The following is a 56640-nucleotide window of genomic DNA, read 5'->3' as shown; positions in this document are numbered from 1 at the left end:
CACCTGCGCGAGACGGCCTCCGCCGCCCAGGCGAAGGCCTACCGCCTGCTGTACCGCGCGCTGTTCGTCCGCCCCTGGGGCGCCGCGGCCTGGGCGTCCCTCTACACGTCGATGTTCGCCAAGGGCCGCAAGGGGCCCCGGCACGCGGAGCACGTCGCGCGCATCCGGCGCAGCCTCGCCGACGCCGCGCACCTGCGCTCGTTCCGCGACCTGGCGGTCGCCCTCGACCACACCCTGATCGAGCCGCTCGTCGCGAAGGTGCAGGCACCGTCGCTCGTCGTCGTCGGAGAGCTCGACCCCGACTACGGAGACGCCGGCGCCGAGCTCGCCCGGATGGGTGCCGCGCTCGGCGGCGAGACCCTCCTCGTGCCGGGCGTCGGCCACTACCCGCAGCACCAGGCACCGGACGCTGTCACCCCGGCGGTGCTCGGCTTTCTCGCCGCGCTGCCCGCCTCCCCGCGGCACGGCGCCGACGAGCGGAACGCCCGTGCCTAGGGCGGGGCTGTCGCGGGACGCCGTCGTCCGGATCGCGCTGGAGCAGGTGGACGCCGGGGGGCCCACCGGGCTCGCCGACCTCACGCTCGCGAAGGTCGCCGCCTCGGCCGGGGTCGCCACGCCCAGCCTGTACAAGCACGTGGGCTCCCTCGCGGCGCTCCGCCGGGAGATCGCGCTGGTCGCCCTCGACGAGCTGACCACGGCCAGCGCGGCGGCGACCGTCGGCCGCGCCGGCCCCGACGCCCTGCGCGCCCTGGCCCGCGCCTGGCGGGGCTACGCCCTCGCCCACCCGGGCCGGTACGCCGCCGTCCAGCTCGCGCCCGACCCGGACGACCCCGAGGACGCCGAGCACCGCACCGCCGGGGCCCGCGTGGTCACGCTCGTCGGGGCGGTGCTGCACGGATTCGGCCTCCCCGACGACCGCACGATCGACGCCGTCCGCGTGGTGCGCGCCGGCGTCCACGGCTTCGTCGCGCTCGAGCTCGCCGGCGGCTTCCGGCTGCCCGAGGACCTCGACCGCAGCTTCGACACCCTCCTCGACATGCTCGTCGCCGGCGTCACCGCCCTCGCAACGGCACCGACGCCACCCGCCCCGAAGGAGCAGCCATGACCCGCACGACGCCGTCGTCCGCCGCTCACCCGGTGTCGTCCGGCCCCACCTCTGCCCAGGCTCCTGTGCCGGCGCCCGCCCCCACCGCCGCCCCCGAGCACGCCGCGGCGCGACCCACCGCAGCCTGGACCGCGGCCGGCGCCGTCGCGGCCGGCGTGCTCCTGCTGCTCTTCCCCGTGCTGCGGCCCTGGCCGGACGAGTCCGTGCCCAGCCTCGCGCTCGCCGAGGCGTTCGCCTCCGACCGCTGGGTGCTGGCCCACCTGTGCGGGATCGCCGGGCTCGGCCTGCTCGCTCCGACGTTCCTCGGCCTGCGGACCCTGGTGCGCGGGGGCGCGGACCCCGGCTCGGCCGCCCCGGGCGCACGCGCCGCCACGGCCGCCGTCGTGACCGCCTGGGCTGGGGCGGCGCTCTGCTCCCTCTACTTCGGCGCCGAGATCTTCGGCATCCGGACGATCGCGCAGGCGGCGCTGCGCACCCAGGACCCGGCGCTGCTCGCCGACGTCGACGTGCTCCGCGAGCAGCCGGTCGCGATGACCCTCTTCGGCGTGGGTCTCGGACTGGTCACCGCAGCCGGTGTCCTCGCGGCCGTCGCGCTGTGGCGCGGTGGGGCGCGGCCTCGCTGGGCCGGCGTCCCCCTCGCCGTCGGCCTCGCGCTCTACCTGCCGCAGTTCTTCGGCACCCCTGCGGTCCGTGTCGCGCACGGCGCGCTGGTCGCCGCCGGGCTGCTGCTCGTCGCGTGGGCGGTGCGCCGCACGGGGGCCGGGCTCGCGCCGGGGACGACGACGGCCGGCCACCCCGTGGGGTGACCGGCCGTCGGGCCGTGCGTGCCGGAGGCGAGCGGAGGGTCAGTCGCTGCTCTGGAAGATCGCCAGCAGGCGCAGGAACTCCAGGTACAGCCAGATCAGCGTGACCAGCAGGCCGAAGGCCGCCGACCAGGCGAACTTGGCCGGGACGCCCTGCTCGACGCCGCGCTTGATGGAGTCGAAGTCGACGATGAGCGAGGCGGCGGCCAGGCCGACCGCGACCAGACCGATGATGATGCCGAGCGTGCCGCCCCGCATGCCCCACCCGCCGAGGACGCCGGTCCAGACCAGGACGACGTTGACGAGCGAGAAGACGAGGTAGCCCACCATGGCGATGAGCAGCCAGCGGGTGAACTTCGGGGTCACCCGGACCTTGCCGGAACGGAACAGCAGGAGCGCCGCGCCGAAGGTGCAGATCGTGGCGAGCACCGCCTGGCCGACCACGCCGTCGTAGAACGACTCGTAGTACTTCGAGATGCCGCCGAGGAACACGCCCTGGGCGACGGTGTACAGCATGATCAGCGCCGGGCTCGGGTTGCGCTTGAACGCGTTCACCAGGCCCAGCACGAGGCCGACGACCATGCCGACCGGCCAGATGCCCGGCGCCATCGTCCACGTGGCGGCCGCCACCACGACGAGCAGCGCGAGCAGCCCGCCGGTCTTGATGACGACGTCGTCGTAGGTGAGGCGCTTGGTGTCGGCCGTGGTGGCCGACGGCGCCTGGTACATGGCGTCGAGGCTCGCGGCGTCGGCGGCCTGGGCACCCGTGGCGCCGTAGGCCCCGTACTGCGGCTGCGCAGTCGCGGTGCCTCCGGCGCGGGCCCCCTGGCGCGCGCCCGTACGGCGGGGCTCGCCGAAGACGTCGCTGTTCGAGAAGACGGGGTTGCTCATGAACTCCTCCTGGTCGCGGCTGCCGGGTGCCCGACGACGGGTCGTCGCGCGCGCAGTGCCGGGTCGCTGGCCGTGCGATCCATCGTAGTGAACGCGCGGACGTACGAAGACGTTCCCGCGCGTCCTCCCTCCATTCGAGCGAGCATGGTCAGCGACGCTCCCGGAGCCGACCCGGCGACGGTCCCACGACGAGGGGCACCATGATCGAGGCACACGGACTGAGCAAGAGGTACGGACCGAAGCTGGCGGTGGACGACGTGACGTTCACCGTGCGACCGGGCACGGTCACGGGCTTCCTCGGGCCCAACGGGGCCGGGAAGTCCACCACGATGCGGATGATCATGGGCCTGGACCGCCCCACGGCCGGCCGGGTCTCGGTGAACGGGCGCCCGTACGCGGAGCACGCCCGGCCGCTCGCCGAGGTGGGGGCGCTGCTCGAGGCGAAGGCCGTGCACCCCGGCCGCACGGCGCGCCAACACCTCCTGGCGCTGGCGGCCACGCACGGGATCGCCCCGTCGCGGGTGGACGAGGTCGTCGAGCTCACGGGCCTGGCGGCGGTGGCGCGCAAGCGGGTGGGCGGGTTCTCGCTCGGCATGGGGCAGCGGCTCGGCATCGCCGTCGCGCTGCTGGGCGACCCCCGCACGCTCATCCTCGACGAGCCCGTCAACGGCCTCGACCCGGAGGGCGTGCTGTGGGTGCGCAACCTCGCCCGTCTCCTCGCGGGCGAGGGGCGCACGGTCTTCCTGTCGAGCCACCTCATGAGCGAGGTGGCGCTCACCGCGGACCACGTGATCGTCATCGGGCGGGGGCGCATCCTCGCGGACATGCCGGTGCAGCAGCTCGTCGACGGCGCCTCGCGCCACCTCGTGCGGGTGCGTTCGCCACAGGCCGCGGACCTCGTCGACACGCTGCGGCGCGAGGGCGGCGCCGTCGCCCCCGCGGACGACGGCGCGCTCGAGGTCACCGGGCTCGAGGCGGCCCGCGTGGGCGAGCTCGCGGCCGCGGGCGGCGTCGTCCTGCACGAGCTGACCCCCGTCTCCTCGACGCTCGAGGAGGCCTACCTCGAGCTCACCGCCGACTCGGTCGAGTACCAGGCGGAGGACCTGGAGGGGGCTGCGGGCGCCACGGGCGCCGATGCCGGCACCACGACGGACGGAGCGCCCCGATGACCGCCACCCGAGAGGCCGCACCGGCCGTGGTCGTGCACCGCGTGTCGTTCGGCCGCGTGCTGCGCGGGGAGTGGATCAAGTTCCGCAGCCTGCGATCGACCGTGTGGACCGTCGTGATCACGGCGGTCGTCATGGTCGGGCTGGCGCTCATGATGGCGGCGATCGTGCGCGTGGCCTCGGACACGCCGGAGATGTCCGAGGGCATGTCGCAGGACCCGGGCCTCCAGGCCATCGGGCTCACGGGCACGACGATCGTGACCTTCGGCTACTCGTTCGGGGCACTGGCCGTGGGCGTGCTGGCGTCGCTGATCGTGACCAGCGAGTACTCGACCGGCACCGTGCGCTCGACGTTCGCCGCCGTGCCGCGGCGGCTGCCCGTGCTGTGGGCGAAGCTCGTCGTCATCGTGCTCACCACCGCCGTGGTGGTGGCCGTGGCGCTCGCCATCGCCTACGTCGCCACCGCACCCCTCCTCGACGAGGCCGGGCTGAGCGTGGACCTGTCCGACCCCGAGCAGGTGCGCGCGCTGGTCGGCTGCGTCCTCTACCTCGCGACGGTCGCGGCGTTCGCCCTCGCCGTCGGCACCCTGATGCGGCACAGCGCGGGCGCCATCTTCACGATCGTGGCGCTGTTCTTCGTGGTGCCGCTGATCTTCAACATCGTGGTCCAGGCCACCGACGCCGCGTGGACGGACTGGGTGAACAAGCTGCTGCCCAGCGTCGCCGGCGAGCGGGTCATCTCCCGCGGCATCGCGACGGACACCCTGCTCGACCCGTGGGTGGGCTACGCCGTCCTCGTCGGGTACACCGTGGTGCTGCTCGTCGCGGCGGCGATCACGCTCCGCCGCCGCGACGCCTGACCAGGAAGGTTGTGAGCGCGATTCCGGGGACATTCCGCGCGGGAATTGTCCCCGGAATCGCGCTCACAACGCTCAGGCGGGGTCGGTGCCCGCCTGGCGACGGGCAACGGCGGCGGCCTCCTCGGCGGCCTTCGCCTTCTCGGCGGCCCGGTCGGCGGCGTGCTCGGCCCGCTCCGCCTTGCGCTGGGCCCGCGTGTCGCGCTTGCCCTGACGACGCTCCTTGCGGCGCTCGATCAGCTCGTAGAGCACCGGCACCACGAACAGCGTGAGGAGCGTCGAGGAGATCAGCCCGCCGATCACCACGAGCGCCAGCGGCTGGCTGATGAACGACCCGCCACCGGTGAGGCCGATCGCCATCGGCGTCAGCGCGAAGATCGTCGCCAGCGCCGTCATGACGATGGGGCGCAGCCGCTTGCGGGCCCCCTCGCGCACGGCCTCGTCCAGCGACCGCGGCTGCCCGTGCGCCGGGTCGCGGTACTGGTTGATGAGGTCGATGAGCACGATGGCGTTCGACACGACGATGCCCACGAGCATCAGCACGCCGATGAGCGCCGGCACCCCCAGCGGGGTGTTCGTGGCGAGCAGCGCCAGCAGCGCGCCCGTCGCGGAGAACGGCACCGACACCAGCAGGATCAGCGGCTGCACCAGCGACCCGAAGGTCGCGACCATCACCAGGTAGACGATGGCGATCGCAGCCACCAGGGCGAGGCCCAGGTCGGCGAAGGCGTCGGCCTGGTCGGCCGCGACGCCGCCGATCTCCACGGTGGCGCCGGCGGGCAGGTCGAGCTCGTCGGTCGCCGCGGTGATGTCGGCGCTGAGCGTGCCGACGTCCTGCGTCTCGGGCGTCACCGAGACGGTGGCCGAGCGTGCGCCGTCGGCGCGCGAGATCGAGGTGGGCACGTCCACCTTCTCGACCGTCGCGACGTCGGTGAGCGGCACCATGCCGGCCGCGGTGGGCACCTCGAGGTCCTCGATCTCGGACTGCGTGGCGGGGGCGTCGCCGGTCTTCACGACGACGTCGACCGGGCCGTCGCCGAGGTCCACCTCGCCCGCGGTCTGCTCCGGGTCCATGGCGCCCGACACGATGCCGGACACCTGGGTCTCGGTCAGCCCGGCCTCGGCGGCCTTCTCGCGGTCGACCGACACCTGGACCACCTGCTGGGCGGCCGCGAGGTCGTTGGTCACCTCGGCGACGCCGTCCAGGCCGGACACCGCGTCGGTGACGTCCTGGGCCGCCGTCTCGAGGTCGTCGCTGTCGTGCGCCTGCACGACGAGGTCCACGGTGCTGGAACCGAAGCCCGAGTCCCCGCCGGAGACGCTGACCTCGGAGGTGACGCCGGTGCCCGCCAGGGGCTCGACCGCGTCGCGGATCTCGCCCTGCGCCTCGACGCCGTCGGCGTCGGGGTCGAGGGTGATCGCGAAGGAGGCCTGCGGGGCGGATCCCCCGCCCATGAACGCGGCCATCGCGGCGTCGCCGGACCCGACCGTGGTCTGCACGCTCTCCACGGCGTCGACGCCCGACAGGGCGTCCTCGACCTCGGAGGCCGCGGCGTCCTGCGCCTCGAGCGACGCGCCGGTCTCGAACGTCTGCGTCACGGTGACGGTGTCCTGGCCGGAGTCGCCGATGAAGTTGGTCTCCAGGCGCGGCACCAGGGCGAGCGTGCCGCCGAGGACGGCGACCGCGACGACGAGCGTCACCCACGGGTGGCGCAACGAGGCGGCCAGGCTCGGCACGTAAGCGCGCTGCCACAGTCCGCGGCGCTCCTTGGCCTCGGCGGCCTCGCGGACGCGCTCCGCCTCTGCCGGGTCGGTGGCCACCGCCGGCGCCTTGACGAACCAGTACGCCAGCACGGGCACGATCGTCAGCGCCACGACCAGCGACGCGAGCATCGCGATCGCGACGGTCATCGCGAACGGTCGGAACAGCTCGCCCACCATGCCGCCGACCAGCGCGATCGGGAGGAAGACGGCGACCGTGCTGATGGTCGACGCGGTGATCGCGCCGCCCACCTCGCGCACGGCCGTGAGGATCGCGGCCTTCTTGTCCTCGCCGTACGACAGGTGTCTCTTGATGTTCTCGATGACCACGATGGCGTCGTCGACGACACGGCCGATCGAGATGGTCAGGGCGCCCAGGGTGAGGATGTTGAGCGTGTACCCGGTGGCGTTCATGACCACGAAGGTCACGGCCAGCGACAGCGGGATCGACACGGCCGACACGAGGGTGGACCGCAGCGAGACAAGGAAGACGAGGATGACGATCACGGCGAACAGGAGGCCGAGCCCGCCCTCGGTGGCGAGGCCCTCGATCGACTCCTCGATGAACGGCGCCTGGTCGAAGACGACGGCGGTGGTGACACCCGCGTCCGCGAGCTCGGGGCGCAGGTCGTCCATCGCGTCCTGGACGGCGTGGGACACCTCGACGGTGTTGCCGTCGGGGGTCTTGGTGATGGCGACGCCCAGCGAGGACTCGCCGTCGAGCCGGGAGTGCGACGTCGCCTCGACCGGCACGACCTCCACGGTGGCCACGTCGGCGAGCGTCACGGGCTCGGGCGCGGCCGGGGGCTGGGTGGCGCCCTGGGTCGAGCCGTCGGCGGCCGGCGGAGCGCCGGTGCCGTCGCCGACCTGGCCCGTGGTGCCGCCGGTGGCGTCGCCGGCGCCCGTCGTCGCGCCCGCCCCGACCGCCGGGTCCGGCACGAGCGGGAGCGACTTGAGCTCCTTGACGCTGTCGATGCTGGAGCCGGCCTGCACGGAGTAGGTGACGTCGTCGTCGGTGACGGTGCCCGCGGGCAGCACGACGCCGTTGTCCTTCAGGACGTCGGCGACGTCCTGGGTGGTGAGGCCGGCCTCGGCGAGCTTCTTCGTCTTGACGTCGACCAGCACCTGGTCCGTCTCGCCGCCGGTGACCGCGACGGAGCGCACGCCGTCCAGGTCCTCCAGCGCGGGCACGACCACCGTGTCGACGGTGTCCGCGAGCGCCGCCGGGTCCACGTCCTCGCCGGCGTCCTGGCTGCCCGCGGCCGCGAGCTGGATGACCGGCAGGTCGTCGAGCGAGCCGGTGACCACCTGGGGCTCGACGTCCTCCGGGAGCTGGGACTGGATGCGGGTGACGGCCGTCTGGAGCCGTTGCGTGGCGGCGTCCATGTCGGTGCCGTACTCGAACTGCACGGTGGTGACCGAGCTGCCCGTGGACGCCGTCGACCCGATGGACTCGATGCCCTCCACGGACTGCGCGGCGGCCTCGAGCGGCTCGGTGACGCGCTGCTCGACCACCTCCGGCGACGCGCCCGGGTAGGTCGCGACGACCGCGCCCGCCGGGAGCTCCAGGGACGGGATGAGCTCCTGCTTGAGGGAGCCCAGGCTCATCGCCCCGAAGACGAAGATCGCGATCGTCGCCAGGGCGACGACGGCGCGGTTCGCCAGGGACAGGCGGGCAAGTCGGAACACGCTCACTCCAGACGGGCGGTCGGCAGGACGGGGCACGACTCCGCTGTCGTGACGCACGGGCTGAACGGACGATACGCCGCCCGAGTTCCCGCCCACATCCTCCGGAAGGAGGATGTCCGGCCAAGGTCACAGCTCGGACATGGCCTCCTCGGGCGTGCCCTCGACGGCGGCGGCGGCCTTGTTCCACCGCGCCCACAGCACCTTCTCGCCGAGCCGGCCCGCCATCGTGTGCGCGGTGAGCAGGAAGACGACCACGCCCACGGCCAGCACGCCGACACCGACCCAGTAGGGCGCGGAGGCGCCGACCGGGTGCAGCAGGCCCGCGATCACCGGGGCCGGGGCGGCGAAGCCCCAGCGCACGAGGTTGAAGGCGCCGGTCGTGACACGGCGGTCCGGGTCGCCGAGCGCGAGGGACAGGTCGGTGAGGATCGCGTTGGCGATGCCCATGAAGACGCCCGCGACGACGAGGACGACGATCGAGGCCGCCGTCGGGAGGCCGAGGGCCAGCAGCAGGGTCATGACGAGCACGCCGGCGACGGCGATCCCCAGGGTCTGCACGGCGCCGATGGTGTGGGCGAGCTTGTGCCCGACGACGAGGATGCCGAACGCGAGCCCGAGGCCCCAGGCGGTGAACACCAGGCCCAGGGGGACGACGTCGAGCCCGAGGAAGATCGGCGTGTAGCCGAGGATGACGAAGAAGACGAAGTTGTACGTGGCGGTGACCACGGCGAGCGCCAGGAACGCCGGCTTGCGGAACAGCGAGAACACCTGGCCGACGCGCAGCGGGCTCGGCTTCTGTGCCGGGTCCTTGAGCTTGGTGATCGACATGGCCAGCGCGACGATCATGAACAGCCCGCAGGCGAGGAACGGCACCCGCCAGGAGAAGCTGCCGAGCAGGCCGCCGATGAGCGGCCCGACGGCGAACCCGAGGCCGACGCAGGTCTCGAAGATGCCGACCACCCACTCGCGGTCGTTGGCGAGGGAGACGAGCAGCACCATCGCGGTGGCGAAGAACATCGCGTTCCCGAGGCCCCAGAGGCCGCGCAGCGCGGCGAGCTGCCCGATGGACGTGCTCAGCGCGGCAAGGATCGCGGCGATCGCGACGAGGGTGACGCCGGCGCCCAGGATCTTCTTGTAGCCGAACCTCCCCGTGGCGAGCACGGCCGGGATCATGCCGAGCGCCATGACCGCGATGTACGCCGTGAAGAGCAGCTCGATCTGCCACGTCGTGGCGCCGATGGCCTCGCCGATCACCGGGAGGATCGGGTCGACGACGGCGATGCCGGCGATCGCGAAGAACGCGGTCAGCGCGGTCGCGTAGATCGCGGTCTTGTTCGGTTCGTTGCGTGTGACTGCCACGGACTCCTCGCTCCTGCCCCCACGGGTCGACCGCGGGCGTCGTCTGCTGCTGGTGCTGCGCCGTCGCACGGCCGGGGCGGTGCGGGCGTCGAGATACCTGCATGATGCAGGTAATTACCTGTAGGATACACCTATGACCGCTTCCCGGGGAAACAATGTCGGGTCGTCGCGCCCCGACGCGGACGACGACGGCTCGACGCCGGAGACCGTCGCCCGCGTCGAGCTCGGCCTCGCGCAGCTGCTGCGCCGCGCCGAGCGCACCACCGCCGCGACCACCGCCCGGACCGGGGGGCACGACCTCGACCGGTCCGGCTACCTGCTGCTGCACGCCCTGCGCGACGGCGGCCCCCAGCGCGTGCAGGCCCTCGCCGACCGGCTCGGCATCGACGCCTCCACGGTGACGCGACAGGTCGTCTCCCTCGAGCGCGCCGGCCGCGTCCAGCGCTCCCGCGACCCCCACGACGGCCGGGCCGTCCTCGTCTCCGCCACGGCGGACGGCCGGGACGCCCTGCACGCGCAGCGCCGCCGGCGCGCCACCACGTACACCACCGTGCTGGCGGACTGGTCCCCCGCGGACCGCGTCCTCCTCGCCGAGCTCGTCGAGCGCCTCAACACCGACCTCGACGCCTACGCGCGCGGCACCTCTGCGGACTGAGCCGGCCCGCGACGGCCCCGCGGCGACGTCGCACCGCTCCCCCGGGAGCCCGTGAACGAAGGCCTCTCTGCCCTGGGCAGATGCGCTGCGGGCAGAGAACCCTCCCGCGCCGGCCCGCGGCGTCGGACCGTGGGGTCATGAGCACACCGACCCTGAGCACGCCGGCCCCGCCGGCCCCACCCGCCTTCGACGACCAGCTCACCGCGCGGCTGCTGCACCAGCGCATCGTGGTGATCGGCACCGAGATCGACGACGCCGTCGCGAACCGCGTCGTCGCGCAGCTCCTGCTGCTGTCGGCCGAGGACCCGCGGTCCGACGTCGCCCTGTACATCAACTCCCCCGGCGGCTCCGTGGCCGCGGGGCTCGGCATCTACGACACCATGCGGCTGCTGCCCAACGACGTCGTGACCGTCGGGTTCGGCTTCGCCGCCAGCATGGGGCAGTTCCTCCTCACCACCGGCACCCAGGGCAAGCGCTACGTGCTGCCGCACACGCGGGTGATGATGCACCAGCCGTCGGCCGGCATCGGCGGCACTGCCGTCGACATCGCGATCCAGGCGGAGAACCTCGAGCACACCAAGCGCGTGATGCACGAGCTCATCGCGCAGCACACCGGCCGCACGGTGGAGCAGGTCGCCGCCGACAGCGACCGCGACCGCTGGTTCACCGCCACCGAGGCGGTCGAGTACGGGATGGTCGACCGGATCGTCGAGAGCGTCGAGGACGTGCGGCCGTCGGCCGCCGGCCGGAAGGCGGGGCTGTGATGACTGCGACGATGACTGCGACGACGGGCGAGCGGATGAGCTACACGATCCCGAACGTCGTCGAGCGCACGCCCCTCGGCGAGCGGTACTCCGACGTCTTCAGCCGGCTGCTCCGCGACCGCATCGTTTTCCTCGGCACGGAGGTCGACGACGGCGTGGCGAACGTCGTCATGGCGCAGCTGCTGCACCTGGAGTCCGAGGCGCCCGAGCAGGAGATCGGGCTGTACATCAACTCCCCCGGCGGCTCCGCGACCGCGATGACCGCGATCTACGACACGATGCAGTACGTGCGCTGCGACATCGCGACCACCTGCATGGGGCAGGCGGCGTCCGCCGCGGCGGTGCTGCTCGCCGCCGGCACGCCCGGCAAACGCACCGTGCTGGAGCACTCGCGCGTGCTGCTGCACCAGCCCTCCACCCAGGGGCAGGGCACCGTCTCCGACCTCGCCATCCAGGCGCGCGAGGTGCTCCGCCTGCGCGCCGAGACCGAGCAGCTGCTCGCCCGGCACACCGGGCAGACCGTGGAGCGGCTGCGCACCGACACCGACCGCGACCTCATCCTGTCCGCGCACGACGCCGTCGAGTACGGCGTCGCGGACGCCGTCGTCACCTCGCGCAAGCTGTCCGCGGCCGCCTGACCCCGCGCGAGGTAGTCCGAACCTGCCGAGGTAGTTCGAGTCGTGCCGAGGTAGTTCGAGTCGTGCCGAGGTAGTTCGAGTCGTGCCGAGGTAGTTCGTGACTCCGTGTCACGAACTACCTCGGCGGGATCCGGACTACCTCGCGCTCCGGGCGATCAGGCGGCGAGGGCGACGACGTCCGACGTCGTCGAGCGCACCGCCGTCGTCGAGCGCACGTGCCGGGACGACGACGGCGAGCGGTCGCGCAGCGACGTGAGCACGCGGACGCGCTGCTGCTGCTCGGCGCTCGCGGCGAGCGCGTCGTGCGCCTCGGCGACGAGGTCGACGAGCCGGATGCCGAGCGCCGCGCACACGGCGGCGAGCACCTCGGACGACGCCTCCTTGCGGCCGCGCTCCACCTCGGACAGGTAGGCGGTGGACATGCGCGCCGCCTGCGAGACCTCCTGGAGCGTGCGCCCCTGGGCCAGTCGCGCCCGGCGCAGGATCGCCCCGACCAGGTGCCGCAGCAGCGGCTCGCGCACGTGCTCCGTCGCGGTCGTGCCGAACCCCGTGTCCGCCGTCATGCGCACGACGCTACCCGCGGCCGGCGCCCGAGGGCTCCGCCAGCGGCTCGGCGGGCGGCCGTTCTGCTGACGGCAGAAGGCGGCGCCCGGCACGGGAGCTCCCGTACAGAACCCCGCCGACCACGAGCACCGCGCCGAGCCCTTCGCCCAGCGTCACCCGCTCGCCGAGCAGCACCCAGGACGCCGTCATGCCGACCACCGGCACGAGCATGGAGAACGGGGCGACCACGCCCGCGGGGTGCCGGGCCATGAGCCAGGTCCACACACCGGAGCCGACCACCGTGGCGACCACCACCGTGTACAGGAGCCCGACGACGGCGCCCACCGCGCCGGGGTCGTCCCACGAGGTGAGCGAGCGGCCGATCTCGCCGGGGCCCTCGACCAGCAGGGACAGGGCGAGCATCGGCAGCGGCGGCACCACGGACATCCACAGGGTGAGGCGCAGCGGGCTCTGCGGCTTGGCCTGCCGGTTGCAGATGTTGCCGATCGCCCAGCCGAAGGCGCCGGCCAGCGTGAGCAGGAAGGGCACCACCGTCGCGGTCGCGGCCTGCTGCCACGCGACGAGGGTGAGACCGCCGACGGCCACGAGGATGCCGAGCACCTGCCGGCCGCTCACGCGCTCGCGCAGGAACGTGGCGCCGAGCAGCACGGTGAACGGCCCGGACATCTGCAGCACGAGCGACGCCAGCCCGGCGGGCATCCCGGCGGCCATCCCCCAGTACAGGAAGAGGAACTGCAGGGCGCCGAAGCCGAGCCCGTACCCGATCACCCAGCGCACCGGGACGTCCGGCCACGGCACCAGGAGCACGGTGGGCAGCGCGATGAGCGCGAACCGCAGCGCGACGAGGAACATCGGCGGGAAGTGCTGCAGCGACGCGTCGATGGCGATGAAGTTCAACCCCCACAGGAGGGCGACCAGGACGGCGAGCAGCCGGTGGCGGGCGGGCATGCGCCCAGCCTCACCCCCGCGACAATGAAGGACAAGCGAAAGATTCTTCATCCTGTCGGTAGGCTGCCTTCATGGACGTTCGGCACCTCGACCTGCTCCGTGAGCTCGCCGACCGCGGCAGCGTCACCGCCGTCGCCCGCGCGACCCACCGCACGCCGTCGGCGGTGTCCCAGCAGCTGCGCACCGCCCAGCGCGAGCTGCGCACGCCGCTGGTCGAGCCGGCCGGCCGCGGGCTTCGGCTCACCGAGGCCGGACGGCTGCTGGCCGAGGGCGGGGCGAGCGTCGCCGCCGCGCTCGCCCAGGTGCAGGCCCGCTGGGACGAGTTCCGGGGCGAGCCCTCCGGCACCGTGACGGTGGCGGCGCTGCCCAGCGCCGCCACGTTCCTCCTGCCGCGCGTCATGGCGGACCTCGCGGGCACCGCCATCACGCTGCGCTGTGCGGACGTCGACATCGCCGAGGCCGAGTACGGCCCGCTCACCGCGGACCACGACGTCGTCGTCGCGCACTCGCTCACCAGCGTGCGGCCCGCGGGCGCCGACGGCCTCACCGTGGTGCCGCTCGCGCGCGAGCCCCTCGACATCGCGATGGCGGCGGCGCACCCGCTCGCCCGCCTGCCCCGCGTGCGGCCCACCGACCTGGTCGACCAGGACTGGATCGGCGTCCCCCTCGGCTACCCCTTCGACTCCGTCCGCCTCGCCGTCGAGCAGGCCACCGGGGCCGAGCTCCGCGTGGTCCAGCGGCTGCGCGACAACCGCCTCATCGAGGCGCTCGTCGCGGCGGGCGACCAGGTCGCCGTCCTCCCCCGCTTCACCACGCCCACCGGCGACCGCATCGTGCTGCGCGAGCTGGCCGACGTCGCCGCCGCGCGCCACGTCTCCGCCGTGCTGCGCCCCGACCGGGCCGAGCGGCTCGCCGTCCGGCGCGTCGTCGACGCCTTCCGCCGAGCGGGTGTCGACGTCGAGGCGGAAATGAGCGGCGACAGGCCCGACTGAGTCCCTTGCGACGTCGGTCCCGACCGTCAGAGCCCGACGGAGTCCGCCCCGTGCTCGGCCTGCTCCGTCGTGAAGCCGTCGAACTCGAGCTGGTCGACGAGCCCCGAGCGCGAGAACGACTGTGTGTCGAGGTAGTTCTGGGCCGCGATCTCGGCCTGTTCGTCCCAGTCGACGTCCACATGCGCCACGGCGTACTTCGCGTCAGCCTTCGAATAACCCTCGAACTCCAGCTGGTCCATGAGACCGGACTTCGAGAAGCCACCCATCTCCAGGTAGCTCTCGGCACTCGATTTCGCGTTCTCCTGCGCCACCGTCGCGCCGTCGTCCGCATCCTCGGCCGACTCCGCCTCCTCCGCAGGTGACTCCATCTCGGCCGGCTCGGAGATGACTGCCTCGGCAGTCTCCGGAGACCCTCCACCGTCCGTGGAACCACATCCGGCGACCAGCCCCGCCGCCGCGACCGTGACAGCCGCTCCGAGCGCCCGCGTCTTTGTCGGGAACATCGGTCCACTCCCTTCGAGTGGGTCTGTTCCTCCATCGTGACACTTGCCTCACGACACCGCCTGGCATGAAGCAGCACCACGAGATCACGCACGCGTCCACCAAGGGGTGCGGTCGACGCGTGCCATACCCGACCGCGATCTGGTTCGCAGGTGCCCCCGCCCGGGTTCGAACCGGGACTGGGCCGGGTTTAAGCCGGCTGCCTCTGCCAGTTGGGCTACGGGGGCGGAACGACGGAGCGGGCGCCGGCGACCACACGAAGATGGTCGCCGGCGCCCGCTCACGGTACCGGGGAAGGTCAGCCCTTCTCGGCGCGCGCGGCCGAGGACTCGGCCTTCTGCTCGACCTTCTCGCCGGGCTGCTTCGGCGGCACGGACGCCTTGCGGAACTCGTCGCGCGGGTCGTGCAGGGAGCCGAGGGACACGATCTCGCGGCCCATGAGGAACTGGCCGATCCAGCCGATGAGGATGCGGATCTTGCGGTTGCCGGTCGGCATCGCCATGACGTGGTAGCCACGGTGCGCGAGCCACGCGAGCGGGCCGCGCAGCTTGAGGAAGCCGAACAGCTCCGCGACGCCCTTGTACAGACCGAGGGACGCGACGACGCCGACGCTCTTGTGGGCGTAGTCCTCCGGCTGCTGGCCCTTGAGGACGGCGACCAGGTTGTCGGCCAACTTGGTGGCCTCGCGGATGGCGTGCTGCGCGTTCGGCGGGCAGAACTGGCCCGGGTTGAGCACGTCCGGCACGGCGGCGCAGTCGCCCGCGGCCCAGGCGTCGGGGACGATCTCGCCGTCCTCCGTCGCGACCTGCAGCGTGGGCTTGACGATGACGCGGCCCATGCGGTCGACGGGGAGGTCCGACTCCTCCTTGAGGACCGGGTTCGCCTTGACGCCCGCGGTCCACACGATCGTCTCGGTGTCGAACTCGACGCCCGTCGAGGTGACGACGTGCCCGTCCACGCAGGACGACAGGAACGTGTTGAGGTGGAACTCGATGCCGCGCTTCTTCATCTCGTCGAGCGCCCACAGGCCCATGGGCTCGGAGACCTCGGGCAGGATGCGGCCGGAGCCCTCGATCATGACGAAGCGCAGGTCCTCGGCGTCGATCGTCGGGTAGTTGCGCGTGGCGTAGCGCGCCATGTCCTCGATCTCGGCCAGCGCCTCGATGCCGGCGAACCCACCACCGACGAACGTGAACGTCAGCATGCGCTTGCGCGCCTCCGCGTCCCACGTGGACGAGGCGACGTCCATGCGGTTGAGCACGTGGTTGCGGACCGCGATGGCCTCCTCCACGTTCTTGAAGCCGATCGCGTTCTCCGCGAGGCCCGGGATGGGCAGCGTGCGGGACACCGAGCCGAGGCCGATGACCAGGTGGTCGTAGGAGACCTCGTAGTCCGGCCCCTCCTCGGGGTGGATCGTCACCTTGTGCCCGGCGTGGTCGATGTGGTTGACCAGGCCCTGCAGCACATCGATGCCCTTGAGCGCCTTGCGGTGCGGGGCCACGACGTCGCGGGCGTCGATCGAGCCCGCGCCGGCCTCCGGCAGGAACGGCGCGTACGTCATGTACGGCCGGGGGTCGACGACGACGATCGCCGCATCCTGCTTACCGAGCTTGCGGCGCAGACGACGCGCCGCGTAGAGGCCGACGGAACCACCGCCGAGGACGACGATGCGAGGCACCTTGCGGGGCCGCGGGGCCGCTGCGGGCGCGTCCTGGACAGAGGTGTCCGACGACAGAACGTTCTGAGGCATGATCACCATTCTACGACCGCCCCGGGGGCACGCAGTCGGGCGGTCCAGCCCGTGGCCCTCCCCGCTCCCGTGGTGCGGCGCCGAGCCCGCCGCCGCACCACGGAACCGCAGGTCAGCGAGCCCTCTCCGCCGCGGCGGTCGTCCTGGCCACGGCGTCCGCCGTGCGGGCGGAGGAGCCCTCGGTGGAGGGGGACGGCGCGGGGCCTTCCTCGGCCGGCGTGCCGTCGTCCGCGGGCGGCACCTCCTCCGCGCCACCGTCGTCGCGGTCCCCGTCGCCGTCCGCCCTTTGCGCCGCACCGTCCGCGCGCTCGCCGATCGCGGTCGGCGCCTGGAGGAACGGCCAGGGCATGTCTTCCGCCTGCGTCCCGACCTGGGGCTGCAGCACGTCGCCGTCCTCCGTCCACTCCATCTCGGCCTCGGGCACGGCCTGCAGGGGGTAGACGTTCCACCGCTCGCGTCCGTCGTCGGACGTGGCGGGACGGAAGTTCCAGGCCCCGTCGACGTCGGGCACGGTCCACGAGGTGCCCTCCGCGCCCTCGGGGACGGTGCGCACCGGCCGGCCGCGGTCGTCGAAGACCTGCACGTCGCGCAGCGGCTCTCCCTGCGCGTCGTAGACGAAGAGGTTCGCGACCTGCCGCCCCTCCACGACCACGCCGTCGTCCCCGTCGTACTCGAACCCGTACTCGTCGTACGCCACGACGCCCGCGTCGGCGTACGAGCTGTCCGCCACCGCGGTGGTCGACCCCTGCGTGCCGAAGACGCTCTGGTCGTGCGTCGCGTTCGCGACGGCCGGCACGGCCAGCACCGCGACGACGGACGTCGCGAGGGTGAGCCGGTGCCGCCAGCGCCCGGGCAGCCACCGGCCGCGCGCCCACTGGACACTCACGAGGGCGGCGCCCGCCATGATCAGCGCGTCCGTCACCGCCAACGGCACGAGCGACGGCGGACCCGTGCGCGTGCCGAACCACGCGACCAGCAGCGCGCCCACCACCCAGCCGCGCAGCACCCACCAGGCGGGCCGGAGCTCACGACCGAGCGTCCGCAGCGCGGCCCATCGGGGGGTCGACGTCACCGGGCGCCACAGCTCCGCCCATCGCTCGCGCAGCAGGATCCACCGTGCCCCCAGCGCCACGCGCAGGCTCGGTCGTGGACGAGCCGTGGCGGCCGGCGGGAACCCTGCCGCCGCCCGCAGCTCGGCGGCGTACCCGCTCGCCGGCCCGAACGCAGCGACGAGATCGAGCGGGACGTCCTCAGCGGGCTTCCCGGTGCCGGCGAGGTCCGCCGGACGACCGGCGTCGGCGAGCGTCTCGGCGAGGTCCGCCTCGAGGCCGTCGGTGAGCTCCTCGACGACGTCGGCGTCGAGGTCGTGCAGGTGGAGACGCACGGCCTGGGCGTAGCCCCGGGCGTGCGTGGCCAGGACGTCGGCGAGGGACGTCGCGGTCGTGGCGGTGCCGGCGTCGTCGCCGGGTGCGGTGCTGCTCATCAGGCTGCCTCGTCCCTGTTCCCGAGGAGGCCGCCGACGGTGCCGGCGAACTCCTGCCACTCCTTGCGCTGGATCGCGAGCGTCTGCCGCCCGTGCGCGGTGATGCCGTAGTACTTGCGGTGCGGGCCGTTCTCCGACGGGACGACGTAGCTGGTGAGCGCGCCCGCTGCGTACAGCCGCCGGAGCGTGCCGTAGACGGACGCGTCACCCACGTCGTCGAGCCCGCGCGCCCGCAGGCGTCGCACCACGTCGTACCCGTAGCCGTCGTCGTCCTCGACGACGGCGAGCACCGCCGCGTCGAGGACCCCCTTGAGCAGCTGCGTCGTGTCCATCGCCCTCTCCTCCCGAGTGCTTCGCGTCAGACAGTAGTGCGCGATGCGCAGTAGTGGAAGGAGGGCGCGCCGACGTGTCGTCGGCGCGCTCCGTGCAGACCGCAGGGTGCGGACCGCACGCGGCGCGGTCAGGCCAGGGAGAGGGCGATGCCGTCCAGGATGTCGCTCTCGCTCGTCACGACGTCGGCCAGCGAGCCGCTCGCGGCGGCGACGTCGTCGCGCACGCGGCGCACGACCTCGGCCCAGACCAGCGCGCCCGCGCCGATCACGTCCGCCCGGCCGGGGTGCATGAACCCGAGGGCGAGGCGCTGCTCCCGGGTGCGGTGCAGCAGGTCGTCGCACGCGGCGAGCACCCGGTCGACGCCGAGGACGGCGCCGTGCACGGCGTCGCGCCGGTACTCGGTCAGCCCGAGGGCGTGCGCGGTCACCGACGTCACCGAGCCGGCGAGGCCGACGAGGGTGGTGGTGCGGCCGAACGGGACGGTGCGGGCGGCCTCGCCGAGCGCGGCGCGCACGTCCGCGCGCGCGGCCTCGACCTCGGCCGGTGCGGGCGGGTCGGAGTGCAGGTGGCGCTCCGTCATCCGCACCGACCCGACGTCGAGCGAGAGGGCCGCCTCCGGCGTCGTCGTGCCGAGGACGAGCTCGGTCGAGCCGCCGCCGAGGTCCACCACCAGGTACGGCCCGGGGTGATGCGCGGCCACGCCCGCGGTCGCCCCGCGGAAGGAGAGCTCCGCCTCCTCGCGCCCGGAGACCACCTCCGGGTCGACGCCCACCGCGGCGCGCACGCCGTCGAAGAACTCCCGCCGGTTGCGCGCGTCGCGCGTGGCCGACGTCGCGACGAAGCGCACGCGCGTCGCGCCCGCCTCGGCGATCACCGCCGCGTAGTCGCGCGAGGCCTCCAGCGTGCGCGCCAGGGCCTCCGGCGCCAGCTCGCCCGTGCGGTCCACGCCCTGGCCGAGGCGCACGATGCGCAGCTGCCGGTCGACCTCGGTGAGCCGCCCGTCGGGCCCGACGTCGGCGACCAGGAGACGGATCGAGTTGGTGCCGCAGTCGATGGCGGCGACCCGGGTCACCGCGGACGGCGTGGAGGGCGTGGGGCGTTCGGTCACGGGCGACACCTTCTCATCCACCACCGACGGCTCGCTCTGCGGAGCGGGGTGGTGTGACGGACGTCGTCCGCGGGTGCGGTCAGCAGGTGCAGCGGTCGGGCCGCCACTGGTCCCGCACCCGCGCGAGCGCCTCGTCGCCGAGCGGGTTCACCCCCGGCCCGGCGGCCAGCGCGTGCCCCATGAGCACGTGGAGGCACTTGACGCGGGTGGGCATGCCGCCGGCCGAGATGCCCTCGATCTCGTCGACCTGTCCGAGCTCGGCGCGGCGCGCCAGGTAGTGCTCGTGCGCGCGCCGGTAGGCCGCAGCAAGCTCCTCGTCCTCGCCGAGACGCTCGGTCATCTCCCGCATCACGCCGTCCGCCTCCAGCCGCGACGCGGCCGCGACGGCGCCGGGGTGCGTGAGGTAGTAGGTCGTCGGGAACGGCGTGCCGTCGGGCAGCCGCGGCGCCGTGCGCACCACGAGCGGGCGACCGCACACGCAGCGGGCGGCGATGCCGACGACGCCGCGCGGCTCACGACCGAGCTGCTCGGCGAGCACCTCGAGGTCGCGGTCGGTGACGACGGACGGGTCGGCTCCGTCGGCGGAGGTGCTGGCGGGGGTCTGGTCGGTCACGACGGGTTCCTCGGGTGCTCGCGGGCGGGACTACCCCTATTCTCCCCCGACCGCGACGTCCGGCCGGTCGGGGATGCGTTCGATCCGGCCGACCATGAACACGTACACGAGGATGCCGACGAGGGTGACGCCCGTGATGTAGGCGAACCCCGGCGCGAAGCTCGTCTCGCTGACGAGGAAGCCGATGACGATCGGCGTCGCGATGGACGACAGGTTCCCGATGAAGTTGAACGTGCCGCCCGTGGTGCCGAGCAGGCGCTGCGGCGCGAGGGCCGAGACGAGCGACCACGTGATCGACGCGAACCCGTTGCCGAAGAACGCGACGGAGAGGAACACGATGACCAGGGCGGTGCTGTCCGTGAAGTTGGCCCCGATGATCACCGTGGACAGCAGGAGCCCGGTGATGATGGGCGCCTTGCGGGCGAAGCCCACGGACCGGCCGCTGCGCAGCAGCGCGTCCGACACGACGCCGGACAGCAGCACCCCGACGAGCGCCGCCACGTACGGCAGCGACACGAGGAAGCCCGACTGGATGTAGTCCATGCCGCGGTAGTCGACGAGGTACGTCGGGAACCAGGTGAGGAAGAACCACATGGTCGAGGTGAGGCAGAACTGCCCGATGTAGATCCCCCACAGCTTGCGCGAGCGCAGCACGTGGGCGAAGTCCCGCGCGTCGAACGTCTTGCCGCGCGCGGCCGCACGGGTCTCGGCCTCGACGTCGACCAGGCCCCCGCCGTCGGCGATGTGCGCGATCTCGGCGGCGTTCGCGCGGGACTGGCGGGGCTCGCGGTACACGACGTACCAGACGACGCCCCAGACCACGCCGACGGCACCCGTGGCGATGAAGACCCAGTGCCAGCTGAACGCCGTCTGCAGCCAGGTGAGGACCGGGGTGAGCAGCGCGAGGCCGATGAACTGGCCCGAGGTGTAGAACCCGATGACGGTGGCCCGCTCCTTGTCCGGGAACCACGTGGTCGCCACCCGGTTGTTGATCGGGTAGGCGGGCGCCTCGAGCATGCCGACCAGCAGGCGAAGGCACACGAGCGCCACGAACCCGCCGACCAGGCCCATGAAGGCCGTGGCGAGCGACCACAGCACCAGGCACACGGGGTACAGGACGCGCGGCGGGACGCGGTCGATGAGCCACCCGCCCGGGATCTGCATGGCGGCGTACGTCCAGCCGAAGGCGCTCAGCAGCAGGCCCTGCATCTGCGGCGTGAGCTCCAGGTCCGCCGCGATGGCCGGCATGGCGACCGAGAGGTTCGCCCGGTCGAGGTAGTTGATGACGACCGTGACGAACAGCATCACGGCGATGGCGAAGCGTGCCCGCGTCGCGTGGCGGCGCACGGCGGCGGACGGGCCGCCCGCGCTCGAGGTTGCGGCGGGGGTGGTGCCCGAGGTGGTGCGCGACGTCATCGGCCTCACCACTCCGCGAACGAGCCGTCGGCGTGTCGCCACACGGGGTTGCGCCACCGGTGCCCGACGGCGGCCCGCTCGCGGACGTAGTCCTCGTCCACCTCGATGCCGAGGCCGGGCCCGCGCGGGATCTCGACCATCCCGTCGGAGTAGGCGAAGACGGCGGGGTCGACGACGTAGTCCAGCAGGTCGTTGGACGTGTTGTAGTGGATGCCCAGGCTCTGCTCCTGGATCACCGCGTTGTACGCGACCGCGTCGAGCTGGAGGCAGGCCGCGAGCGCGATCGGCCCGAGCGGGCAGTGCGGGGCGACGGCGACGTCGTACGCCTCCGCCATCGCCGCGATCTTGCGCACCTCGGTGATGCCGCCCGCGTGCGAGAGGTCGGGCTGGATCACGTCGACGACGCCGGACTCGAGGACGTGCCGGAAGTCCCAGCGCGAGTACAGCCGCTCCCCCAGGGCGATCGGCGTGCTCGAGGCGCGCAGCACGTCCGCGACGCCGTCGACGTGCTCGGACAGCACCGGCTCCTCGACGAACATCAGGTGGTACGGCTCCAGCGCCTCCAGGAGGACGCGCGCCATCGGGCGGTGCACGCGGCCGTGGAAGTCGACGCCGATGCCGACGTCGGGCCCGACCGCCTCGCGGACGGCGGCGACGTTGGCGACGACCTTCTCCACCTTGTCCCGGGTGTCGAGGTACTGCAGTTCCTCGGGCCCGTTCATCTTCACGGCGGAGAAGCCGCGCGCGACGGCGTCGCGCGCGGCCGCGGCGGTCTCGGCCGGCCGGTCGCCACCGATCCACGAGTACACCTTGATGCGGTCGCGCACGCGCCCGCCCAGCAGCTCGTGCACGGGCACCCCGAGCGCCTTGCCCTTGATGTCCCACAGCGCCTGGTCGATGCCGGCCAGCGCGCTCATGTGGACACCGCCGCCCCGGTAGAAGCCGGAGCGGTACAGCACGGTCCAGTGGTCCTCGATCTGGCGGGGGTCCTTGCCCACCAGGTAGTCGGCCAGCTCCTCGACGGCGGCCGCGACGGTGGCGGCGCGGCCCTCCAGGACGGGCTCTCCCCAGCCGACGATCCCCTCGTCGGTCTCGATCTTCAGGAAGAGCCAGCGGGGCGGGGCGGCGAATGTCGTCAGCGACGTGATCTTCACGGCTTGCCTTTCAGCGTCGTTGCTCGTGCGGGTGATGCGGGTGGTGGTGCATGGTCCGGGCGGTGCCGGCGCGGGTCGACTTCTGCAGGCGTCAGCGGGTGTGCTCGGCCCAGACGCGGACAAGTTCCGCGGCGCGCGCGGCGACGGTCTGCGCCGTGTCCCCCGGCCGGTACAGCGAGGTGCCCAGACCGGCGCCGGCCGCGCCGGCGCGCGCCCACTCCCCGAGGTTCGACGCGTCGACGCCCCCCACCGGGACGAGCGCGGTGCCGGCGGGCAGCACGCTCGCCCAGGCGCGCAGGCCCGTGACGCCGACCGCGGTGGCGGGGAAGAGCTTGAGGGCGGTGGCGCCGGCGTCCAGGGCGACGAAGGCCTCGGTCGGCGTGGCCACCCCCGGGTAGCTCTCCAGCCCGAGCCGCTCCGCCTGGGCGACGACGTCGGGCCGCACGTTCGGCGACACGACGAGCGAGGCGCCCGCGTCGGCGGCACGGCGCACGTCGTCGGGGGTGAGCACGGTGCCCGCCCCGACGCGCGCGTCCGGGCCCGCCGCGTCGCGGATGCGCCTGACCGACTCGAGCGGGTCCGGAGAGTTGAGCGGCACCTCGACGGCGTCGAACCCTGCCTCGAGGATCGTCGTCGCGACGTCGACGGACTCGGCGGGCGTGAGCCCCCGCAGGATGGCGACGAGGCCGGTGGGACGGTGTGTCATGACGATCGTTCCTCCGTGCGGTGCGGGGTGGCGGCGTCCGGGGTCTCGGGCGTCTCGGGCGTCTCGGGGGTGTCGGGGGTCGCGGCCACGAGGCCCGCGTCGCGGGCGACCCGCCACAGGCCGCGCGCGGCGACGTCCTCGCCGACGCCGTGCGCCGCGGCCCCGTGGCGCGTGAGCGCCCGGTGGTAGCGCGGCCCGGTCGATCGGGAGGCGCACACGACGACTCGTCCCGGCCCGCCTCCGGGGCCGTCGGCGGAGCGCAGCGCGTGCCGCACCTCGGACCCGACGAGGAGCCCCGAGACGTAGTCCGCCACCTCGTCGGGCCGGAGCGTGCCGGCCATCACGAGGGTGCGGGCCGTGAAGAGCAGGGATGCGAGGCCGCGGTCGTCGCCACGGTCCGCGTCGGTGTCGACGCCGCGGTCGAAGGCCGCGGTGACGTCGGAGGCGTCGGTGGCCGCGCCGTCGTCGGCGCGCGGCTCGGCGAGGCGGGCCAGGATGCTGTCGCGCAGCAGCAGGCCGTAGAGCTCACCGGTCATCACCGTGGTGAAGCCCGTGACGCGGTCGCCGTCGAGGCGCACCCACTTCGAGTGCGTGCCGGGCAGCACCGCCGTGGTGAGGCGCCCCGACGCCCCCTGGACCGCGTCGTCGCGGAGCTCCTCGAGCACGCCGACGAGCTGCACCTCCTCGCCCCGCAGGACGTCGGGGTCCGAGCCTGCGACCCGCAGGCCCGGGACGAGGTGCACGACGGACCCGGCAACGCGACCGGGGACCGGCACCTGAGCGAGGTGGTCCGCGAGCCGCGCGAGCTCGGCGGGCACGTCGAGGTATCCCGCGTCGGCCCAGCCGTGGTTGGAGCCGACCATCCCCGCGGCGAGCACGGGCAGCCCCGGGTGGCGGTCGAGCCAGGGGCCGCAGAGGCGCTCGAACGCCCGCTCGAAGGCGGTGGCACGCTCGAAGCCGGAGCCGGCGCCCACCGAGCAGCGCAGGGTGCCGTCGTCCGTGCGGACCTCGTCGAGGACCTCGCCGCCCGCGCCCAGGACCCAGCCCCGGAAGCTGGAGGTGCCCCAGTCGAGGGCGACGAGCGCGGCGTCGCGCCGGGGTGCGTGGTCGGCCATGGTCGGGACGGTAGGCAGCCGATCCCGATTATGAGAACCGCGTCCCTATTATCGGGATACCCTCGTGGCCGTGAGCCTCCCCGTCCCCCCGGACTCCCCCGCGGCCCGACCCGGCACCCGCGCCGCGACGACACCCCCGCCACCCGGCACGCAGACGCTGGCCCGCGGCATCGCCGTCGTCGACGCCGTCGCCCGCGGGCACGTCCGCCTGCGCGAGATCGCCGCCGAGACCGGCATCGGACGCAGCACCACCCACCGCCTGCTGCAGCTGCTGCTCGCGACCGGCTACGTGCGCCAGCTCGACGACGGCCGGTACGCGCTCGGCCCGGCGCTCATCGAGCTCGGCTACCAGGCGCTGCAGGAAAACCCCGTCGCCGACGTCGCGGCCGGGCCGCTCCGTACGCTCGCGGCCCGCGTCGCGGACACCGTGCACCTCGCCATCGAGGACCGCGGCCAGGTGCTCTACCTCGACAAGATCCCCGGCACCCGCGGCGCCGAGATGCGCTCGCGCGTGGGCCACCGGATGCCGCTGACGCGCACCGGGGTGGGCAAGGCCCTGCTGCTCGACCAGCCCGCGCGGTGGCGCGAGCTGTTCGTCGCCGAACGACGCGTCGGCGGCGACGCCCCGGACGGGCCCGAGGCGGACGTGCTCACGCCCGACGAGTTCGTCGCCGTCATGGAGACGTCCGCCCGCCGCGGCGTCGCGTTCGACCTGGAGGAGAACGAGCCCGGCATCCTCTGCGTCGCCGCGCCCGTGCGCGACGCGTCCGGCGCGATCGCCGCCGCCGTCAGCGTCTCCGCCACCCGCCCGTACATGCCGCCCGCGCGCGTCGAGGCCCTGGTGCCGGTCGTGCTTGACGCCGCCGCCACCATCGCGTCGGGCCTCGGCCACCGCCCGGGCGGCCGCTGAGCGAGACGCCGTCCGCGGTGCGGTCAGCCTCCCGACGACGGGCGCGGCGAGCTGCCGGGCTCGGGGTCACCGGCGTCGTCCCCCGTGGCGGCCGGCCCGTCGGCGACCTGCACCGACTCCCAGACCGACTGGTACCAGGGCACGCTCGGCCCGGTCGACGTGCCCACGGGCCCCGAGCTGACGGCCTCGCCCGTCACGGGGTCGACGTCCTCGTCCCCCGCCGCGTCCGGGTCGACCACCCGCCACACCCGGTCGGCCGGCATGACGAAGCTGAGCCGGGACCGTGCCTGCTCCTCGACGTACGACCGGTCCTCCCAGCGGCCGAGCTCCACCTCCAGGCGGTCGCGCTCCTCCCGGTTCTGCGCCAGCTCGGTGCGCAGCCGGTCCAGCTCGTGCGACTGCTGGACGGCGGCGCGCACCGTGGGCAGCAGCAGCACCACCGCGAGCAGCACCACCACCGACAGGACGATGAGCCGGACGGTGAGCACCTCCGGCAGCACCAGCCCGTAGCGGCTGCGCCGCCGGTCCTCGCGCGCCGGCCCCGCCGGACGACGCGACCCGCGCCGCGTGCTCGCCGCGCCCTTGCCCTTGCCCGTGCTCGTGCCGGAGCCCTTGCGCTTCGCGCCGCCGGCGCTCGCGCTCTTGCTCGTCGTGCCCTTCGCCGGGGCCTTGGGCTTCGCGCCCACCGAGGCGTTCGCCGTCGTCGTGGGCCGCGCAGAGCCGCCGCGCGCCCCCGAGGGCCGCGACGCCGGACGGCGGGCGGCGGGCGAGGTGGGTCGACGGGCAGGCACGCCCCGATTGTGCCGAGCCGTACCCCCGGGGCCCGGGACCGTCGTCGGCGCGCCCGCGAGGACACCTCCCGCCGAGGTAGTTCGGGCTCTGCCGAGGTAGTGGACTGGACCACTACCTCGGCAGACCCGGAACTACCTCGCGGAGACCTGAACTACCTCGGCCGGGCTGGAACTACCTCGCGGAGACCTGAACTACCTCGGCCGGGCTCGAACTACCTCGGCGGGCCGGGACGACGACGGCCGGCCGCCCCGTGCGGGGCGACCGGCCGTGGAGGCAGCTCCGGGCGTCAGCCCTGGAAGCGCGGGAAGGCCGAACGGCCGGCGTAGCGGCCGGCGTCGTCCAGCGCCTCCTCGATGCGCAGGAGCTGGTTGTACTTGTTGATGCGCTCGCCGCGGGCGGTGGCGCCGGTCTTGATCTGGCCGGCGTTCGTCGCGACCGACAGGTCGGCGATGGTGGTGTCCTCGGTCTCGCCGGAGCGGTGCGAGGTCATTGTGGTGAAGCCGTTGCGCTGCGCGAGCGTGACGGCGTCGAGCGTCTCGGTGAGCGTGCCGATCTGGTTGAGCTTGACCAGCAGCGAGTTGGCGGCCTTCTCCTCGATGCCGCGGGCGAGGCGCTCGGGGTTGGTGACGAACAGGTCGTCGCCGACGACCTGCACCTTGTCGCCGACCTCGGAGACGAACTGCGTCCAGGCGCCCCACTCGTCCTCGGACAGCGGGTCCTCGATGGAGACGATCGGGTAGTTCGCGACCAGGCCCTCGTAGAGCTTGATCATGTCCTCGGTCGAGTGCACCTCGCCGTTCTTGAAGTGGTACGCCCCGTCCTTGAAGAACTCGGTCGCGGCCACGTCCATCGCGATGGCGACGTCGGCGCCCGGCGCGAAGCCGGCCTTCTCGATCGCCTCGACGATGAGGTCCAGGGCGGCGGAGTTCGACGGCAGGTCGGGGGCGAAGCCACCCTCGTCGCCGAGGCCCGTGGAGAAGCCCTTGCCCTTCAGCACGCTCTTGAGGGCGTGGTAGACCTCGGTGCCCGTGCGCAGGGCCTCCTTGAAGGTCGGCGCACCGATCGGCGCGATCATGAACTCCTGGAAGTCCACCGTCGAGTCGGCGTGCGACCCGCCGTTGATGATATTCATCATCGGCACGGGCAGGACGTGCGCGTTGGGGCCGCCGACGTAGCGGAACAGGTCGAGGCCGGCCGACTTCGCGGCGGCCTTCGCGACCGCGAGCGAGACGCCGAGGATCGCGTTGGCGCCCAGCTTGCCCTTGTTCGGGGTGCCGTCCAGCTCGATCAGCGTCTGGTCGATGATGCGCTGCTCCTCGGCGTCGTAGCCGATGAGCTCGGGGGCGATGTCGTCGATGACGGCGTTGACCGCGCCCTCGACGCCCTTGCCCAGGTAGCGCCCCTTGTCGCCGTCACGGCGCTCGACGGCCTCGAAGGCGCCGGTCGAGGCGCCCGACGGGACCGCGGCGCGGGCGAACGTGCCGTCGTCCAGCGCGATCTCCACCTCGACGGTGGGGTTGCCGCGCGAGTCGAGGATCTCGCGTGCTCCAACGGCTTCGATGCTTGCCACGGGCTGCTCCTTCAGACGGGCTCGCGGGCGACCGCGCGGCAAGGCCCAGGCGGAGGTGCCCGGGGCCGCTGACGCCCGCGACGGTGCTGGGTTGACGCCCCCAGCCTAGACCGGCGCCTCCCCGGGGGCTCCCTCGACCACCCAGCGGTCACGACCACGCCGCTAGCGTGGACTCCGTGGACAGCGTCTGGGACTTCGTCGGCTCCTTCTGGTGGCTGATCTTCTTCGTCGGCCCCGCCGTGGGCGGCGCGATCCGGGGCTTCTCGACGTGGGACCGGCAGCGGCGCCAGGACAAGCTCGAGATGTACCGGATCAAGCACGGCGCCCCGCAGCCCGCAGCCCCCGCCCCTGCCGCCGACGACGAGGCCCTGACCAGCGAGATCCAGCGCACCGTGGCCGCGCACGACGCCACGCAGCAGCGCTGGCTGGCCTACGAGCTCGATGCCGTGAAGTCCCTCGAGTACCCGCTGATGTCGGACATGCGCGAGCAGGTCACCGTCGACTTCCACCGCGCCCGGCGGGCGGCGGAGGACCTGCGCCCCGACGACCTGGACGCGCTGCGCGACCGCACCCGCCTCGACCGGTACCGCGACGCCGTCCGGGAGATGCAGGTGCGGTTCGACGTCGCGGAGCGGGAGGCGAAGCGGCGGCGCGCGTCGGACTTCTCCCCCACCGAGCGGCAGGCCCTCGACCGGGCGAAGAAGCTGCTGGCGATGGCCGACGACGAGGGCTCGTCGCAGGCGGAGCGGCAGTCCGCCTACCGGCGGGCGATGAAGGAGCTCGAGGGGATCGTCGCGCTCCCCGACGCCGCCACCGACGCGCTCGAGCAGCGCATCGCGGGCCTCCTGGAGTGAGGCCTGGAGTGAGGCCTTGGCGTGAGGTCGGGCCCCGCCGACCAGACGGTCGTGGCCCGTCCTGAGCGGTCAGGACGAGCACGACCCGCCTGTCGGCAGGGCCAGCGGCCGAGAGGTCAGGCCGAGGGCCGCAGCGGCGTCGTGTCCCGGTTGCCGATGTGGCCCGGGCGCGGCGCCGGCGCCGCGTACGGGTCGGTCAGCGCGTTCTCCACGCTGTTGAACACCAGGAAGATGTTCGAGCGCGGGAACGGGGTGATGTTGCTGCCCGAGCCGTGCATGATGTTGCAGTCGAACCACAGCGCGGAGCCGGCCGGCCCGGTGAACTGCTCGATCCCGTACCGGTGCGCCAGCTCGGTGATGTCGTCCTCGGCGGGCACGCCGATCCGCTGCTCCTTCAGCGACGCCTCGTGGTTGTTCTCCGGCGTCTCCCCGACGCACGGGACGTAGGTGCGGTGCGAGCCCGGCATCACCATGAGGCCCCCGTTGTACGGGTAGTTGGCCGTCAGGGCGATCGAGCAGCTCACGGCACGAGGACCGGGCATGCCGTCCTCGGCGTGCCACGTCTCGAAGTCCGAGTGCCAGTAGAAGCCGGTGCCCTGGTAGCCGGGCATGTAGTTCACGCGCGACTGGTGCAGGTAGACGTCGGACCCCAGGAGCTGGCGGGCCCGGTCCAGCAGCCGCGGGTCGCGGCTGAGCGCGTCGATCGCGCTGCTGAGCGCCGTCACCTCGAAGACCGAACGCACCTGACCGGAGGACTTCTCCGTGACGACCCGCGGGTCGCCGGCCAGGGTGGGGTCGGTGGCGAGCCGGTCGAGCTCGGCCGTGAACCCGGCCACCTCGTCCGGCGTGATGAAGTCCTCGAGGACGGTGAACCCCCGCGCCTCGTGAGCCGCCAGCGCCGGCTCGTCGAACGGGCCGTCCGCGACGGTGCCCCACACCGTGGGGTCGCGACGGTCGGTCATGGCACCCGGCGCGCTGAGGCGGGTCGGGAAGACGTCGGTCAGGGTGCTCGTCGTCGTCTCGGTCGTGGTCATGTCTTCTCCGCTCTCCCGGGTCGTTCCGGGTTCGTGGTGTCGTCATGGCACGCCGCGGGACACACGTCCTCCTCGGTCGGACCGCGCGGTCCCGCAGGCCCTCATCTCTACGTGACCTGCGGCTTTGCTGTCAACGGACCGCGGGCCGGGCTCCGGGCCCGGGGGACGTCAGCGGGTCGCGGCCAGGCGGGCGAGCGTCGCCCGGGCGGGCGGCCCCCAGCTCGACTTGCCGCCCGGGCGGCCGTGGTCGCCGGCGTCGCCGACGAGCAGGCCGCCCAGCGCGGTGGCCGCCGCCCACCCGCGGGCACGACGCCGGGTCGCGTCGTCGGCGGGCCGGCCGTCCGGGCCCCGGTACGCGGCGTAGAAGCGGTCGGCCAACCCGTCGGGCAGCAGCCGCCACACGCCGGCCAGGTCGTAGGCGGGGTCGCCCGCGCACAGGTCGCCGAAGTCGATGACGCCGCCCAGGGCGCCGTCGGCGGTGACGACGTTCGCCGGGTGCAGGTCGGCGTGCAGCCGCACCGCCGGCCCGTCCCACGCGGGCGCGTCGACGGCGTCCTGCCAGACGGCGCGAACGGGCTCCGGGTCGGCGAGGAGGCCGCGCTCGACCACCTGGGCGAGGCCGTGCTCGACCCCGCCCGTGTGCTCCGCGAGCGGCCCGCCACGGCCGCGGCCGGTGGGCGCGCCGTCGGGCGCCGGGCGGTGCAGCGCCGTCAGGAACGCGGCGAGGACGTCGGCCGAGCCTGGCTGCGTGATCGGCGCACGGTCGGCGGGCTCGCCGGGCACCCACGTCGTGACGATCCACGGCCGTCCGAACAGCGCGCCGGGCTCACCGAGCCGCTGCGGCACGGGCACCGGCAGCGGCAGGAGCGGGGCGAGACCCGGAAGGCAGGCGTGCTCCTTGCGCAGCAGGCCGTCGGCGAGCTCGGTGGCCCACGGCAGCCGGACGGCGAGGTCGTCGCCGAGCCGCCACAGCTGGTTGTCCCAGCCGCGGGCCCCCAGGCGGACCGGGAGGTGGGCGAGGTCCGGGTGCTGCTCGCGCAGCAGGTCCCGGACGAGGTCGGCGGTGATCTCGACGTCGGTGGTGGTCACGCCGCGTCACGCTAGCGGCGCGCGGTGTCACGCCGGCGCCGTGCCACGACCCCGCACCGGATCGTCACGACCTCAGCACGCCCCTCCCTTCGAGCAAGCGTCAGTGGCTGGGCTGCGGGGCGTCGACGACGTCGGGCGTCCCCGGCGTCGCGGCCCCGTCGTCGGGCCGTGGCGGCCGCGCCACCAGCTCCAGCAGGGCGACGAGGACGCCGGCCACCAGGGCGGTGCCGATGACGAGCCCGGGCGTGGGGCTGCCGGCGAGCAGCAGCACCAGGGCGGCGACGGCGATGATGACGACGCGGACCAGGGTGCGGTACCGGCCGAGCCACTCGCCGACGCGCCCGGTCGAGACGCCGCGCCGTTCGCCGTAGCCGCGCAGCGAGGCGAACCCGCGCCCGGCTCCCGCCCGCAGGGACCGTGCGGACGCGCTTCCCCCGCCGAGGTACGCGACGAGCGCGACCACCAGGCCGAGCACGCCCACCGTCCGCAACGTGACCCGCAGGAACGACACCACCTGGTCGAACAACACCTCGGCGGCGTCGAGGCGCAGCACCACGCCCTGCAACGCGTCGAGATAGATCGCCCGGCCGACCGCCAGGCCGATCCCGAGCACCACCATCGCGGCCGCGAGCGCCAGCCCCGCCACGACCAGGGTGCGCGACCTGTGCCGTGCGACCAGCACGCCCGCGGCCAGCAGGCCGAGCGAGATCCAGGGCAGCCACGTGCCGAGCGCCACGACCTGCGCGTACCGGTTCTGCACCTGCACCAGCTGCGACGTCTGCATGACGGTGAACGTCGCGTCCACCTCGGGGATCCGTGCGGCGACCCCCAGGCCTCGGTCGACGAGGCGCTGCTTGAGCAGGTCGATCATGCCGGAGAGCTGGATGGTGAGCTGGCCGTCCTGCCCGATCTGCAGCAGCTCGCCGCCCTCGCCGCGCATCGTCGCGACGAGCTGCTCGTGCGCGACACGGTTGGCCTGCACCCAGGCGTCCTCGAACGCGCTGCTGCTCACCACGCCGTCGGCGGCGCGGCGCACGAACGACTCGACCCCGCTGGTCAGCGGTCCCTCGAGCTGTGTCAGCGCGTCCGTGGCGCGCGGACCGACGCCCTGCTGCTCCAGCCCGTCGACGACCGTGCCGAGGATCGCCTGGACGTCGATCTGCTCCATGACGACGTCGGTGAGCCGGCCGGCGACGGCGCCCTGGACCGCGGGGTCCGCGGCGATCGGCGCGACGGTCGCGACGTACCGGTCCGTGTCGGTGAGGGTGCGCTCGGCCCAGGCCGCCACCACGGCGACCGGCGCGAGCAGCGCCCCGAGAACGATGAGGACGACGGCGGCCGCCGCCCGGCCACGGTGGCGCGGCTCCCGTGCCACCGGCGGGGCGGCGGCCACGAGCACCGGCCCGCTGCCGGCCGCGAGCCGCGCGCGCAGCTCGGCGTTCTCCCGCTCGAGCGCGGCCAGCCGCGCCGCCGCGTCCTGCGCGGCGCCGGCGCCGTCGCGCCCGCCGTCGGTCGTCCCGCTCATGGCGTCCCCGTCCGCAGCCCTGCCCGGCCCGCGGCCGCGGGCCCTCGCGGAAGGCGGCGGCCCGCCCCGCGCCGCGCCGTCCGCTCCTCATGCTAGGAACGGAACCCGCTCACCACCTGGCGAGACGGCGATTCCACCCGGACACCGAGCGCCCCTGGGAGATGGCGATGCTGCGCGGCCGCGTGGTGCGGGTGCTCGACGGCGACAGCGGGTGGGCCGTCGTCGACAGGATCGCCCGTGCCCACACCGGCGCCGACTACCCGCGCGGCGAGGAGCGCGTGGCCTTTCTCGTCGAGGTGCACCACGCGACGGCGCAGTCGTTCGGCTGACGCGACGCGGCGGCTCGAGGGCCGCCGCGCGAGCACCCGGGTTCGACAAGGGGTTGTGCCGCGCCGCCAACGGTCATATGTTAACGACGAATCACAAGTGAACGGCCAGTCACATCGGTCCGGACGGGCGCCCCGCCCCCGGACGGCGTCGACGACGATGCCGCCGCGGGGCCCCGTCCTCGTCGGAAACAGGTGGTCCCGTGAACGACATGAACAGACGCACGCTCCTGACCCTGGGTGCCGCGCTCGGCCTGACGAGCGTGGCCGCACCGGGCGCAGCCTGGTCGTGGTCCCCCGCAAGGTCGATGGCCGGCAACGGCACCGGCGTCGACCCGCTGTGGGTCTGGGACGACGAGATCGACGCGATCATGGCGTCGGTGCTCGACGCCGGCCAGGTCCCCGCGGTCAACGACGCCATCCGCCCGTGGGTGGACAACAACCATCCCGTCCCCGGGGGCCTGCCCGCCCCGCTCGCCGACTTCCTGGGCCGGGAGGCCCGCCTGCCCGACTGGGCCGACCGGGACAAGCTGCGCCTCGCCGCCGACTTCAACCGGCGCAAGGACCTGTACCTCTTCGTCATCTACGGGCTCGGCGGCGGCATCATGAGCACCGTCATCCCCCGCGAGGCGCGGTCGGTGTACTGGTCGAAGGGCGGCGCGGACATGCAGGACCGCGCCGCGAAGACGTTCACGTTCGGGTACGACCTCACCGACCGCAACGCCTACGAGCCCGACGGCCAGATGATCGTCACCGCGAACAAGACCCGCATGGTGCACGCGGCCGTGCGTCACCTGCTGCCCCAGTCGCCGTACTGGAAGGCCGTCGCCGACGAGACCATCCCCATCAGCAACATGGACATCCTCGTGACGTTCCACAGCACCGGGACGTTCGCCCACCGCACCCTGAAGAAGTGGGGCGTGCGGATGTCCGCGGCGGACGAGGAGGCGTTCCTGCACCACTGGCAGGTGGCGCTCCACCTGCTGGGCGTGCGGGACGAGTACATCCCCGCGACCTGGGCCGACGCGCACGCCCAGTCCGAGCAGGTGCTCACGCCGCTGCTCGCCCCCACCCCGGAGGGCCGGGACCTCGCCGAGGTGCTCCTCGGCCTCACCGCCCAGGTCGACCTCGGCGTGACCCGCGGGTTCCTCAACGAGTTCGTGATCTACCAGCTCGGCGACGACGTCGCCGACTGGCTGGACCTGCGGCGCGACTGGGCCTCCAGGGCACTGATCCGGTCCGTGTGGCCGGCGTACGTCGCGTTCCGGGAAGGGCTGATGCCGGTCGCCCCGAACTCGTTCGGGCTGTTCGACAAGTTCGTCAAGGCGCTCGGCATGGCGTTCCTCAACAAGGGCCAGTCCGGCACGACGACGCCCATCACCATCCCGGACGGCAACCGCCCCGGCGTCTGAACCTCGCCGCCGAGGTAGTCCAGGTCTCGCCGAGGTAGTCCAGGTCCCGCCGAGGTAGCTCGCACCCCCGTGTGAACCACCTCGGCGAGGTCGGTACTACCTCGGCGAGCCGGTGCCGACGCTCGCCGCGGCGGAGACCTCCCCGAGGACGACGGCGTCGATGAGCTGGCGCGCCCACGCGAGCACCTCCGCGCCGCGCAGGGGACGCCCGCCGATGCGCGCCGTCGTCGGGAACGGCACGAGGAAGGCGCGGATCGCGGGCTTGAGGATCGTGCCCGGGTAGAGGCGCTTGAGGCGCAGCTGCGCCGACTCCGCGAGGTCCACCGGCGCGAACCGGACGAACTTGCCCTGGGCCGTGACGTCCGTGAGGCCCGCGCGCCGGGCGTGGTTGCGGAAGTCCGCGACGTCGAACAGCGCGGACGCGACGTCGGGGAGCTTGCCGTAGCGGTCCACCAGCTCGGCCCGCACCTCCGCCAGCCCGGCCGCGTCCTGCGCCGCGGCGATCTTCTTGTACGCCTCGAGGCGCAGCCGCTCGGTCGCGATGTACGACTCGGGCAGGTGCGCGTCGACGGGCAGCTCGATGGTGACCTCGGGCTGCTCCTCCTCGCGCTCGCCGCGGAACGCGGCCACGGCCTCGCCCACCATGCGCACGTACAGGTCGAAGCCGACGCCCGCGATGTGGCCCGACTGCTCGCCCCCCAGCAGGTTGCCCGCGCCGCGGATCTCCAGGTCCTTCATGGCGATCTGCATGCCGGCGCCCAGGTCGGTGTGCGCCGCCATCGTGGCCAGGCGGTCGTGCGCGGTGTCGGTGAGCGGACGCTCCGGCGGGTACAGGAAGTACGCGTACGCGCGCTCGCGGCCGCGGCCCACCCGCCCGCGCAGCTGGTGCAGCTGCGACAGGCCCAGCACGTCCGCGCGCTCCAGGATGAGCGTGTTGGCGTTCGAGATGTCCAGACCGGTCTCGATGATCGTGGTGCAGACCAGCACGTCCAGCTCCTTCTCCCAGAAGGCGCGGATCACCTGGTCGAGCTGGTGCTCGCTCATCTTGCCGTGGGCCACGCCGATGCGGGCCTCGGGGACGAGCTCCGCCAGGCGGGACGCCGTCTTCTGGATGGTCTCCACCTTGTTGTGCACGTAGAACACCTGGCCCTCGCGCAGCAGCTCGCGGCGGACGGCGGCACCGATCTGCTTCTCCTCGTACGCCCCCACGTAGGTGAGCACGGGATGGCGCTCCTCCGGCGGGGTGGCGAGCGTCGACATCTCGCGGATGCCGGTCACGGCCATCTCCAGCGTGCGCGGGATCGGGGTGGCGGACATCGCCAGCACGTCCACGTTGGTGCGCAGCTGCTTGAGCGTCTCCTTGTGCTCGACGCCGAACCGCTGCTCCTCGTCGACGATCACCAGGCCGAGGTCCTTGAACCGCACCGACCCGGTGAGCAGGCGGTGGGTGCCGATGACGATGTCCACGGTGCCCTTGCCGAGGCCCTCGACCGTCTCCGCCGACTCCTTGTCGGTCTGGAAGCGCGACAGCGCCCGCACCGTGACGGGGAACCCGGCGTACCGCTCGGAGAACGTGTCGAAGTGCTGCTGCACCAGCAGCGTGGTCGGCACCAGCACGGCCACCTGCTTGCCGTCCTGCACCGCCTTGAACGCGGCCCGGATCGCGATCTCCGTCTTGCCGTAGCCGACGTCGCCGCACACCAGGCGGTCCATCGGCACGGCCTTCTCCATGTCGGCCTTGACCTCGTCGATCGTCACGAGCTGGTCGGGCGTCTCGACGTACGCGAAGGCGTCCTCCAGCTCGCGCTGCCACGGGGTGTCCGGGCCGAACGCGTGCCCCTGGGTGGCCATTCGGGCCGAGTACAGGCGGATGAGCTCGCCCGCGATCTCCTTGACGTGCTTGCGGGCGCGCGCCTTGGTGTTCTTCCAGTCCGCGCCGCCCATCTTCGACAGCGACGGCGCCTCGCCGCCCGTGTACTTGGTGACCTGGTCGAGCTGGTCCATCGGCACGAACAACCGGTCGCCCGGCTGGCCCCGCTTGGACGACGCGTACTCGATCACCAGGTACTCGCGCGTCGCGGCGTTCGCCCCCGCGCCGAGCGTGCGCTGCACCATCTCCACGAACCGGCCCACGCCGTGCTGCTCGTGCACCACGAAGTCGCCGCCGCGCAGCTGCAGCGGGTCGACGACGTTGCGCCGCCGGCTCGGCATCTTGCGCATGTCACGGGTCGTGGAGCCCTGCCGGCCGGTGAGGTCGGACTCGCTGAACACCGCGAGCTTCAGGTCGGTGGCGACGAAGCCCTTGCCGACCAGCGCCGGCGCGACGAGGACGACGCCGCCCTCCGGCTCCTCCCCCAGCTCGGCGACCATCCGCGCCGCGGTGTCCTGCGCGGACAGCTGCTCGACCATGCGCTTGGCCGGGCCGTGGCCCTCCGTGGTCAGGAGCAGCCGCCAGCCCCCGCGCTGCAGCGTCTGGACGTCGTCGAGCGCCCGCTGCAGGTCGCCGCGGTACGACTCGACGTCGCGCGCGCCGACCGTGAAGGTCGTGACCCCGTCCACCTCGGCCTCGGCCTCGGTGCCCTCGTCGCCGCCCGCGTCGAGCGCGAACGACGACAGCGTCCACCAGCCCAGCCCGCGGCGGGCCGCGACGTCGCGCACCTCGGCGAAGGTCTCGAACGACGCCGCGGACAGGTCGATCGGGGCGGCCCCGCCGGCGACGGCGCCCGTCCAGGCCGCGGCGAGGAACTCCTCCGTGGTGGCGACGAGGTCGTGCGCGCGACGACGGACCCGCTCGGGCTCGTCGATGACCAGCAGGGCGTCGTCGGGCACCAGCTCCAGCACCGGCACCATGCGGTCCACGAGCACGGGGGCGAGCGACTCCATGCCCTCGACGGCGACGCCCGCGGCGAGCTTGTCGAGCATCTCGATCGCGCCCGGCAGCCGCTCCACCAGGCCGGCGGCACGCTCCCGCACCGTGTCGGTGAGCAGGATCTCGCGGCACGGCGGGGCCCACAGCCCGTGCTCGGCGATCTCCAGGGACCGCTGGTCGGCGACCGCGAACCAGCGGATCTCCGTCACCTCGTCGCCCCAGAACTCCAGGCGCAGCGGGTGGTCCTCGGTGGGCGGGAAGACGTCGAGGATGCCGCCGCGGACCGCGAACTCGCCGCGTCGCTCGACCATGTCCACCCGCGAGTACGCGGCGGCGACGAGGCGGTCGGAGACGTCCGTGAGGTCGGCGGTGTCCCCGGTGTGCAGCTCGACCGGCTCGAGCTCGCCCAGCCCGTCAACGACCGGCTGCAGCAGCGCGCGGGCCGGCATGACGAGCAGCCGGATCGGGCCGGTGAGGCCCGGCTCAGGTGCCGGGTGGGCGAGGCGGCGGAACACCGCGAGCCGCTTGGCCACCGTGTCCGCCCGGGGCGACAGCCGCTCGTGCGGCAGGGTCTCCCACGCGGGCAGGACGGCGACGTCGTCGGCCCGGTCGTCGGGCAGGTAGGCGCGCACGGACGCGGCGAGCTCGTCGGCCTCGCGCCCCGTGGCGGTGACGACGACCAGCGGCCGACGCTCGGCCGCCGCGGCCAGCAGCGGCGCGCGCACACCGACCGGCCCGACGACGTCGGCCAGGCCGCGCGCCCGGACGTGCTCGAGCGCGGCGGAGGCGCCGGGGTCGGCGAGGAGGGCGGGGACGATGCCGGTGAGGTTCATGCGGGTCCTTCGAGGCGGTCTGCGGCACGAGGCGATCGAGACGGAGCCCGGCGTGCGGGCACGACGACAGGCCCAGCTCTCCCCGGGACGCACCGGATCCCGGGGCGAGGCCGCCTCGGAACCGGGCGCCGGCAGGGCGCCGGGCGTGCCGCACCAGACTACGCCGACCCTCCGACGTCGGCCGGGGGCCTGCCCGCGGTGCCGCGACTACCTCGCGCGCCTCCGCACTACCTCGCGGACACCCGAACTACCTCGGCGGTCAGCTGCCCGGGATGCGGCTGGTCAGGTCCTCGGGGAGCTGGTCGAGGATGCCGTCGGGGAGGCGGTCCAGGAGGTCCTCGCACGAGACGGGGTCGCCCGCCTGGCACTGGCCGCCGAGCTCCTGGAGCTGGTCGGCGTCGCCGAGGGTGCCGGCGAGGTCCTGCAGGTCGCCGAAGCTGAGGTCGCCGGTCAGGCCGCCCAGCAGCAGGTCCGGCACGGACAGGTCGGTCTGCGTGAGCTGCTCCGCCTCGTCCAGGGCCTGCTGGATGTCGTCCCCGTAGGAGTTCCAGAGCCAGAGCCCGGTGATCACGACGATGGCCGTGAACACCACCTGGATCGAGCCGAACGCGATGCCGGTCTTGGCCATGCCCCGCCCGCCCGAGCGGCGACGACGGGTCCGGTCCAGGCCGACCCCGCCCAGGATGATCGCGAGCACCCCCAGCAGCGGGACGACGAACCCGAGGACGCCGGTGATCAGCGCCGCCACCGCGGTCGGCTCCGTGCCACGACGGGGCGGCTCGGACACCGGTCGGCCCGGGCCCGCCGGGGCCCCGTGGGCGGGCGCGGGCGCCGCTCCCCACGGCGACGGGGCGGCGGCGCGCGGCGCCGCGGGTGCGGCGGGTGCCGGGGCCGGCCGCGAGACCGGGGCCGAGGGCTGAGGCGCCGCAGCGCGGGGCGCCGGCGCGTGCGGGGCGGGCGTCGTGGTCGGGGCCGACAGCGACGCCACCGGCCGTGAGGACGTCCGTCGCGGCGGCGCGGCGTTCGACAGCACCTGCGTGCCGTCCTCGTACCCACCCACCGATTGCGCCGGAGGCAGCACCTGCGTGCCGTCCTCGTACCCGCCCACCGACCGCGCCGGAGGCAGCACCTGCGTGCCGTCGTCGTACCCGCCCAGCGCCTGCGTGGGGGGCAGGACGGCCGTGCCGTCGACGTAGCCGCCGAACTCCTGCGCGGACGGCAGCACCGTCGTCCCCTCGCCCCGGCTCCCCGGCGCCGGCGGCAGCACCTGCGTGCCGTCGTCGTACCCACCCAGCGCCTGCGTGGGAGGCAGCACGGTCGTGCCGTCCTCCTGCGGCGGGATCGCCCGGGTGGGCGGTGCGTCGTGGGGGTCGTACCCGCGCGGGTGGCTCATGGTCCTCCTGGTCGTGGTCGGCCTCGGCGTCGCGGACGGTCGGCCCGCCGCCCGGCCGCGATGCTACCCACCCCCGACGGCCGCCCGGCCGTCCTGACCGGCCTCTTCGCCGGACCCCCACACGACCGGCGGCCGGCGACCCCACCCGCGAGGGCAGGGCCGCCGGCCGGGCGGCGGCTACCGCCGGGCGGGGGTGACCGGCGCGCTGACGACGGTGACGTCGTCCAGCCCGCGGGCGTGCGCCGTGACCTCGACGCTCACCTCGTGCCCGATGTCCGTGCCGCGCACGCGGAGCTCGGCAGCGTCGCCGGGGCGCCGGACCGGCTCGCCGTCGAGCAGCCACCGGTACGTGTACCGCACGCGCTCGCCGTCGGGCGACGTCCACTCCCCTGGATCCGCCACGAGGACGGCGCCGGGCCCGGTGCCCTTCCGGTCGTCAGGGACGACCCTCGGGGCCACGACGTTCACCAGGCCGCCGGGCTCGGGCTGCTCCGCCGCGACGAGCCGGCCGACGCCCCAGCGGGCCGTGGACTGGTAGCCCGTGCCCGTGGGGTCGGCCCAGTCCCGCACGGCGGTGCGCGTGCCGGCCGTGCCGTCGTTGACCTGGAAGTCCAGGCCGTGGAACGTGCCCGCGCCGCCGGTGCCGAGCAGGTCGACCGCCGCCTCGACGACGTACCCGCCGTCGACCGCCGCGGTCGCCGACGTCAGCCGCGCGGCCTGCGCCGCCTCGTCTCCCGTGCCGAACGACGTGACGTTCTCGGCGCTGATGCGGATCTGCGTGTCGACGTCGCGGTAGGCGCCGTTCTTCGCGTTGCCGGCGTCCACGAAGATCTCCACCGAGTCCTGCACCCACGGGTCGGAGCCGCTGACGTCGACCGTCGGGTCGGCGACCTCCGCGAGCACGTACAGCGTGTCGCCCGACCAGAGCGTGCGCACCGTCGCGGTGGCGCCGCCGTCGCCCTCGATCTGCCGGTCGGTGGTGACCACGGAGGCGTCGGCCCACGCGTCGTCCACCACGCCGTCGACCTGCGGCGGCGCGGCGGCCTCGGCCACCTCGAGGTAGCTGAGCTCCTCCAGGAGGTTCAGCGTGCCGAGCGACCCCGGCGTGTTCCAGCCGGTCGTCGTGTCGCCGTCGGCGACCTGCACGTCCAGGCCGAGGGTGTCGCCCTCGGCAGCGCCCGCCAGCGGCAGGTGCGCGACGACGACGTACCCGTCGTCGGACGGCTCGACGACGGCGGCCGCCCCGTCCGGGCCGGTCACGGTGCCGTCGCGACCCACCGTGGTGGTCGCGCCGTCGACGTCGAACGTCACGGCGTCGGCGTCGTCCGCGCTACCGTCCGTGACGCGCACCTGCGCCGTGAGGTGGTCGGCGGCCCAGCGCAGCTGGAAGTCCGCCACCTGCTCCCCCGCGGCGCCGATCCCGTGCCGCGGCAGCCGGTCCCACACGGCCGACGACGCCGCGTCGTCGTCGAGCGGGACGTCGCCCGCGAAGACGTTCGCCGCGCGCAGCCGGGCGGGGAGGTCGCCGTCCACGGCACCGAAGTAGGCCGGCTTGGCCTGGTACCCGTCGTCGAACAGCAGGGGCGCCCCCGCGTCGGCCCGCCACGACCGGCCGTCCGTCAGGCCCCACACCGTGACGGAGTAGAGGTCGTCGGCGTGGGCGCGGAACATGCGGAACGCGTCGCGGAACCAGTAGCCCTGGTCCACCAGGCGCGCCTCGGTGACGGGGGTGCCGGTGGTGACGTCGAGCTCGGTGACGGCCTGCGTGACCGGCAGGTCCGCGAACCGGTCGAGCGCCGCCTCGAGGGCCGAGACCGGCGTCGACAGCGACACGTGGAACTGGTGCCCCACGCCGTCCACGGGGACGCCGCGGGCGAGTAGCCGCTCGACCAGCGCCCGGTAGCGGTCCTGCTTGCCCGACTGCTCGGTGTTGTAGTCGTTGATGAACAGGGCCACCGGGCGGTCGGTGCCCTCGGCCGCGTACGTGCGGTTGAACGCCTCGTCCGCGTACTCGAACGCGAGGTCGATGAAGTCCTCGCCGAGGATCCGGTACCACTCGCTGCGGCGCAGGCCGTCGTCGGGGTCGCTCGTGGCACCGTCGTTGACCACCTCGTTGACGACGTCGAACGCCGTCAGCGGGTTCTCGCCGCCGAACTCCCCGTAGTGGTCCGACAGCCACTGCGCGACGTCGAAGATGTGCGTGCGCAGCCGCTCGCGCAGGAACTCCTTGTCGGCCTCCGACGTCGTCAGCGGCGTCCCGTCGTCGGCCTGGAAGAACCAGTCCGGCGTCTGGCTGTGCCAGGCCAGGACGTGCCCGTACACGCGCAGGTCGTTCGCCGCGGCGTAGTCCATGAGCGCGACGGCGCCGGCGCTCGGGCGGAACCGGTGGTCGGCGTCGTACCAGGACTCGACCTTCATGTCGTTCTCGGCCGTGATCTGGTCGGCGTGCCGCAGCAGCAGCTCGGAGGCCGAGCCCGTGGTCTCGCGGCTGTCGATCGCGACGCCGACGGGGAAGTCCGTCGTGTCCTTGAGCGGCGTGAGGTCCTGCACCGTCGGCGGCTCGGGCACGGCGATCGTGACGTCGTCCAGCAGCAGGTCGCTCGTGTTGGTGCCGTTGTAGTCGGTCTCCAGGTAGAGGAACGACGTCTCGGCGTCGGGCACCTGGAAGGTCGCGGTGACCTCCGACCAGCCGTCGGCGGTGACGCCGGAGAACTGCGCGAGCGTCGCGTACGAGGTCTCCGCGCCCGTGGTGCTCGCGATCGAGAGCCAGACGGCGTCGGCCGGCTGGTCCGGCGCGAACCGCACCCAGGCGCTCAGGTCGTACGTGACGCCGGGCAGCAGGACGCCGGTGACGTCGCGCCCGATGCCGTCGCCCTGGCCGTCACGGCCCGTGACGAGGGCGGCCTGCGTGCCGCCGTGGGCGTCGTCGGTCGTGATCGCGACCTCCGGTTCGGTGGCGTCGCCCGCGCGGGGCACCCAGCTGTCCGGACCGTCCTCGAAGTCGGCGCTCAGCACCGTGCCGGCGAACGGCGGCGTGCCGCGGGGGAAGGTGAACTCCCAGCCGTCGGCGAGGCGCTCGGCCACGACCGTCCGCACGGCCGCGAGCGTGCCGGACCGGTCGCCGCCGCCGTCGTGCGCAAGGACCAGCTCCCCGTCGGTCAGCGCGGCGCGCAGGTTCGCGGTGAGGGTGTCGACGTCCTGCGTCTCCCAGTCCGCGATCGTGTGCGTGACGGCGAGCGGCTGCATGCCGAGGCTCACGGCGACGTCGGCGCTGGCGCCCCAGGACCCGTTGGGCGCGCGCCAGAACGGCACCCTCGCGTCGGGGTCGCCGAGGGCGTCGCGGATGATGCCGAGGTTGGCGACCAGGTCGGCGCGCACCTCGTCGGCGGTCCACGAGCCCATGTCGGCGTACGACGTCGAGTGGTTGCACAGCACGTGGCCCTCGTCGACGATCCGGCGCAGGAGCTCCGCCCCGCCGTCCGCCTGGACGTTCTGCCCGATGACGCAGAACACGGCGTGCAGGTCGTGCTCGGCCAGGAAGTCGAGGAGCGCCCCGGTGGTGCCGGGGTTCGGGCCGTCGTCGAAGGTGAGCGCGGCGACGGGCACGTCGGCCGCACTGCCGGGCAGCGCGGCGGCCACGGGCTGCGGCACCGGGTTCACCGCGCCGCCCGGGACGACGTCGCCCGGGTCGACGGGCGCGCTGCCGGTGACCACGAGGTCGTCCACGAGGAACGACGGGTGCGCGCCGTCGACCGGCGCCGCCTCGACATAGAGCTGGGCCGCCATGAGGTCGGACGGCATCGTGTACGTGCCGCCGACGCGCACCCAGCCGTCGGCGGACGCGTCGACCGCCCCGCCGACCCAGGTGTAGGCGTCACCGTCGGCCGACGTCTCCTGGACCGTGAAGTGCACCGCCGCGGTGCCCGCGGCCCCCGCCGGGAGCTTCACCCAGGCCTCGACGTCGTAGGTCCCGCCGGGCGCGAGCAGGTCGTCGACGGCGGTGGCCGGGCCGTTCCACTCGGCCGTCCGCCCCGTGACGGACAGGGCCCCGGCGCCCGTGCGGGCGTCGTCCGAGATCCCGAGCGTGACCGGGCCCCGTGGGCCCCACGGCTCGTACGTCGAGTCGAAATCGTTTTCCAGAACGACGGAGTCGTCCGCCGCCGCCATGCTCGCGCCCACGACGCCCGACACCACCGCGCCGCTCGCCATCACCGCCGCGGCCGCCGCGCCGGCGACCGCCCGTCTCACCCGTTGCCTCATCGTCGCTCCCTCGCGATCGGTGGGGCCCAGGCGTCGGCACGGCCGACCCCCGGGGCCGGCGGCGCGTCCCTGCGCCGCCGGGGACACCGTAGAGCGCCGGCCTCATTAGGGGCAACGGTTGAACGAAAACGGCCCGCCCGTCACCGCGCCAGGAGCGCCGCGGACATGTCGAACGCCGTCTCGAGGTCGCTCGGGTCGATCTGCGACACCAGCGCCACGGCGAAGACGAAGACCACGATCCACACCACGACCCCGATCGCGCCCAGCACGATGCCGGCGATCGCCAGCCCCTTGCCCTGCTGCCCCGTCCGGTTGACGCGCGTGAGCCCGATGATGCCCAGCACGATCGGCACCACCGCCAGGCCGAGGATGCCCGTGACCAGCGCCGCGATCGACCACCCGTCCGTGCCCGCCGACGGCGCGTACGGCTGGGCGTACGCCTGCTGCGGGTACGGCTGCTGGGCGTACGGCGGCGGGTACGGCTGCCCGTACGGCTGCTGCTCCGGCTGCTGCTGTTCCGCCTGCTGCGGGTACGGCTGGCCGTACGGCTGCTGCTCCGGCTGCTGCGGGTACCCCGGCGGGGTCGCGCCCGGCGGCGCGGGCTCCGGGGCCTGGCCGTACGGGTCCGGTGGCGCGGGCGGTTCCGTCCCGCCGGGCGGCGTGCCCGCCCCCGGGGCGTCCGGTCGCGGCTCGTCCTGGCCCGGCTGGGTGCCGTCGTCGTGGCTCATGACCGCTCCTCCTCGTGGTCGAGGCGCACCGGTCGGGCCGGCCGCCCCCGCTCCCCCACTATGCCGGAGAACGCCGCCGCAGGCGGGTTCACCCGAGCGTTCACCCTGGCGACCCGCCCCGGCGCCGCGCCCGGGCTGCCATCCTGGGACCGGCGGGCCGAGCCAGGGACCCGGCCCGCCACCCACCCCGGGAGGAAGCATGCGCGTCATCGTCGTCGGCGGCGGGATCGTCGGGCTCGCGACCGCCGCACGCCTCGCGCGCCGCGGGGACGACGTCACCGTGCTGGAGAAGGAGAACGAGCTCTCCGGCCACCAGACGGGCCGCAACTCCGGCGTCGTCCACTCCGGCCTGTACTACGCGCCGGGCAGCCTCAAGGCCCGGCTCGGCACGGCGGGGGCGGCCTCCATGACGCGGTTCGCCGCGGAGCACGGCGTGCCCGTCGCCGTCACCGGGAAGCTCGTCGTGGCCACCGACGCCGGCGAGCGCGACCGGCTGCGCACCCTGGCCGAGCGTGGCGCCGCCAACGGCGTCCCCGTCCGCGAGCTCGCCCCCGTCGAGGCCCGCTCGTTCGAGCCCGAGATCGCGTGCGTGGGCGCGCTGCGCGTCGAGACCACCGGGGTGGTCGACTACCGCGCCGTGTGCGCCGTCCTCGCCCGGCAGGTGCGCGAGGCGGGCGGGGTCGTGCTGCTCGGACGAGCCCTGCGCGGCGCCCGCGCCGGCGGCGCCACGATCCGGGCGACCGTCGAGGTGGTCGCCCTCGGCGAGCGCCACGACCTGGTCGCCGACGCCCTCGTGGTGTGCGGCGGCCTGCACGCCGACCGGCTGGCCCGGGCCTGCGGCGTCGACCCCGGCGCGCGCATCGTGCCGTTCCGCGGCGAGTACTTCGACCTCGCCCCGCGCGCCGCCGAGCGCGTGCGCGGCCTCGTCTACCCGGTGCCCGACCCGCGGTTCCCGTTCCTCGGCGTGCACCTCACGCGCGGGGTGCACGGCGAGGTGCACGCCGGGCCCAACGCCGTCCTCGCCCTCGCCCGCGAGGGGTACCGGCGCCGCGACGTCGCGTGGCGGGACGTCGTCGACGCGGCCTCCTGGCCCGGGCTGTGGCGGCTGGCCGGGCGCAACCTCGCCCCCGGCGCGGCCGAGGTGGCACGCTCCGTGTCGCGCACGCTGTTCGCCGCGTCCGTCGCACGCCTGCTGCCCGGCACCACCGCCGAGGACCTGCACCCCGCGCCCGCCGGGGTCCGCGCCCAGGCGCTGCACCGCGACGGCCGGCTCGTGGACGACTTCCTCGTGCGCACCGCGCCCCGGCAGGTGCACGTCATCAACGCGCCGTCCCCCGCCGCGACCGCGTCGCTGGAGATCGCGCGGCACGTCGAGGCGGAGCTGGACGCCACGATGGCGGCCACGCGCTGACGGCACCGGGGCGACAGGGCGGCATGACGGACGGACCGCGGCGCGGCCGCCGCGCGCTCGTGGTGTCCGCGACCTCGGCCCTCCTCTGCGCCGCCCTGTACGCGCTCGCGGTGCTGACGGCACCCGGCCAGCGGGCGGACGTCGCCGGCCTGGCCCTCCTCACCGCCCCCGAGCCGCACCTGGCCGGCGCCGCACGCCTGGTGCGCGCCCTGGCGCCCGTCGCCGCGGCCCTCCTCCTGGTCGCGGCGGGCCTCGTGGCAGTCCGGCGTCGCGCCGGCGGGCGCGTGGTGGCGGGCGCCGCCGGGCTCCCGGTGGCCGTCCTGGCCCTCGCCACCGTGCTGCGTGACGTCGTGCTCCCCCGGCCGTCCCTGGGGGTGCACGGCGACGTCCTCAACACCTTCCCCAGCGCGCACACCGCCACGCTCGCGGCCGCGTGCGTCGCCGTGGTCCTCCTGCTCGGGCGGCGGCCCGGCCGCGGGGCGACGGCCCTGCTCGCCGCCGTCGTGCTCCTCACCGCCTGGGCGAACGTCGCCACCCAGGCCCACCGGCCGAGCGACGTCGTGGGATCGCTGCTCCTGGTCGGCGTCGTGGCGCCGTGGGCCGCGCTCGCCGCCCGCCCGCGCCCCGGGCAGGCTCAGCCGGCCCCCGAGTCGACGAACCGGAGGTAGTCCTCCCGGGCCCGCGCGTCCGGGACGTCGAGCCGCAGGGCCTTCTCCCCGGCGTCGGGCCGGCCGCTCCGCAGGGCACGCTCGATCCGGCGGTCCCGGACGGCGTCCGCCACGAGGGTCGTGGCCGTCCCCCACGCGCCCGGCCGGGCCCCGGCGTAGAGCCGTCCGCCGCGGTGCCGGTCGCCGGGCAGGTCGGGGAAGCCGTGGCGGCGGTCGAGCGCGGCGGCGGCACCCCGCAGGACCCGGGGCGGGCGCAGGCCCGTGTCGTGCAGCGCCTCCCGGGCGGGGCCGCCGAGCACCCGCGCCGCACGGTCGACGACGAGCGCCACCGGCGCCTCGAGGCGCATCTCCCGGGCGCGCCCGCCCACCTCGCGCCGCACGCCGTCGCACGCCGCCACGGCGCCGGCGACGTCGACGAGCCACAGGAGCCGGCCGGCGCCCGCCTGCGCCGCGTGGAACGCCAGGACGAGCACCGAGTCGACCGCGTCGAAGGTCGGCACGTGCCGCCCGCCGCCCAGGTCGACCGGGCGGCGCCGTCCGATCATCGCCCCGGGGTCCGTCCTGAAGCGCCGCCGCAGCCCGTGCGGCACGGCGATGTCCCAGTGCAGGTCGAGGTGGACGCCGAGCGGGCCGCGCATCGCGTACTCCGCGCGCCGCTCGCGCACCATGAGGGGCCAGTTGCGGTCGACCCCCGTGCACCCCGCGTCCTCCAGCGTCTCGACCGCCGCCCGGAAGGCCTCCCGCGGCACGTACATGTCCAGGTCGTAGTACTCCCGCATGTCGGGGGCGGGCCAGAGCGCGGCGGCCGCCGGCCCCTTCGCCACCGCCCAGGGCACCCCCGCACGGTCGAGGGCCGCGCCCAGGGCGGCGAGTTCGGCGAGCGCGCTCAGGTGCCGCACGACCTGCTCGTCCCGCGCGCGCCGCAGCGGCCCGCGCCACGGCTCCGGGCAGTCCGGGCGGGCCGCGACGTGCTTCGCCACCGCGGGCAGCACCCGGTGGTCCTGGGCCGCGTCGGCCAGGAGCTCCAGCCGGACGTCGTCGAGGGGGGCGGGCGGCGGGCCCGGCCGGTCCTCGGGCGCGACGGAGTCCAGCAGGATCTGCGCCAGCGGTCGGCGCACCGTGGTCGGTCGTGCCCCCATCCCGGCAGGATAGGGAGCGCCGGGCGGGCGCGGGGCGCCCGCACCGGGCGAATTCTTGCCCGGACCGCCCACCGCCCGCCCCCGCGCGGCTAGCGTGTGTGAGGCCGGGCCGGGCCCCGGCACAGGACGGAGCGGTCGGTGGCAGACAGCGCGGTGGGCGGGACGCCGGAGGGCGACGAGCGCAGGGGGCGCCGCCTGCTGCGGCTGCTCGGCGGGTCCCTGCAGGTCTCCTGGCGCGCGAGCCGGCCCCTGTTCGCCGCGATGCTGGCGCTCCAGGTCCTCGTCGCGGGGGCGCTGGCCGGCCAGGTGCTCGTCGTCTCGGCGTTGCTCGACGTGCTGCTCGGGCTCGCCGACGGCACGGCCGGCATCGCGGGCGTCACCGGCCCGGTCCTCGCCCTGGCCGCCCTCACCGGCCTGGCCTCGGTCGCCGGCGGGCTCCAGGCCTCGGCACGCCGGGTGCTCGGTGAGCACGTGGCGCGGCTCATGGCCGAGGACGTGCAGGAGGTCGCGACGAGCGTCCCCCTCGAGCACTTCGAGTCGCCGGCCTTCTACGACCGGCTGCAGCGCGTGCGCGTCAACGCGCTCTCCCGGCCCTTCCAGGTGACCCAGGGCGTGTTCGACCTGCTGGGCTCGTCGATCGCGACGGTGGGCGTGGGCGCCGCCCTCGTGGCGCTGCACCCCGTGCTGCTGCCGCTGCTCGCGCTGGGCGGGCTGCCGCTGCTGGTCACGGGCCGGCGCGAGGGCAGGCTCGAGTTCGCGTTCAAGGTGGCGCAGACCACCAACGAGCGGGAGCGCATCTACACCAACTACGTGCAGAGCAGCCGGGACGAGGCCAAGGAGATCCGCGCGTTCCAGTCGGCGCCGTGGCTCCAGTCCCGCTACCGCGAGCTGTACGGCACCTACCTGGCCGACCTCGCCCGCCACGTGCGGCGCCGGGCGCTGACGAACGGCGTGGGCAACCTCGCGGCGGCGGTGGTGCTCGCCGGCGTGCTCCTGGTGCTGGCGTGGCTCATCACCCGCGGGGAGGTGACGTTCTCCGAGGCGGGCGCGGCCGTCGTCGCGGTCCGGATGCTCCAGGGCCAGATCCAGGGGATCTTCGGCGGCGTCCAGCAGATCTTCGAGTCGGGGCTGTTCCTCGACGACGTGCACGCGTTCCTCGCCGAGGGGCGGGCCGCGGCGCGTGCCGCCGACGGGAGTGAGGAGCCGCCGGCCGCCTTCCCCGGCGTCTTCGCCCGGGGCGTGTCCTTCACCTACCCCGGCTCGCGGCGGCCGGCGCTGCGCGACGTGGACCTCGCGCTGCGTCCGGGCGAGGTCGTGGCCCTGGTGGGCGCCAACGGCTCGGGCAAGACCACCCTCGCCAAGCTCCTCGCCGGCCTGTACGTGCCGACGGACGGCGTCGTCCTGTGGGGCGACCGTCCGCTGGCAGGGATGCGCGGCGCGGCCGTGCGCCGCCAGGTGGCGGTGATCTTCCAGGACTTCGTCCACTACGCCTACACGGCCACGTGGAACATCGCCCTCGGCCGTCCTGACGTCCCCGTCGACCACGAGCGCGTGCGGCGCTCGGCGCGCGTCGCGGGCGTGGACGCCGCCCTCGCGGGCCTGCCCGACGGGTACGAGTCGCGGCTGTCGCGCATGTTCCCCGGCGGCACCGAGCTCTCCGGCGGCCAGTGGCAGCGCGTCGCGATCGCCCGGGCCTTCTACCGCGACGCGGCGCTCGTCATCCTCGACGAGCCGACCGCCGCGATGGACCCGCTCGCGGAGCACGACCTGTTCTCGTCGCTGCGGGCCACGCTCGACGGGCGCACCGCCCTCTTCGTGTCGCACCGGTTCTCCACCGTGCGCTCGGCGGACCGCATCGTGGTGCTGGACGACGGCGCGGTGGTCGAGCAGGGCTCCCACGACGAGCTGATGGCCCTCGACGGCGCCTACGCGGAGATGTTCACGGTGCAGGCTCGTTCCTACCTGGACGGCGCGGCGGCCCCGGCCAGGGCACGCCCGGACGCCTCGGCCACCGACCGGACGACCTGAGCCCCCAGCCCCGGCGCGAACGGCGGCCCCCACGGCACGTCGGCGACCAGCACGGGGACGGTGCGGGCGACGTCGGCCAGGTGGCGCAGGTGCGTGCTCTGCACCCGGTCGTCCAGCCACCCGTGCAGCCGCGGGTAGCGCAGCAGCTCGAGGAGGGCCGTCGTGCCGGTCCGGCGGCGCACCACGAGCTCCCCGCCGTCCCGGTCCGGCTGCGGCACGACGACGGCCCGCAGCGGTCGGCGGTCGCGGGCCCCGGCGCCGAGCTGGAGCACGTGCCGCGCGTCGGCGCTCACGCGGCGCCCGGGCGCCCGCCCGGCGAACCGGTCGGCCAGCGTGTCGGCCCCCTGGCGCAGCCGCACCTCCGTGGCCCCCAGCCGCGCCGCGAAGCCGTCGTCGGTGCGCTCCAGGCGCAGCACGTCGTCGGTGACGAGGGCGGCGCCCTCGGCGCACAGCAGCGTGGCCATCGTGGACTTGCCCATCCCCGAGTACCCGACGAACGCGACGACCCCGTCGGCGTCCTCCACCGCGCTCGCGTGCAGCACCGCCTCGCCGCGCAGGTAGAGCTGGAAGGCGAGCATCCCCCCGGTGGTGAGCACCCGGCTCAGCCCGGGGTCCACGCCGTCCGCCTCCCGCAGCACGACGTGCCGCAGGTCCGCCGACACCTCGAAGTCGCACGCGTCGTGGAACCGCAGCAGGTAGCCGTCGGCGCCGAGGTCCCACGCGCTGTACCAGGGGTCGCCGGCGAGCTCGTGGTGCAGGACCCGCCGCCCGCCCGGCGTGCTGCGCTGGTCCGTCCCCGGGCCCGCGGCGATCACGACGTCGGCCCGGGAGGCGCCCTCCTCCGCCCGGTCCTGGTGCAGGTCGAACGGCGCCTCGACGATCAGTCCGTACAGCAGCTGGCGGTCCATGTCACGCTCCCTGGGTGGGGACCGCGAGCGGCCGGAAGCCGGCGCCGCGGTCCAGGTCGAGGTCCCGGCCGTCGACACGCAGCCAGGCGTGGGCCCGTACGACGCCGCTCGTCTTGGCGACGCCCAGCACGAGCTCGGGGCGGCGGTGGCGCAGCACCCGGCCGGCGAGGATCGCCGAGCGCAGGCACGTGCCGTTGACGCCGGGCAGGCGGAGCACCCGGCGCAGGACGCGCAGGCGCCGCACCTCCGCCGCGTCCAGCGTGCCGGGGTCGAGGTCGCCGGACGCGGGACCGGCGGACGCCAGCAGGGGCAGGTCGTAGCGCCGGGCGACGCGCGCCACGTCCCACCGCCGCAGCCGGCGCTCGAGCAGCAGCAGGGCGCCGAGGAGCCGGAGCGCGAGCGGGACGGCGGCCAGCCGGCGCCACGCCCCGGACGCGGTCACCGGACCGCCTCCGCCCCGACGGACGCCAGCCACGCCTGCTGCAGCAGCAGGCTCGTCGGGCCGGGCGGGAAGCCGGACAGCCAGGCGGCGCGGAGCCCGTCGACGTCGACCAGCGCGGGGTCGACGCCGCCCCCGCCCCACCGCAGGGCGAAGTCGCGGGTCGCGCCGCCCAGGTAGGCGCGGTTGAACGACGCCTTGTCCGAGCGGGCGCACACGGCGTCCGGCAGCAGCGAGCCGACGACGGCGCGCATGCCCGCGGTGCGGTCGGGGAAGCCCCACGGGTGCCGCGCGCCGAGCGCCCCGAGGAAGTCGTCGTCCAGCAGCGGGTGGGCGAGCGCGACGTCGTGCTCGGCGGCCACCTGCCCGAACGTGTCCAGGAAGACCCGGCTCGCGCGCCGGCGGCGCAGCCAGCGCAGCCCGCGCGGGTACGGCAGCGGCTCGGCCGCGGCGTCGCGCGCGATCTCGTCCGCGAGGCGCGCGGTCGTCTCGGGGCGCAGCCAGGTGAGCGCCGCCGTGGCGCGCGCCGCAGCACTGCGCTCCCGCCACCGCCGCCCGGGCAGCACCGAGCCCACGGCGGCCCGGCGGGGGGTGCCCGCCCGGCCCCTGCCGCGCACGACCCGCAGCAGTGCGCGGGAGCGGCGGTCGCCGAACACCTCGTCGCCGCCCTCACCCGTGAGCACCGCGTGCCCGCGCAGCTCGCGCAGCATCGCGTCCTTCACGTGCATGGTGGCGGGGAACAGCAGCCCCCGGCGCAGCAGGCTCTCCCGCGCCGCGTCGCCGAGCAGGTCGTTCTCGCCGCCGACGTCGAGCTGCCGCCAGGAGCTCAGCCCGAGGTGCCGCACGACCGACTCCTGCCAGGCCGACTCGTCCGCCTCGGCCACCCCCGGGTAGCGGAACGTGACGGGGACCGGGTCGGGCGAGCCGTCCTCGCGGGCGACCGCGGTCGCGACGGCGAGCACGGCGGACGAGTCCCGCCCGCCCGAGAAGGTGACGGCCACCGGCCGTCCTGCGGCCGCCCGGCGCACGGACGCCTTGAGCGCGTCCAGCGGCGCCCCGCCCGCACCGCCCGGCCGCGCCGGGGCGGGCACCGTCCCGGGCAGCCAGCACACGGCGACCTCGAAGGCCGTCGGGCGGTAGAAGGACGTCATCGTCGGTCCAGGCTGCTCGGGGGAAGGCTCGGGAAGGTCTCGCAGGACGCCGGAGGTGCCGGCCGCTCCGACGTCGGAACGACCGGCACCGTGTCCCTGAGTGGGTTCAGGACGCCTTGCCCTTGTGGAACAGGTCGCCGTCGTAGTCGAAGGCGAACTGCTGCTCGAGCGTGACGTCCTTGACCGAGCCCACCTCGGTGATGCGCGGTGCTTCGTACATCGGAGCACTCCCCTCTCCTCGTTCGTGCAGGACGCGCCCAACGTCGCGCCGCGAGGGACCCGGGGTCAAGCGCTTCCCGCCGAAGTCACCCCGCGCCCGGACGCCTTTCACCCGGCGCCGGGTGAAACCTCCCGCCCGCCCCGGCCGGAGCCCCGCGACCGGCCTATCCTCGGGGCGACACGACTCGGCGCCGACCCGCACTGACCGCGGAGGGCGCGACGAGAGGCGCGAGGAGAGGCACCGCGATGAGGCTGCGCGAGAACGGCGTCACCTGGCAGGAGATCGACGGCGAGCTGGTCATCCTCGACCTCGTGTCGTCGACGTACCTCACGACGAACGGGTCGGGCGCCTTCACGGCGAAGCTGCTCCAGGAGGACCGCACGCCGGACGACCTCGCGGACGCGCTCGTCGCCGAGTACGGCATCCCCGCCGACGTCGCGCAGCGCGACGCCGGGGCCTTCGTGGACGCGCTGCGCGACCGCGGGCTCCTCGTCGAGGGGTGACCGCCGAGGGGTGACCGCCGAGGGGTGACCGCCGCAAGGTGACCGCCGAGGGTGAGCCCGGCGTCGTGCCCCCTCAGGACGGGAGCAGCGCCAGGTCGTGCCGCACCATGCGGCCCACGATCTCCTCGAACGCCAGGGTCCCGGGCCAGCCCAGCTCCGCGCGGGCCCGGCGCGGGTCGCCGACCTGCTCGGCCGGGTCGGCCGGGCGCACGAACCGGGGGTCGACAGTGACGTGCCGGCCCCAGTCGTCGACGCCCGCCGCGGCGAAGGCCGCCGCCACGAAGTCGGCCACCGACCGCGAGGTCCCGGACGCCACGACGAAGTCGTCCGCGACCGGGTGCCGGACGGCCCGGACCATCGCGTCGACGTAGTCGGGCGCCCACCCCCAGTCGCGACGGGCGTCGAGGTTGCCCAGCGCGAGCGTGCCCGAGCCCTGCCGGGCGATGCGCGCCGCGGCGGCGGTGATCTTCCGGGTCACGAACGTCTCCGGCCGGCGTGGGGACTCGTGGTTGTACAGCACGCACGACGACACGCCCAGCCCGCGCGCCCGGTACACCGCCGCCAGCTGGTGGGCGTACGCCTTGGCCGCGCCGTAGGGCGACGTCGGGCCCAGGGCGGTGCGCTCGTCCTGCGGCGTGCGGTCCGGCGTCCCGAAGATCTCCGCGCTCGACGCCTGCAGGACGCGCACCGGGCGGCCCGCCTCCTCCTGCAGCCGCCAGGCCGCCTCGTACAGGGCCACCGCGCCCAGTCCCGTCACGGCGGCCGTCTCGACGGGATGCTGCCACGAGTACGCGACCGAGCTGATCCCGCCCAGGTTGTAGACCTCGTCCGGCGCCGTGCGCCGCACCAGGGCCGCGAGCCCCTCGGCGTCGCCGAGGTCGCCGGTGTGCAGGCGCACCTCGCCGGGCAGCCCCGCGGGGTGCTCGCCCTCCCGCACCAGCCCGTGCACCGTCGCCCCCTCGGCCACGAGCCGCTCGGCGAGGTACGACCCGTCCTGACCCGCGACCCCCGTGACGAGAGCGACCGTCACCGGCGCATCCCCGCCAGCTCCGCCTGCTCGTCCAGGTCGTTCTCGACCATCATCGCGACCAGGCGCTCGAAGTCGACGCGCGGCTCCCAGCCCAGCACGTCGCGCGCCTTCGAGGGGTCGCCGATGAGGAGGTCGACCTCCGCGGGCCGCATGAAGCGCGGGTCCTGCGCCACGTACCCGGACCAGTCCTCCACCCCCACGCAGCCGAACGCCGCGTCGAGCAGGTCCCGGATCGAGTGCGTCCGGCCGGTCGCGACCACGTAGTCGTCCGCCTCGGGCTGCTGCAGCATCCGCCACATCGCGTCCACGTAGTCGCCGGCGAAGCCCCAGTCGCGCCGCGCGTCCAGGTTGCCGAGGGTGAGCGAGTCCTGCAGGCCGAGCTTGATCCGCGCCACGGCCTGCGACACCTTGCGCGTGACGAACTCCGGGCCCCGGCGCGGCGACTCGTGGTTGAACAGGATGCCGCTGGAGGCGTGCAGCCCGTACGACTCGCGGTAGTTGATCGTCATGTAGTGCCCGAAGACCTTGGCGACGCCGTAGGGCGAGCGCGGCCACAGGAGGGTCGACTCGCGCTGCGGCACCTCCTGCACCTTGCCGAACATCTCCGAGCTCGACGCCTGGTAGAAGCGCACGGCACCGGGGTCGTCGCCCGCGTGCAGCCGCACCGCCTCGAGCATGTTGAGCACGCCCTTGCCGGTCACCTCGCTGGTGAGGGTGGCGTTCTCCCACGAGTAGGCGACGTACGAGATCGCGCCGAGGTTGTAGACCTCCTCCGGCCGCGCGGCGTCGAGGGCCCGCAGCAGTGACGAGAGGTCGGTCAGGTCGCCCGTCACGAGCCGGACGTCCGGCACGGTGCGGCGCACCAGGTCGAGCTTGGGGTTGTTCTGGCCGCGGATGAGGCCCCAGACCTCGTACCCCTTCGACAGCAGCAGCTCGGACAGGTAGAGCCCGTCCTGGCCGGTGATTCCGGTGATGAGTGCTCGAGGCATGTCGGTAACCGTTTCTGTGCGCTGAGTCAGCGCCGTCCCCCGGCGGCACTCCCCCTTCTGGGACGCCACCACGCTAATCAGGAAGAGGGACGTGCTGACCGTCCGCACCGGGTGAACAGGCCCGACGCCGGGGTGAAACTCCGCCGGCCGGGCGCCCCGAGCGACAGAACTTCATCCGCCCGCGCCCTCGACCGGGCGGCGCGCGGGCGAGAACCATCGAAGGCATGTCACGCCCGGAGCGGGGACGCCGCGACCACGCCGTGCGGGCCGCCGGCCTGGCCGCGGGCTTCGTCGTGCTGTACCTCGCCGGCGTCGTCGCACCATGGGGGCAGTGGGTCGACGCCGTGGCCTTCAGCGTCCTGACCGGCGCCGGCGCGGTGCTGCGTCCCGTCGCGGGCGTCGCCCGGGAGGCCCTGGTGCTCGGTCTGGGCGTCGTCGTCGCGGCGCTCGCCGTCCGCGCGGTGCGCGACCGGCGCTGGCCTGCCCTGGGCGCCTGCCTGGGTCTCGCCGCGGCGGCGGTCCTCGCCCTCGTGCTGCGCGGTGCGGTCCTGCCCCGCCCCGTGCATGAGGTGGTGCTCGGCTACCCGTACAACACGTTCCCGAGCACGCACGTCGCGGCGACGGCGGCGCTCGCGGTCGCGCTCGTCGTCCTCTGGCCCGGCCGCGGCGCGGTGGGGCGCGTCGTCGTGCGGGAGGTGGCGCTGGCCGCCGTCGTGGTCGCCTGCGTCGTCAACGTGGTCGCGTTCGCCCACCGTCCCTTCGACGTCCTGGGCTCGCTCCTGCTCGTCGGTGCCGCCGCCGCGGCGGCCTCCGCCGTGGCGCCCGGCGTGCTTTCACCCCGGGTCGAGGGCAAGTTCACCCAGGTCGGGGCCCTGCGGTCGCGGCCCGCGGCATAGCGTCGCCGTATGACCTCGCGACGCCGCCGCGCGGCCCGGCTCCTGGCCCCCGCCCTCGCCCTCGCCGCGGGCTCGATCTCCCCGGCCGCGGCCGAGGAGAGCGAGCCGCTCGTGCGCACGGAGTCCCGGGCGGTGACGTGGACCTGCACCGGCGAGCCGTGCCCCTGGGGCGAGACGACCACCGGGAACGCCGCGGCCTGGCCCGAGGACTCCGGGGCGGTCTCGTCGCGCTACGGCTACACCGCCTCCGCGGCCATCTACCTGCCGGACGACGCCGCCGAGGACGCCACGATCACCGTGCTCGAGGGCTCGGCGGGCGTCTGGGCGGGCCCGCTCGACGGCCCGCACCGGCATCTCGCCGCACTGTCGGCCGGCGACGCGTTCACGGTCGGTGACCTGGCCGACGGCGAGGTGGTGTCCCTGCAGAACGACGGCGCGGCGTTCGCCTACGCGTTCACGCCGGAGGCAGAGGCGCCGCCCGAGCCCGAGCCCACGCCCACCCCGACACCCACGCCCGAGCCCACGCCCGAGCCGACCCCCGAGCCGACCGAGGACACCGGCAGCGCGTCGCACCCCGTCACCTGGACCTGCACGGGCGAGCCGTGCCCCTGGGGCGAGACGACGTCGGGCCACGCGGTGGCCTGGCCCGCGGGCTCCGGGGCGATCACGGCGCGGCACGGGTACACGACGTCGGAGCCCGTCTACCTTCCCGCCGAGGCGGCCAACGGCGACACCGTCACGATCGTCTCCGGGTCGGCGCGTCTCTTCGCCGGCCCGCCCGGAGGCGCCCACCGGAGCATCGGCGAGCTCTCGGCGGGCGACGCGCTCACCGTCTCCGGCCTCGCCGCGGGCGAGGTGCTGTCCGTGCAGAACGACGACGGCCCGTTCCGCTACCGGCACGTCCCCGGCGACGCCACCACCCCCGAGCCGACGCCGACGCCGACGCCGACGCCGGAACCCACACCGGAGCCGACGCCCACCCCGACCCCCGACCCGCACGCGACGTCGCTGCCCGTCACGTGGCGCTGCACCGGCGAGCCGTGCCCCTGGGGCGAGACCACCACCGGCAACGCGATCGCCTGGCCCGAGACGTCCGGCGCGCTCACGACCCGGCACGGGTACACGACCTCCGAGGCCGTCTACCTGCCCGCCGCCGCGGCCAACGGCGACACCGTGGCCGTCGTCACCGGCTCCGCGACCCTGTACGCGGGGACGCCCACGGGCCCGCACCGCGCCGTCGCGCGCCTGTCCGCCGGGGAGCAGCACACGGTGTCCGGCCTGCCGTCCGACCA

General features: G+C 74.6%; 50 protein-coding genes and 1 tRNA gene (2 of these 51 only partly in view). 19 read left to right on the top strand and 32 right to left on the bottom strand.

What is annotated here, in order from left to right:
* The 3 genes in view from ACH436_RS08235 to ACH436_RS08225 are tightly spaced (each overlapping or abutting the next) and all read left to right on the top strand, a layout consistent with a single transcriptional unit that may run on beyond the window.
* Positions 1 to 495: the 3' portion of an alpha/beta fold hydrolase gene (locus ACH436_RS08235; RefSeq protein ID WP_430559709.1), read on the top strand. Its footprint begins 381 nt before the window's first position; the window shows 495 of its 876 coding nt (coding positions 382–876); its start codon lies off the left edge, out of view; the stop codon is at positions 493 to 495.
* The gene (locus ACH436_RS08230; protein ID WP_430559708.1) at positions 488 to 1105 is read left to right on the top strand and encodes a TetR/AcrR family transcriptional regulator; all 618 of its coding nucleotides are present in this window, start codon (positions 488 to 490) and stop codon (positions 1103 to 1105) included. The genes ACH436_RS08235 and ACH436_RS08230 overlap by 8 nt, the downstream gene beginning before the upstream one ends.
* Positions 1102 to 1911 carry a hypothetical protein gene (locus ACH436_RS08225; protein WP_430559707.1) on the top strand — a complete coding sequence of 270 codons (810 nt, stop codon included), beginning with the start codon at positions 1102 to 1104 and terminating at the stop codon, positions 1909 to 1911. The genes ACH436_RS08230 and ACH436_RS08225 overlap by 4 nt, the downstream gene beginning before the upstream one ends.
* A gap of 39 nt (positions 1912 to 1950) precedes the next feature.
* Here ACH436_RS08225 and ACH436_RS08220 read toward each other — a convergent pair whose 3' ends face one another.
* A complete protein-coding gene (locus ACH436_RS08220) occupies positions 1951 to 2799 on the bottom strand; it encodes a Bax inhibitor-1/YccA family protein (protein WP_430559706.1) in 849 nt (282 codons plus the stop codon).
* 200 nt (positions 2800 to 2999) lie between these two features.
* Between ACH436_RS08220 and ACH436_RS08215 the strand changes: the two genes are divergently transcribed.
* Positions 3000 to 3968 carry an ABC transporter ATP-binding protein gene (locus ACH436_RS08215; RefSeq protein WP_430559705.1) on the top strand — a complete coding sequence of 323 codons (969 nt, stop codon included), beginning with the start codon at positions 3000 to 3002 and terminating at the stop codon, positions 3966 to 3968.
* On the top strand, positions 3965 to 4825 hold the full coding sequence (locus ACH436_RS08210) for an ABC transporter permease subunit (RefSeq protein ID WP_430559704.1): 861 nt from the start codon (positions 3965 to 3967) through the stop codon (positions 4823 to 4825). The genes ACH436_RS08215 and ACH436_RS08210 overlap by 4 nt, the downstream gene beginning before the upstream one ends.
* A gap of 72 nt (positions 4826 to 4897) precedes the next feature.
* On the opposite strand, the gene ACH436_RS08205 is transcribed toward ACH436_RS08210, so the two are convergent.
* Together ACH436_RS08205 and ACH436_RS08200 are read right to left on the bottom strand one after the other, a co-directional pair.
* Positions 4898 to 8272 carry an efflux RND transporter permease subunit gene (locus ACH436_RS08205; RefSeq protein ID WP_430559703.1) on the bottom strand — a complete coding sequence of 1125 codons (3375 nt, stop codon included), beginning with the start codon at positions 8270 to 8272 and terminating at the stop codon, positions 4898 to 4900.
* A gap of 126 nt (positions 8273 to 8398) precedes the next feature.
* Complete coding sequence (locus tag ACH436_RS08200; protein WP_430559702.1) at positions 8399 to 9631, bottom strand: MFS transporter; 1233 nt, start codon at positions 9629 to 9631, stop codon at positions 8399 to 8401.
* A gap of 133 nt (positions 9632 to 9764) precedes the next feature.
* Here ACH436_RS08200 and ACH436_RS08195 point away from each other — a divergent pair, with 133 nt between their 5' ends.
* The 3 genes from ACH436_RS08195 to ACH436_RS08185 all read left to right on the top strand — a co-directional run bounded on the left by ACH436_RS08195 (position 9765) and on the right by ACH436_RS08185 (position 11688).
* Positions 9765 to 10286 (top strand): MarR family winged helix-turn-helix transcriptional regulator, encoded by a 522-nt coding sequence (locus ACH436_RS08195; RefSeq protein WP_430559701.1) that lies wholly within the window; start codon positions 9765 to 9767, stop codon positions 10284 to 10286.
* Positions 10287 to 10423: 137 nt separating this feature from the next.
* Positions 10424 to 11050 (top strand): ClpP family protease, encoded by a 627-nt coding sequence (locus tag ACH436_RS08190; RefSeq protein ID WP_430559700.1) that lies wholly within the window; start codon positions 10424 to 10426, stop codon positions 11048 to 11050.
* Between the two features lie 11 nt (positions 11051 to 11061).
* Positions 11062 to 11688, top strand: a complete 627-nt coding sequence (locus tag ACH436_RS08185; protein WP_430559699.1) for a ClpP family protease — start codon at positions 11062 to 11064, stop codon at positions 11686 to 11688.
* A gap of 155 nt (positions 11689 to 11843) precedes the next feature.
* On the opposite strand, the gene ACH436_RS08180 is transcribed toward ACH436_RS08185, so the two are convergent.
* Together ACH436_RS08180 and ACH436_RS08175 are read right to left on the bottom strand one after the other, a co-directional pair.
* Positions 11844 to 12251, bottom strand: a complete 408-nt coding sequence (locus tag ACH436_RS08180; protein ID WP_430559698.1) for a helix-turn-helix domain-containing protein — start codon at positions 12249 to 12251, stop codon at positions 11844 to 11846.
* Between the two features lie 10 nt (positions 12252 to 12261).
* The gene (locus tag ACH436_RS08175; protein WP_430559697.1) at positions 12262 to 13200 is read right to left on the bottom strand and encodes an EamA family transporter; all 939 of its coding nucleotides are present in this window, start codon (positions 13198 to 13200) and stop codon (positions 12262 to 12264) included.
* 71 nt (positions 13201 to 13271) lie between these two features.
* On the opposite strand from ACH436_RS08175, the gene ACH436_RS08170 reads away from it, so the two are divergent.
* Positions 13272 to 14192: a LysR family transcriptional regulator gene (locus ACH436_RS08170; RefSeq protein WP_430559696.1), complete on the top strand. Its 921-nt coding sequence runs from the start codon at positions 13272 to 13274 to the stop codon at positions 14190 to 14192.
* Between the two features lie 26 nt (positions 14193 to 14218).
* On the opposite strand, the gene ACH436_RS08165 is transcribed toward ACH436_RS08170, so the two are convergent.
* The 11 genes from ACH436_RS08165 to ACH436_RS08115 all read right to left on the bottom strand — a co-directional run bounded on the left by ACH436_RS08165 (position 14219) and on the right by ACH436_RS08115 (position 24371).
* Positions 14219 to 14560 carry an Ltp family lipoprotein gene (locus ACH436_RS08165; RefSeq protein ID WP_430559695.1) on the bottom strand — a complete coding sequence of 114 codons (342 nt, stop codon included), beginning with the start codon at positions 14558 to 14560 and terminating at the stop codon, positions 14219 to 14221.
* A gap of 286 nt (positions 14561 to 14846) precedes the next feature.
* A tRNA-Leu gene (locus ACH436_RS08160) sits at positions 14847 to 14920 on the bottom strand.
* A gap of 71 nt (positions 14921 to 14991) precedes the next feature.
* A complete protein-coding gene (locus ACH436_RS08155; protein ID WP_430559694.1) occupies positions 14992 to 16443 on the bottom strand; it encodes an NAD(P)/FAD-dependent oxidoreductase in 1452 nt (483 codons plus the stop codon).
* A 112-nt stretch (positions 16444 to 16555) separates the two neighbouring features.
* On the bottom strand, positions 16556 to 17926 hold the full coding sequence (locus tag ACH436_RS08150) for a hypothetical protein (protein ID WP_430559693.1): 1371 nt from the start codon (positions 17924 to 17926) through the stop codon (positions 16556 to 16558).
* Positions 17926 to 18258 (bottom strand): PadR family transcriptional regulator, encoded by a 333-nt coding sequence (locus ACH436_RS08145; RefSeq protein WP_430559692.1) that lies wholly within the window; start codon positions 18256 to 18258, stop codon positions 17926 to 17928. Before ACH436_RS08145 ends, ACH436_RS08150 begins: the two co-directional genes overlap by 1 nt.
* Before the next feature lie 128 nt (positions 18259 to 18386).
* Positions 18387 to 19376, bottom strand: a complete 990-nt coding sequence (locus tag ACH436_RS08140) for an exopolyphosphatase (RefSeq protein WP_430559691.1) — start codon at positions 19374 to 19376, stop codon at positions 18387 to 18389.
* Positions 19377 to 19446: 70 nt separating this feature from the next.
* Positions 19447 to 19980, bottom strand: coding sequence for a DUF501 domain-containing protein (locus tag ACH436_RS08135; RefSeq protein ID WP_430559690.1), 534 nt, complete (start codon positions 19978 to 19980; stop codon positions 19447 to 19449).
* Positions 19981 to 20016: 36 nt separating this feature from the next.
* Positions 20017 to 21396 (bottom strand): MFS transporter, encoded by a 1380-nt coding sequence (locus ACH436_RS08130; RefSeq protein ID WP_430559689.1) that lies wholly within the window; start codon positions 21394 to 21396, stop codon positions 20017 to 20019.
* A gap of 5 nt (positions 21397 to 21401) precedes the next feature.
* Positions 21402 to 22550: a galactonate dehydratase gene (gene dgoD / locus ACH436_RS08125; protein WP_430559688.1), complete on the bottom strand. Its 1149-nt coding sequence runs from the start codon at positions 22548 to 22550 to the stop codon at positions 21402 to 21404.
* A gap of 91 nt (positions 22551 to 22641) precedes the next feature.
* Complete coding sequence (locus ACH436_RS08120; RefSeq protein WP_430559687.1) at positions 22642 to 23256, bottom strand: 2-dehydro-3-deoxy-6-phosphogalactonate aldolase; 615 nt, start codon at positions 23254 to 23256, stop codon at positions 22642 to 22644.
* On the bottom strand, positions 23253 to 24371 hold the full coding sequence (locus ACH436_RS08115) for a 2-dehydro-3-deoxygalactonokinase (protein WP_430559686.1): 1119 nt from the start codon (positions 24369 to 24371) through the stop codon (positions 23253 to 23255). The genes ACH436_RS08120 and ACH436_RS08115 overlap by 4 nt, the downstream gene beginning before the upstream one ends.
* A gap of 70 nt (positions 24372 to 24441) precedes the next feature.
* On the opposite strand from ACH436_RS08115, the gene ACH436_RS08110 reads away from it, so the two are divergent.
* Complete coding sequence (locus tag ACH436_RS08110) at positions 24442 to 25281, top strand: IclR family transcriptional regulator (protein ID WP_430559685.1); 840 nt, start codon at positions 24442 to 24444, stop codon at positions 25279 to 25281.
* A 23-nt stretch (positions 25282 to 25304) separates the two neighbouring features.
* Here the strand turns inward: ACH436_RS08110 and ACH436_RS08105 are convergent, their stop codons facing one another.
* The gene (locus tag ACH436_RS08105) at positions 25305 to 26072 is read right to left on the bottom strand and encodes a septum formation initiator family protein (protein WP_430559684.1); all 768 of its coding nucleotides are present in this window, start codon (positions 26070 to 26072) and stop codon (positions 25305 to 25307) included.
* A 287-nt stretch (positions 26073 to 26359) separates the two neighbouring features.
* Complete coding sequence (gene eno, locus ACH436_RS08100) at positions 26360 to 27643, bottom strand: phosphopyruvate hydratase (RefSeq protein WP_430559683.1); 1284 nt, start codon at positions 27641 to 27643, stop codon at positions 26360 to 26362.
* A 176-nt stretch (positions 27644 to 27819) separates the two neighbouring features.
* On the opposite strand from eno, the gene ACH436_RS08095 reads away from it, so the two are divergent.
* On the top strand, positions 27820 to 28497 hold the full coding sequence (locus ACH436_RS08095) for a hypothetical protein (RefSeq protein WP_430559682.1): 678 nt from the start codon (positions 27820 to 27822) through the stop codon (positions 28495 to 28497).
* Between the two features lie 116 nt (positions 28498 to 28613).
* On the opposite strand, the gene thpD is transcribed toward ACH436_RS08095, so the two are convergent.
* The 3 genes from thpD to ACH436_RS08080 form a co-directional block, all read right to left on the bottom strand.
* Complete coding sequence (gene thpD / locus ACH436_RS08090; protein WP_430559681.1) at positions 28614 to 29531, bottom strand: ectoine hydroxylase; 918 nt, start codon at positions 29529 to 29531, stop codon at positions 28614 to 28616.
* A 168-nt stretch (positions 29532 to 29699) separates the two neighbouring features.
* A complete protein-coding gene (locus tag ACH436_RS08085) occupies positions 29700 to 30620 on the bottom strand; it encodes a phosphotransferase (protein ID WP_430559680.1) in 921 nt (306 codons plus the stop codon).
* A 100-nt stretch (positions 30621 to 30720) separates the two neighbouring features.
* Positions 30721 to 32145 (bottom strand): hypothetical protein, encoded by a 1425-nt coding sequence (locus ACH436_RS08080; protein WP_430559679.1) that lies wholly within the window; start codon positions 32143 to 32145, stop codon positions 30721 to 30723.
* Positions 32146 to 32312: 167 nt separating this feature from the next.
* On the opposite strand from ACH436_RS08080, the gene ACH436_RS08075 reads away from it, so the two are divergent.
* Together ACH436_RS08075 and ACH436_RS08070 are read left to right on the top strand one after the other, a co-directional pair.
* Positions 32313 to 32474 carry a hypothetical protein gene (locus ACH436_RS08075; protein WP_430559678.1) on the top strand — a complete coding sequence of 54 codons (162 nt, stop codon included), beginning with the start codon at positions 32313 to 32315 and terminating at the stop codon, positions 32472 to 32474.
* Positions 32475 to 32683: 209 nt separating this feature from the next.
* On the top strand, positions 32684 to 33883 hold the full coding sequence (locus tag ACH436_RS08070; RefSeq protein WP_430559677.1) for an oxygenase MpaB family protein: 1200 nt from the start codon (positions 32684 to 32686) through the stop codon (positions 33881 to 33883).
* 96 nt (positions 33884 to 33979) lie between these two features.
* On the opposite strand, the gene mfd is transcribed toward ACH436_RS08070, so the two are convergent.
* The 4 genes from mfd to ACH436_RS08050 form a co-directional block, all read right to left on the bottom strand.
* Entirely contained in the window at positions 33980 to 37585 is a 3606-nt protein-coding gene (mfd, locus tag ACH436_RS08065) for a transcription-repair coupling factor (protein ID WP_430559676.1), read from the bottom strand.
* 259 nt (positions 37586 to 37844) lie between these two features.
* The gene (locus tag ACH436_RS08060; protein WP_430559675.1) at positions 37845 to 38978 is read right to left on the bottom strand and encodes a DUF4190 domain-containing protein; all 1134 of its coding nucleotides are present in this window, start codon (positions 38976 to 38978) and stop codon (positions 37845 to 37847) included.
* 177 nt (positions 38979 to 39155) lie between these two features.
* Positions 39156 to 43226 (bottom strand): endo-1,4-beta-xylanase, encoded by a 4071-nt coding sequence (locus tag ACH436_RS08055; RefSeq protein ID WP_430559674.1) that lies wholly within the window; start codon positions 43224 to 43226, stop codon positions 39156 to 39158.
* 152 nt (positions 43227 to 43378) lie between these two features.
* Complete coding sequence (locus ACH436_RS08050) at positions 43379 to 43966, bottom strand: DUF4190 domain-containing protein (protein WP_430559673.1); 588 nt, start codon at positions 43964 to 43966, stop codon at positions 43379 to 43381.
* Between the two features lie 199 nt (positions 43967 to 44165).
* Between ACH436_RS08050 and lhgO the strand changes: the two genes are divergently transcribed.
* Positions 44166 to 45377, top strand: a complete 1212-nt coding sequence (gene lhgO / locus ACH436_RS08045; protein WP_430559672.1) for an L-2-hydroxyglutarate oxidase — start codon at positions 44166 to 44168, stop codon at positions 45375 to 45377.
* 23 nt (positions 45378 to 45400) lie between these two features.
* On the top strand, positions 45401 to 46045 hold the full coding sequence (locus tag ACH436_RS08040) for a phosphatase PAP2 family protein (RefSeq protein ID WP_430559671.1): 645 nt from the start codon (positions 45401 to 45403) through the stop codon (positions 46043 to 46045).
* Here the strand turns inward: ACH436_RS08040 and ACH436_RS08035 are convergent.
* Positions 46012 to 47184 (bottom strand): nucleotidyltransferase family protein, encoded by a 1173-nt coding sequence (locus ACH436_RS08035; RefSeq protein WP_430559670.1) that lies wholly within the window; start codon positions 47182 to 47184, stop codon positions 46012 to 46014. The genes ACH436_RS08040 and ACH436_RS08035 overlap by 34 nt on opposite strands.
* A gap of 138 nt (positions 47185 to 47322) precedes the next feature.
* Between ACH436_RS08035 and ACH436_RS08030 the strand changes: the two genes are divergently transcribed.
* Positions 47323 to 49212: an ABC transporter ATP-binding protein gene (locus tag ACH436_RS08030; protein ID WP_430559669.1), complete on the top strand. Its 1890-nt coding sequence runs from the start codon at positions 47323 to 47325 to the stop codon at positions 49210 to 49212.
* Here the strand turns inward: ACH436_RS08030 and ACH436_RS08025 are convergent.
* The 4 genes from ACH436_RS08025 to ACH436_RS08010 all read right to left on the bottom strand — a co-directional run bounded on the left by ACH436_RS08025 (position 49143) and on the right by ACH436_RS08010 (position 51930).
* Positions 49143 to 50120 carry a hypothetical protein gene (locus ACH436_RS08025; protein ID WP_430559668.1) on the bottom strand — a complete coding sequence of 326 codons (978 nt, stop codon included), beginning with the start codon at positions 50118 to 50120 and terminating at the stop codon, positions 49143 to 49145. The genes ACH436_RS08030 and ACH436_RS08025 overlap by 70 nt on opposite strands.
* A gap of 1 nt (position 50121) precedes the next feature.
* Positions 50122 to 50562 carry a lasso peptide biosynthesis B2 protein gene (locus tag ACH436_RS08020; protein ID WP_430559667.1) on the bottom strand — a complete coding sequence of 147 codons (441 nt, stop codon included), beginning with the start codon at positions 50560 to 50562 and terminating at the stop codon, positions 50122 to 50124.
* Positions 50559 to 51710: an asparagine synthase-related protein gene (locus ACH436_RS08015; protein ID WP_430559666.1), complete on the bottom strand. Its 1152-nt coding sequence runs from the start codon at positions 51708 to 51710 to the stop codon at positions 50559 to 50561. The genes ACH436_RS08020 and ACH436_RS08015 overlap by 4 nt, the downstream gene beginning before the upstream one ends.
* A 106-nt stretch (positions 51711 to 51816) precedes the next feature.
* Entirely contained in the window at positions 51817 to 51930 is a 114-nt protein-coding gene (locus ACH436_RS08010; protein ID WP_176168750.1) for a lasso RiPP family leader peptide-containing protein, read from the bottom strand.
* 245 nt (positions 51931 to 52175) lie between these two features.
* On the opposite strand from ACH436_RS08010, the gene ACH436_RS08005 reads away from it, so the two are divergent.
* On the top strand, positions 52176 to 52433 hold the full coding sequence (locus ACH436_RS08005; RefSeq protein ID WP_430559665.1) for a PqqD family protein: 258 nt from the start codon (positions 52176 to 52178) through the stop codon (positions 52431 to 52433).
* A 73-nt stretch (positions 52434 to 52506) separates the two neighbouring features.
* Here the strand turns inward: ACH436_RS08005 and ACH436_RS08000 are convergent, their stop codons facing one another.
* Together ACH436_RS08000 and ACH436_RS07995 are read right to left on the bottom strand one after the other, a co-directional pair.
* Positions 52507 to 53463 carry a GDP-mannose 4,6-dehydratase gene (locus ACH436_RS08000; RefSeq protein WP_430559664.1) on the bottom strand — a complete coding sequence of 319 codons (957 nt, stop codon included), beginning with the start codon at positions 53461 to 53463 and terminating at the stop codon, positions 52507 to 52509.
* Positions 53460 to 54452: a GDP-mannose 4,6-dehydratase gene (locus ACH436_RS07995; protein ID WP_430559663.1), complete on the bottom strand. Its 993-nt coding sequence runs from the start codon at positions 54450 to 54452 to the stop codon at positions 53460 to 53462. The genes ACH436_RS08000 and ACH436_RS07995 overlap by 4 nt, the downstream gene beginning before the upstream one ends.
* A 224-nt stretch (positions 54453 to 54676) precedes the next feature.
* Between ACH436_RS07995 and ACH436_RS07990 the strand changes: the two genes are divergently transcribed.
* On the top strand, positions 54677 to 55348 hold the full coding sequence (locus ACH436_RS07990) for a hypothetical protein (RefSeq protein WP_430559662.1): 672 nt from the start codon (positions 54677 to 54679) through the stop codon (positions 55346 to 55348).
* A 9-nt stretch (positions 55349 to 55357) separates the two neighbouring features.
* Positions 55358 to 56640, top strand: partial view of a hypothetical protein gene (locus ACH436_RS07985; RefSeq protein WP_430559661.1) — the 5' portion only. 547 nt of this gene lie beyond the right edge of the window; 1283 of the gene's 1830 nt are visible here — the first part of the coding sequence; it begins with the start codon at positions 55358 to 55360; its stop codon lies beyond the right edge, outside the window.

It is taken from the genome of Isoptericola sp. NPDC019693, assembly GCF_044389085.1.
GTDB lineage: Bacteria > Actinomycetota > Actinomycetes > Actinomycetales > Cellulomonadaceae > Isoptericola.
This window is presented reverse-complemented; position numbering and strand designations above follow the sequence as displayed.

Excerpts from the sequence above, each read along its gene's own strand:
- ACH436_RS08060 (WP_430559675.1), bottom strand. The coding sequence starts at position 38,978 with ATGAGCCACCCGCGCGGGTACGACCCCCACGACGCACCGCCCACCCGG.
- ACH436_RS08015 (WP_430559666.1), bottom strand. The coding sequence starts at position 51,710 with ATGACGTCCTTCTACCGCCCGACGGCCTTCGAGGTCGCCGTGTGCTGG.
- ACH436_RS08010 (WP_176168750.1), bottom strand. The coding sequence starts at position 51,930 with ATGTACGAAGCACCGCGCATCACCGAGGTGGGCTCGGTCAAGGACGTC.
- lhgO (WP_430559672.1), top strand. The coding sequence starts at position 44,166 with ATGCGCGTCATCGTCGTCGGCGGCGGGATCGTCGGGCTCGCGACCGCC.
- ACH436_RS08195 (WP_430559701.1), top strand. The coding sequence starts at position 9,765 with ATGACCGCTTCCCGGGGAAACAATGTCGGGTCGTCGCGCCCCGACGCG.
- ACH436_RS08115 (WP_430559686.1), bottom strand. The coding sequence starts at position 24,371 with ATGGCCGACCACGCACCCCGGCGCGACGCCGCGCTCGTCGCCCTCGAC.
- ACH436_RS08120 (WP_430559687.1), bottom strand. The coding sequence starts at position 23,256 with ATGACACACCGTCCCACCGGCCTCGTCGCCATCCTGCGGGGGCTCACG.
- mfd (WP_430559676.1), bottom strand. The coding sequence starts at position 37,585 with ATGAACCTCACCGGCATCGTCCCCGCCCTCCTCGCCGACCCCGGCGCC.
- ACH436_RS08185 (WP_430559699.1), top strand. The coding sequence starts at position 11,062 with ATGACTGCGACGACGGGCGAGCGGATGAGCTACACGATCCCGAACGTC.
- ACH436_RS08165 (WP_430559695.1), bottom strand. The coding sequence starts at position 14,560 with ATGGAGTCACCTGCGGAGGAGGCGGAGTCGGCCGAGGATGCGGACGAC.
- ACH436_RS08210 (WP_430559704.1), top strand. The coding sequence starts at position 3,965 with ATGACCGCCACCCGAGAGGCCGCACCGGCCGTGGTCGTGCACCGCGTG.
- ACH436_RS08040 (WP_430559671.1), top strand. The coding sequence starts at position 45,401 with ATGACGGACGGACCGCGGCGCGGCCGCCGCGCGCTCGTGGTGTCCGCG.
- ACH436_RS07990 (WP_430559662.1), top strand. The coding sequence starts at position 54,677 with ATGTCACGCCCGGAGCGGGGACGCCGCGACCACGCCGTGCGGGCCGCC.
- ACH436_RS07995 (WP_430559663.1), bottom strand. The coding sequence starts at position 54,452 with ATGCCTCGAGCACTCATCACCGGAATCACCGGCCAGGACGGGCTCTAC.
- ACH436_RS08035 (WP_430559670.1), bottom strand. The coding sequence starts at position 47,184 with ATGGGGGCACGACCGACCACGGTGCGCCGACCGCTGGCGCAGATCCTG.
- ACH436_RS08050 (WP_430559673.1), bottom strand. The coding sequence starts at position 43,966 with ATGAGCCACGACGACGGCACCCAGCCGGGCCAGGACGAGCCGCGACCG.
- ACH436_RS08150 (WP_430559693.1), bottom strand. The coding sequence starts at position 17,926 with ATGAGCAGCACCGCACCCGGCGACGACGCCGGCACCGCCACGACCGCG.
- ACH436_RS08075 (WP_430559678.1), top strand. The coding sequence starts at position 32,313 with ATGCTGCGCGGCCGCGTGGTGCGGGTGCTCGACGGCGACAGCGGGTGG.
- ACH436_RS08225 (WP_430559707.1), top strand. The coding sequence starts at position 1,102 with ATGACCCGCACGACGCCGTCGTCCGCCGCTCACCCGGTGTCGTCCGGC.
- ACH436_RS08215 (WP_430559705.1), top strand. The coding sequence starts at position 3,000 with ATGATCGAGGCACACGGACTGAGCAAGAGGTACGGACCGAAGCTGGCG.
- ACH436_RS08175 (WP_430559697.1), bottom strand. The coding sequence starts at position 13,200 with ATGCCCGCCCGCCACCGGCTGCTCGCCGTCCTGGTCGCCCTCCTGTGG.
- thpD (WP_430559681.1), bottom strand. The coding sequence starts at position 29,531 with ATGACCACGACCGAGACGACGACGAGCACCCTGACCGACGTCTTCCCG.
- ACH436_RS08145 (WP_430559692.1), bottom strand. The coding sequence starts at position 18,258 with ATGGACACGACGCAGCTGCTCAAGGGGGTCCTCGACGCGGCGGTGCTC.
- ACH436_RS08180 (WP_430559698.1), bottom strand. The coding sequence starts at position 12,251 with ATGACGGCGGACACGGGGTTCGGCACGACCGCGACGGAGCACGTGCGC.
- ACH436_RS08080 (WP_430559679.1), bottom strand. The coding sequence starts at position 32,145 with ATGAGCGGGACGACCGACGGCGGGCGCGACGGCGCCGGCGCCGCGCAG.
- ACH436_RS08130 (WP_430559689.1), bottom strand. The coding sequence starts at position 21,396 with ATGACGTCGCGCACCACCTCGGGCACCACCCCCGCCGCAACCTCGAGC.
- ACH436_RS08170 (WP_430559696.1), top strand. The coding sequence starts at position 13,272 with ATGGACGTTCGGCACCTCGACCTGCTCCGTGAGCTCGCCGACCGCGGC.
- ACH436_RS08025 (WP_430559668.1), bottom strand. The coding sequence starts at position 50,120 with ATGGACCGCCAGCTGCTGTACGGACTGATCGTCGAGGCGCCGTTCGAC.
- ACH436_RS08155 (WP_430559694.1), bottom strand. The coding sequence starts at position 16,443 with ATGCCTCAGAACGTTCTGTCGTCGGACACCTCTGTCCAGGACGCGCCC.
- ACH436_RS08190 (WP_430559700.1), top strand. The coding sequence starts at position 10,424 with ATGAGCACACCGACCCTGAGCACGCCGGCCCCGCCGGCCCCACCCGCC.
- ACH436_RS08005 (WP_430559665.1), top strand. The coding sequence starts at position 52,176 with ATGAGGCTGCGCGAGAACGGCGTCACCTGGCAGGAGATCGACGGCGAG.
- ACH436_RS08070 (WP_430559677.1), top strand. The coding sequence starts at position 32,684 with ATGAACAGACGCACGCTCCTGACCCTGGGTGCCGCGCTCGGCCTGACG.
- ACH436_RS08220 (WP_430559706.1), bottom strand. The coding sequence starts at position 2,799 with ATGAGCAACCCCGTCTTCTCGAACAGCGACGTCTTCGGCGAGCCCCGC.